General features: G+C 33.0%; 65 protein-coding genes (2 of these 65 running past the window's edge). 15 read left to right on the top strand and 50 right to left on the bottom strand.

Annotation, left to right across the window (positions count from 1 at the left end):
• Positions 1-710: the 3' portion of a biosynthetic arginine decarboxylase gene (speA, locus tag ACYQ19_RS05440; protein WP_459978419.1), read on the top strand. It extends 1,117 nt beyond the left edge of the window; 710 of the gene's 1,827 nt are visible here — the last part of the coding sequence; its start codon lies beyond the left edge, outside the window; its stop codon occupies positions 708-710.
• Here speA and ACYQ19_RS05435 read toward each other — a convergent pair.
• The 10 genes from ACYQ19_RS05435 to ACYQ19_RS05390 all read right to left on the bottom strand — a co-directional run bounded on the left by ACYQ19_RS05435 (position 707) and on the right by ACYQ19_RS05390 (position 11,324).
• A complete protein-coding gene (locus ACYQ19_RS05435) occupies positions 707-1,225 on the bottom strand; it encodes a chemotaxis protein CheW (protein WP_459978418.1) in 519 nt (172 codons plus the stop codon). The two genes, speA and ACYQ19_RS05435, sit on opposite strands and share 4 nt — an antisense overlap.
• A 9-nt stretch (positions 1,226-1,234) precedes the next feature.
• The gene (locus ACYQ19_RS05430) at positions 1,235-3,709 is read right to left on the bottom strand and encodes a hybrid sensor histidine kinase/response regulator (protein WP_459978417.1); all 2,475 of its coding nucleotides are present in this window, start codon (positions 3,707-3,709) and stop codon (positions 1,235-1,237) included.
• Positions 3,710-3,727: 18 nt separating this feature from the next.
• Positions 3,728-4,684: a chemotaxis protein gene (locus ACYQ19_RS05425; protein ID WP_459978416.1), complete on the bottom strand. Its 957-nt coding sequence runs from the start codon at positions 4,682-4,684 to the stop codon at positions 3,728-3,730.
• A complete protein-coding gene (locus ACYQ19_RS05420; protein ID WP_459978415.1) occupies positions 4,671-5,387 on the bottom strand; it encodes a UDP-2,3-diacylglucosamine diphosphatase in 717 nt (238 codons plus the stop codon). The genes ACYQ19_RS05425 and ACYQ19_RS05420 overlap by 14 nt, the downstream gene beginning before the upstream one ends.
• Before the next feature lie 9 nt (positions 5,388-5,396).
• Complete coding sequence (gene argC, locus ACYQ19_RS05415) at positions 5,397-6,380, bottom strand: N-acetyl-gamma-glutamyl-phosphate reductase (RefSeq protein ID WP_459978414.1); 984 nt, start codon at positions 6,378-6,380, stop codon at positions 5,397-5,399.
• 34 nt (positions 6,381-6,414) lie between these two features.
• Positions 6,415-6,843, bottom strand: a complete 429-nt coding sequence (gene dut, locus ACYQ19_RS05410) for a dUTP diphosphatase (RefSeq protein ID WP_459978413.1) — start codon at positions 6,841-6,843, stop codon at positions 6,415-6,417.
• Between the two features lie 27 nt (positions 6,844-6,870).
• Entirely contained in the window at positions 6,871-7,359 is a 489-nt protein-coding gene (gene greA, locus ACYQ19_RS05405; protein WP_459978412.1) for a transcription elongation factor GreA, read from the bottom strand.
• 138 nt (positions 7,360-7,497) lie between these two features.
• A complete protein-coding gene (gene lpxB / locus ACYQ19_RS05400) occupies positions 7,498-8,535 on the bottom strand; it encodes a lipid-A-disaccharide synthase (RefSeq protein WP_459978411.1) in 1,038 nt (345 codons plus the stop codon).
• The gene (locus ACYQ19_RS05395; protein ID WP_459978410.1) at positions 8,528-8,683 is read right to left on the bottom strand and encodes a lipid-A-disaccharide synthase; all 156 of its coding nucleotides are present in this window, start codon (positions 8,681-8,683) and stop codon (positions 8,528-8,530) included. Before ACYQ19_RS05395 ends, lpxB begins: the two co-directional genes overlap by 8 nt.
• A gap of 1 nt (position 8,684) precedes the next feature.
• Positions 8,685-11,324 carry a RecB-like helicase gene (locus tag ACYQ19_RS05390; protein WP_459978409.1) on the bottom strand — a complete coding sequence of 880 codons (2,640 nt, stop codon included), beginning with the start codon at positions 11,322-11,324 and terminating at the stop codon, positions 8,685-8,687.
• Between the two features lie 57 nt (positions 11,325-11,381).
• Here ACYQ19_RS05390 and ACYQ19_RS05385 point away from each other — a divergent pair, with 57 nt between their 5' ends.
• The 3 genes from ACYQ19_RS05385 to ACYQ19_RS05375 are packed head-to-tail and all read left to right on the top strand — an operon-like array spanning position 11,382 to position 13,367.
• Complete coding sequence (locus tag ACYQ19_RS05385; protein ID WP_459978408.1) at positions 11,382-11,945, top strand: DUF502 domain-containing protein; 564 nt, start codon at positions 11,382-11,384, stop codon at positions 11,943-11,945.
• 9 nt (positions 11,946-11,954) lie between these two features.
• Positions 11,955-12,818, top strand: coding sequence for a class I SAM-dependent methyltransferase (locus ACYQ19_RS05380; RefSeq protein WP_459978407.1), 864 nt, complete (start codon positions 11,955-11,957; stop codon positions 12,816-12,818).
• Between the two features lie 33 nt (positions 12,819-12,851).
• Entirely contained in the window at positions 12,852-13,367 is a 516-nt protein-coding gene (locus ACYQ19_RS05375; protein ID WP_459978406.1) for a hypothetical protein, read from the top strand.
• Here the strand turns inward: ACYQ19_RS05375 and ACYQ19_RS05370 are convergent, their stop codons facing one another.
• The 3 genes from ACYQ19_RS05370 to ACYQ19_RS05360 form a co-directional block, all read right to left on the bottom strand.
• Positions 13,368-14,483 carry an Mrp/NBP35 family ATP-binding protein gene (locus ACYQ19_RS05370; RefSeq protein ID WP_459978405.1) on the bottom strand — a complete coding sequence of 372 codons (1,116 nt, stop codon included), beginning with the start codon at positions 14,481-14,483 and terminating at the stop codon, positions 13,368-13,370.
• A gap of 66 nt (positions 14,484-14,549) precedes the next feature.
• Positions 14,550-15,935 carry a phosphomethylpyrimidine synthase ThiC gene (gene thiC / locus ACYQ19_RS05365; RefSeq protein WP_459978404.1) on the bottom strand — a complete coding sequence of 462 codons (1,386 nt, stop codon included), beginning with the start codon at positions 15,933-15,935 and terminating at the stop codon, positions 14,550-14,552.
• Positions 15,936-15,995: 60 nt separating this feature from the next.
• The gene (locus tag ACYQ19_RS05360) at positions 15,996-17,231 is read right to left on the bottom strand and encodes a CAP domain-containing protein (RefSeq protein WP_459978403.1); all 1,236 of its coding nucleotides are present in this window, start codon (positions 17,229-17,231) and stop codon (positions 15,996-15,998) included.
• A gap of 77 nt (positions 17,232-17,308) precedes the next feature.
• Between ACYQ19_RS05360 and ACYQ19_RS05355 the strand changes: the two genes are divergently transcribed.
• The 5 genes from ACYQ19_RS05355 (at position 17,309) to ACYQ19_RS05335 (ending at position 22,329) form a co-directional block, all read left to right on the top strand.
• Positions 17,309-18,418, top strand: coding sequence for a bifunctional 2-C-methyl-D-erythritol 4-phosphate cytidylyltransferase/2-C-methyl-D-erythritol 2,4-cyclodiphosphate synthase (locus tag ACYQ19_RS05355; RefSeq protein WP_459978402.1), 1,110 nt, complete (start codon positions 17,309-17,311; stop codon positions 18,416-18,418).
• Positions 18,399-19,262: a DNA-binding transcriptional response regulator gene (locus ACYQ19_RS05350; RefSeq protein ID WP_459978401.1), complete on the top strand. Its 864-nt coding sequence runs from the start codon at positions 18,399-18,401 to the stop codon at positions 19,260-19,262. Before ACYQ19_RS05355 ends, ACYQ19_RS05350 begins: the two co-directional genes overlap by 20 nt.
• Positions 19,240-20,415: a sulfate adenylyltransferase gene (locus ACYQ19_RS05345; protein WP_459978400.1), complete on the top strand. Its 1,176-nt coding sequence runs from the start codon at positions 19,240-19,242 to the stop codon at positions 20,413-20,415. Before ACYQ19_RS05350 ends, ACYQ19_RS05345 begins: the two co-directional genes overlap by 23 nt.
• Before the next feature lie 91 nt (positions 20,416-20,506).
• Positions 20,507-20,998: a phosphatidylglycerophosphatase A family protein gene (locus tag ACYQ19_RS05340; protein WP_459978399.1), complete on the top strand. Its 492-nt coding sequence runs from the start codon at positions 20,507-20,509 to the stop codon at positions 20,996-20,998.
• A 29-nt stretch (positions 20,999-21,027) separates the two neighbouring features.
• A complete protein-coding gene (locus ACYQ19_RS05335) occupies positions 21,028-22,329 on the top strand; it encodes an APC family permease (RefSeq protein ID WP_459978398.1) in 1,302 nt (433 codons plus the stop codon).
• A 6-nt stretch (positions 22,330-22,335) separates the two neighbouring features.
• On the opposite strand, the gene ACYQ19_RS05330 is transcribed toward ACYQ19_RS05335, so the two are convergent.
• The 32 genes from ACYQ19_RS05330 to pstS form a co-directional block, all read right to left on the bottom strand.
• Positions 22,336-22,968, bottom strand: coding sequence for a ribonuclease T2 family protein (locus ACYQ19_RS05330; RefSeq protein WP_459978397.1), 633 nt, complete (start codon positions 22,966-22,968; stop codon positions 22,336-22,338).
• Entirely contained in the window at positions 22,965-23,519 is a 555-nt protein-coding gene (locus ACYQ19_RS05325) for an IMPACT family protein (RefSeq protein ID WP_459978396.1), read from the bottom strand. Before ACYQ19_RS05325 ends, ACYQ19_RS05330 begins: the two co-directional genes overlap by 4 nt.
• A complete protein-coding gene (locus ACYQ19_RS05320) occupies positions 23,519-24,445 on the bottom strand; it encodes a ribose-phosphate pyrophosphokinase (RefSeq protein WP_459978395.1) in 927 nt (308 codons plus the stop codon). Before ACYQ19_RS05320 ends, ACYQ19_RS05325 begins: the two co-directional genes overlap by 1 nt.
• A gap of 128 nt (positions 24,446-24,573) precedes the next feature.
• Positions 24,574-25,608, bottom strand: coding sequence for a tRNA 2-thiouridine(34) synthase MnmA (gene mnmA / locus ACYQ19_RS05315; RefSeq protein ID WP_459978394.1), 1,035 nt, complete (start codon positions 25,606-25,608; stop codon positions 24,574-24,576).
• A gap of 14 nt (positions 25,609-25,622) precedes the next feature.
• A complete protein-coding gene (locus ACYQ19_RS05310) occupies positions 25,623-26,402 on the bottom strand; it encodes a PP-loop family protein (protein ID WP_459978393.1) in 780 nt (259 codons plus the stop codon).
• Positions 26,399-27,592 (bottom strand): hypothetical protein, encoded by a 1,194-nt coding sequence (locus ACYQ19_RS05305; protein ID WP_459978392.1) that lies wholly within the window; start codon positions 27,590-27,592, stop codon positions 26,399-26,401. The genes ACYQ19_RS05310 and ACYQ19_RS05305 overlap by 4 nt, the downstream gene beginning before the upstream one ends.
• A 15-nt stretch (positions 27,593-27,607) precedes the next feature.
• Positions 27,608-28,291, bottom strand: a complete 684-nt coding sequence (locus tag ACYQ19_RS05300) for a 5'-methylthioadenosine/adenosylhomocysteine nucleosidase (RefSeq protein WP_459978391.1) — start codon at positions 28,289-28,291, stop codon at positions 27,608-27,610.
• A gap of 18 nt (positions 28,292-28,309) precedes the next feature.
• Positions 28,310-29,050 (bottom strand): nitrilase-related carbon-nitrogen hydrolase, encoded by a 741-nt coding sequence (locus ACYQ19_RS05295; RefSeq protein WP_459978390.1) that lies wholly within the window; start codon positions 29,048-29,050, stop codon positions 28,310-28,312.
• Between the two features lie 27 nt (positions 29,051-29,077).
• On the bottom strand, positions 29,078-29,992 hold the full coding sequence (gene fabD / locus ACYQ19_RS05290; RefSeq protein WP_459978389.1) for an ACP S-malonyltransferase: 915 nt from the start codon (positions 29,990-29,992) through the stop codon (positions 29,078-29,080).
• A 208-nt stretch (positions 29,993-30,200) separates the two neighbouring features.
• Positions 30,201-30,683, bottom strand: coding sequence for an FKBP-type peptidyl-prolyl cis-trans isomerase (locus ACYQ19_RS05285; RefSeq protein WP_459978388.1), 483 nt, complete (start codon positions 30,681-30,683; stop codon positions 30,201-30,203).
• 37 nt (positions 30,684-30,720) lie between these two features.
• Positions 30,721-31,614: a tetratricopeptide repeat protein gene (locus tag ACYQ19_RS05280; RefSeq protein WP_459978387.1), complete on the bottom strand. Its 894-nt coding sequence runs from the start codon at positions 31,612-31,614 to the stop codon at positions 30,721-30,723.
• A gap of 31 nt (positions 31,615-31,645) precedes the next feature.
• Entirely contained in the window at positions 31,646-32,242 is a 597-nt protein-coding gene (locus ACYQ19_RS05275) for an OmpA family protein (RefSeq protein ID WP_459978386.1), read from the bottom strand.
• Between the two features lie 15 nt (positions 32,243-32,257).
• Positions 32,258-33,418, bottom strand: a complete 1,161-nt coding sequence (gene tolB / locus ACYQ19_RS05270; protein ID WP_459978385.1) for a Tol-Pal system protein TolB — start codon at positions 33,416-33,418, stop codon at positions 32,258-32,260.
• Positions 33,411-34,025 (bottom strand): hypothetical protein, encoded by a 615-nt coding sequence (locus tag ACYQ19_RS05265; RefSeq protein WP_459978384.1) that lies wholly within the window; start codon positions 34,023-34,025, stop codon positions 33,411-33,413. Before ACYQ19_RS05265 ends, tolB begins: the two co-directional genes overlap by 8 nt.
• Before the next feature lie 68 nt (positions 34,026-34,093).
• Entirely contained in the window at positions 34,094-34,471 is a 378-nt protein-coding gene (locus ACYQ19_RS05260) for an ExbD/TolR family protein (RefSeq protein ID WP_459978383.1), read from the bottom strand.
• A complete protein-coding gene (locus ACYQ19_RS05255; RefSeq protein ID WP_459978382.1) occupies positions 34,468-35,016 on the bottom strand; it encodes a MotA/TolQ/ExbB proton channel family protein in 549 nt (182 codons plus the stop codon). Before ACYQ19_RS05255 ends, ACYQ19_RS05260 begins: the two co-directional genes overlap by 4 nt.
• Positions 34,997-35,377 (bottom strand): ATP synthase F1 subunit epsilon, encoded by a 381-nt coding sequence (atpC, locus tag ACYQ19_RS05250; RefSeq protein WP_459978381.1) that lies wholly within the window; start codon positions 35,375-35,377, stop codon positions 34,997-34,999. The genes ACYQ19_RS05255 and atpC overlap by 20 nt, the downstream gene beginning before the upstream one ends.
• Positions 35,378-35,386: 9 nt before the next feature.
• Entirely contained in the window at positions 35,387-36,793 is a 1,407-nt protein-coding gene (gene atpD / locus ACYQ19_RS05245; protein ID WP_459978380.1) for a F0F1 ATP synthase subunit beta, read from the bottom strand.
• Positions 36,794-36,802: 9 nt separating this feature from the next.
• Positions 36,803-37,681 (bottom strand): ATP synthase F1 subunit gamma, encoded by an 879-nt coding sequence (gene atpG / locus ACYQ19_RS05240; RefSeq protein WP_459978379.1) that lies wholly within the window; start codon positions 37,679-37,681, stop codon positions 36,803-36,805.
• Between the two features lie 3 nt (positions 37,682-37,684).
• Positions 37,685-39,184, bottom strand: a complete 1,500-nt coding sequence (gene atpA, locus ACYQ19_RS05235; protein ID WP_459978378.1) for a F0F1 ATP synthase subunit alpha — start codon at positions 39,182-39,184, stop codon at positions 37,685-37,687.
• A gap of 15 nt (positions 39,185-39,199) precedes the next feature.
• Positions 39,200-39,715 (bottom strand): F0F1 ATP synthase subunit delta, encoded by a 516-nt coding sequence (locus tag ACYQ19_RS05230; RefSeq protein ID WP_459978377.1) that lies wholly within the window; start codon positions 39,713-39,715, stop codon positions 39,200-39,202.
• The gene (locus ACYQ19_RS05225; RefSeq protein ID WP_459978376.1) at positions 39,715-40,218 is read right to left on the bottom strand and encodes a F0F1 ATP synthase subunit B family protein; all 504 of its coding nucleotides are present in this window, start codon (positions 40,216-40,218) and stop codon (positions 39,715-39,717) included. The genes ACYQ19_RS05230 and ACYQ19_RS05225 overlap by 1 nt, the downstream gene beginning before the upstream one ends.
• Positions 40,215-40,640, bottom strand: a complete 426-nt coding sequence (locus ACYQ19_RS05220; protein ID WP_459978375.1) for a F0F1 ATP synthase subunit B family protein — start codon at positions 40,638-40,640, stop codon at positions 40,215-40,217. Before ACYQ19_RS05220 ends, ACYQ19_RS05225 begins: the two co-directional genes overlap by 4 nt.
• A 33-nt stretch (positions 40,641-40,673) precedes the next feature.
• The gene (locus tag ACYQ19_RS05215; protein ID WP_459978374.1) at positions 40,674-41,507 is read right to left on the bottom strand and encodes a ParB/RepB/Spo0J family partition protein; all 834 of its coding nucleotides are present in this window, start codon (positions 41,505-41,507) and stop codon (positions 40,674-40,676) included.
• Complete coding sequence (locus ACYQ19_RS05210) at positions 41,504-42,292, bottom strand: ParA family protein (RefSeq protein WP_459978373.1); 789 nt, start codon at positions 42,290-42,292, stop codon at positions 41,504-41,506. Before ACYQ19_RS05210 ends, ACYQ19_RS05215 begins: the two co-directional genes overlap by 4 nt.
• Positions 42,289-42,921: a biotin--[acetyl-CoA-carboxylase] ligase gene (locus ACYQ19_RS05205; RefSeq protein ID WP_459978372.1), complete on the bottom strand. Its 633-nt coding sequence runs from the start codon at positions 42,919-42,921 to the stop codon at positions 42,289-42,291. The genes ACYQ19_RS05210 and ACYQ19_RS05205 overlap by 4 nt, the downstream gene beginning before the upstream one ends.
• 25 nt (positions 42,922-42,946) lie before the next feature.
• Complete coding sequence (gene fmt / locus ACYQ19_RS05200; protein ID WP_459978371.1) at positions 42,947-43,837, bottom strand: methionyl-tRNA formyltransferase; 891 nt, start codon at positions 43,835-43,837, stop codon at positions 42,947-42,949.
• Positions 43,838-44,321: 484 nt separating this feature from the next.
• A complete protein-coding gene (locus ACYQ19_RS05195; protein WP_459978370.1) occupies positions 44,322-45,941 on the bottom strand; it encodes an inorganic phosphate transporter in 1,620 nt (539 codons plus the stop codon).
• Between the two features lie 78 nt (positions 45,942-46,019).
• Positions 46,020-46,814: a phosphate ABC transporter ATP-binding protein PstB gene (gene pstB, locus ACYQ19_RS05190; protein WP_459978369.1), complete on the bottom strand. Its 795-nt coding sequence runs from the start codon at positions 46,812-46,814 to the stop codon at positions 46,020-46,022.
• 8 nt (positions 46,815-46,822) lie between these two features.
• A complete protein-coding gene (gene pstA / locus ACYQ19_RS05185) occupies positions 46,823-47,629 on the bottom strand; it encodes a phosphate ABC transporter permease PstA (RefSeq protein WP_459978368.1) in 807 nt (268 codons plus the stop codon).
• A 31-nt stretch (positions 47,630-47,660) separates the two neighbouring features.
• A complete protein-coding gene (gene pstC, locus ACYQ19_RS05180; RefSeq protein ID WP_459978367.1) occupies positions 47,661-48,740 on the bottom strand; it encodes a phosphate ABC transporter permease subunit PstC in 1,080 nt (359 codons plus the stop codon).
• 44 nt (positions 48,741-48,784) lie between these two features.
• Positions 48,785-49,786: a phosphate ABC transporter substrate-binding protein PstS gene (gene pstS, locus ACYQ19_RS05175; protein ID WP_459978366.1), complete on the bottom strand. Its 1,002-nt coding sequence runs from the start codon at positions 49,784-49,786 to the stop codon at positions 48,785-48,787.
• Positions 49,787-49,913: 127 nt separating this feature from the next.
• On the opposite strand from pstS, the gene ACYQ19_RS05170 reads away from it, so the two are divergent.
• The 3 genes from ACYQ19_RS05170 to ACYQ19_RS05160 are packed head-to-tail and all read left to right on the top strand — an operon-like array spanning position 49,914 to position 51,946.
• On the top strand, positions 49,914-50,474 hold the full coding sequence (locus ACYQ19_RS05170; protein ID WP_459978365.1) for a PhoU domain-containing protein: 561 nt from the start codon (positions 49,914-49,916) through the stop codon (positions 50,472-50,474).
• Between the two features lie 20 nt (positions 50,475-50,494).
• Positions 50,495-51,133, top strand: a complete 639-nt coding sequence (locus ACYQ19_RS05165) for a response regulator transcription factor (RefSeq protein ID WP_459978364.1) — start codon at positions 50,495-50,497, stop codon at positions 51,131-51,133.
• Positions 51,134-51,184: 51 nt separating this feature from the next.
• Entirely contained in the window at positions 51,185-51,946 is a 762-nt protein-coding gene (locus ACYQ19_RS05160) for a sensor histidine kinase (RefSeq protein ID WP_459978363.1), read from the top strand.
• 126 nt (positions 51,947-52,072) lie between these two features.
• Here ACYQ19_RS05160 and ACYQ19_RS05155 read toward each other — a convergent pair whose 3' ends face one another.
• From ACYQ19_RS05155 to ACYQ19_RS05135, 5 genes are all read right to left on the bottom strand, one after another.
• Entirely contained in the window at positions 52,073-52,351 is a 279-nt protein-coding gene (locus tag ACYQ19_RS05155) for a hypothetical protein (protein WP_459978362.1), read from the bottom strand.
• A gap of 42 nt (positions 52,352-52,393) precedes the next feature.
• Entirely contained in the window at positions 52,394-54,265 is a 1,872-nt protein-coding gene (mnmG, locus tag ACYQ19_RS05150) for a tRNA uridine-5-carboxymethylaminomethyl(34) synthesis enzyme MnmG (protein WP_459978361.1), read from the bottom strand.
• Positions 54,252-55,016, bottom strand: coding sequence for a hypothetical protein (locus ACYQ19_RS05145; RefSeq protein ID WP_459978360.1), 765 nt, complete (start codon positions 55,014-55,016; stop codon positions 54,252-54,254). The genes mnmG and ACYQ19_RS05145 overlap by 14 nt, the downstream gene beginning before the upstream one ends.
• A gap of 136 nt (positions 55,017-55,152) precedes the next feature.
• Positions 55,153-55,464, bottom strand: a complete 312-nt coding sequence (fliN, locus tag ACYQ19_RS05140; protein WP_459978359.1) for a flagellar motor switch protein FliN — start codon at positions 55,462-55,464, stop codon at positions 55,153-55,155.
• A complete protein-coding gene (locus tag ACYQ19_RS05135; protein WP_459978358.1) occupies positions 55,464-55,865 on the bottom strand; it encodes a chemotaxis protein CheX in 402 nt (133 codons plus the stop codon). Before ACYQ19_RS05135 ends, fliN begins: the two co-directional genes overlap by 1 nt.
• Positions 55,866-55,950: 85 nt before the next feature.
• Between ACYQ19_RS05135 and ACYQ19_RS05130 the strand changes: the two genes are divergently transcribed.
• From ACYQ19_RS05130 to uvrA, 3 genes are all read left to right on the top strand, one after another.
• Complete coding sequence (locus ACYQ19_RS05130) at positions 55,951-56,691, top strand: sulfite exporter TauE/SafE family protein (protein WP_459978357.1); 741 nt, start codon at positions 55,951-55,953, stop codon at positions 56,689-56,691.
• Complete coding sequence (locus tag ACYQ19_RS05125; RefSeq protein ID WP_459978356.1) at positions 56,691-57,146, top strand: excinuclease ABC subunit A; 456 nt, start codon at positions 56,691-56,693, stop codon at positions 57,144-57,146. Before ACYQ19_RS05130 ends, ACYQ19_RS05125 begins: the two co-directional genes overlap by 1 nt.
• 444 nt (positions 57,147-57,590) lie before the next feature.
• Positions 57,591-57,671: the beginning of an excinuclease ABC subunit UvrA gene (gene uvrA, locus ACYQ19_RS05120; protein ID WP_459978355.1), read on the top strand. It continues 2,730 nt past the right edge of the window; only the first 81 of its 2,811 coding nucleotides appear in the window; it begins with the start codon at positions 57,591-57,593; its stop codon lies off the right edge, out of view.

The raw sequence follows: 57,671 nt of genomic DNA, 5'->3' as shown, positions 1-57,671 counted from the left end.
ACATAGAATATTTCCATGACGCACTGGATCATTTCGAAAGCCTTTTAACACTTTTTGATCTTGGATATATTGATCTGGTAGACAGAAGCAACAGCGAAATACTGGTGCATTTGATAATCAAAAAAGCCCTAAGCTACGCCACTTCAAGAGGCTTTAAAAATAAAGAACTTAAATCAATCAATGAAAAAATCCAGGAAAAATACCTCGCAAACTTTTCAATCTTTCAAAGCCTTCCCGATTTTTGGGGCCTTGGACAGAGGTTTCCTGTAATGCCTCTTACAAAATTAAACGTTACGCCAAACAGAAGTGCGACCATATGGGATATTACTTGTGATAGTGATGGCGAAATTCCGTTTAGCAAAGAAAACCCTATATATCTTCATGATGTGGATCTTTCAAAAGAAAAGTATTATTTAGGATTTTTCTTGGTAGGTGCGTATCAGGAAATACTCGGAATGAAACACAATCTTTTCAGTTTTACAAACGAAGCGATTGTAAGTTTTGACGAAGAAGGAAACTATAAAATAGAATTCCTTGAACCTACCCAGAAAATAAGGGAAATTTTAATAGACCTGGATTATGACATAAATGAAATAGAGTGGATGCTGAAAGAAAACATAGAAAAAAATATTCAAAACGAAGAGGAACAAAAAGAAATTTTAGGCGAGCTTCTTTTACTTCTTAACGATATGGTTTATTTAAAAGACTAACTTTCATTACTAGGGACTATATCTTCCCTTTTTATTAAATTATCAACTTTTAAAATAGTAATAATTCTTCCATCATCCATTCTTCCAACACCTTCGATTATATCATCGTCATTAGAGTATGTATCCGGTGGAGGCAGGATGTTTTTCTTTTTAATTCTAAGTGCTGAAGTCAATCTGTCAATTATAAAGGCCACATCTTCATCTTTTATCTTCATAACTATAAATCTTGTGTTTTCATCAATTTCGTTTGCCGAAGCGCCAAATTTGACTCTTAAATCGATTAATGGTAAAACATTCCCCCTCAGGTTAAACACACCCAAAACATAATCAGGCGTAAAAGGCACCCTTGTCCATTCAATAGGTTTGATAATTTCCTGAATTGAAAGAATAGGCACTGCAAATTCTTCTTCACCTACAATAAAGCCTACAAGTTGAACAATCTCTTCGGATATATTTTCTTCCGGTTTTGTTAATGACTGCTGCTGTTGTTTTACTATTTCATTTAAGCTTCCCATGTTTTACCTTTATAATCCTAAATTTCTTCTAACTACGTTTTGCAGATATTCAGCCGTATATGGTTTTGTAATGTATTCGTTCATTCCAACTTCCACACCTCTTACCCTGTCTGCTTTAGTAGTCCTACTTGTTACGGCAATAAGAGGCAGTTTTCTGTATTTGTTGTATTTTCTAATCTCCTGCGCTAATGTATATCCGTCCATTCTAGGCATTTCTATATCTATAAGCATTGCATCGACATCGTTGCTTTTTAACATCTGAAGTGCTTCAACCCCGTCTTTCGCCTCTATCAGATTAACTCCCAATTCTTCCAATGCATTTCGCATAATTTTTCTATCCATAGCGCTATCATCCACAAGCATAACCGTATAATCTTCAGGTTTTTCTTTTTTCTTTTTAGCTTCATTTAATGATTCGGTTACAATTTTTTTATTATGGGTCTCTTTCGCCAGCCTCATTAAACTTCCAACGTCAATAATTAACGTAACCCTACCATCACCTCTGATTGTTGCACCGGCAATACCAGGAATTCCTTTTAAAAACTCACCAAGAGATTTGATTACTATCTCTTCTTGTCCAATAAACCTGTCAACTATAAGACCGATTTTAGTAGCACCAAGTCCTAAAATAACTACATATAGATATTTTTCAGGTTCAAGGACTTTTTCAATTTCAAAAATATCGGCCATATTTACAAGAGGCAATACCTCTTCACGTAGTTTAAGAACACTTTTACCTTCAATCGTATAAATATCTTCTTCTACTATTCTTACCGTTTCTATTACGTTTGAAAGAGGCACGGCAAACAGATCTTCCTGACTTGCAACGAGCAGTGCCTGGATAATTGCAAGCGTTAGAGGGATTTTAAGCTTAAACGTGCTGCCTTTACCAGGTGCCGAATCAACTTCAATAATTCCGTTAAGTTTTTCGATGTTTGTTTTAACAACATCCATTCCAACCCCACGCCCTGAAACACTTGTAACCTTCGCAGCAGTTGAAAATCCTGGTTTAAAGATAAGCATAAACGCTTCTTTATCGCTCATATTGGCAGCTTCACTTTCGGTAATAATTCCTTTTTCAATTGCTTTTTTCTTAAGCAGTTCAGGATCCATTCCTTTTCCGTCATCTTTTATTTCAATAACAATCATATTACCTTCATTGTAAGCTCTAAGCCAAACGGTTCCTTCTTCCGGTTTTCCGAGTTTCACCCTCTCTTCTGGCGGCTCTATTCCGTGATCCACAGAGTTTCTGATCATATGAACCAAAGGATCGCCTATTTCCTCGATAATTGATTTATCAAGTTCTGTATCTTCCCCTTCGATTATCAGTTTTACTTTTTTACCGAGTTCGCGTGAAAGGTCTCTGACAAGTCTTGGGAATTTGTTAAACACTTTACCGATTGGAAGCATTCTCGTTTTCATAACGGCGATTTGTAAATCCGTAGTAACTATGGAAATACTTGACACTACCTGATTTAGCTCTTCTAAGAATTTTTCACCCTCGTATCTTTCTTCTACATCGTTGTATATTTTAATAAGTCTGTTTTTGGCAAGAACAAGCTCACCGATTAAGTTCATAAGCTGGTCAAGTCTTTTTACATCAACCCTGATTGTCTGCTCGGCTACGGATGAAATTGCTTTTTTTACTTCTTTTTTCTTCTGTTCTTTTGAAAGTTCCTGTTTTTTTGCAGGTGTTATTTGTGTTTTTTCTTCTTGTTTGTTTTCTTTCTCTTCTTTTTTCTCTTCTTTTGGCTGTTCGTTTTCTTGTGCTGGTTGCTGATTTCTAAGATTAACTAAATGTTCTAAGACAGCGTCGGCCTCTTCAGGCGATAATGAATCCAAATCAATCTGGTCGGCATTTTCAAGCGTAATCTCGTCAAGATTGATATTTCCGACTTTTTTAGGCTGTTCTTTTTTATTTCTTAGCTCAACGAGATGCTCAAGAACCGCATCAAGTTCTTCAGGTTCAAGTGAATCAAGGTCTATTTCATCGGCATTTTCAAGTGTTATCTCATCAAGATTGATATTTCCGACTATTCTTGGTTTTTTCCCTTCCGGCTCTGATGATTTACTTTCCTCTTTTGGCGCATTTTCGCCGTTAACAATTGCATCCAGTTTACTTACTATCGGTTCTATATCAATTTCAGGAGCACTATCATCGCCGTTATCTCTGATATATTCTAAAATACCTTTCATGGCATCTACTGATTCTAAAATTACATCCATAATTTCAGGTGTAATGGTAAGCTCGCCTTTTCTGGCTTTATCCAAAACGGCTTCCATATGATGTGTCAGTCTTGTCAGTTTGTCAAAATTTAAAAAACTACCGCTACCTTTTATTGTATGCGCAACCCTGAATATTTTGTTTAAAAGATCCAGATCATCAGGCGAATTTTCAAGTTCAACCAAATCCTGATCCATCTCCTCAATCATTTCAAACGCTTCGATGAGGAAGTCTTCTAATAACTCTTGAATTTCATCCATAGCCAACCTTTCTTAGAATTATTTATTCTCTTTATTATGAAGAATATCCGCAATTTGTTTATAGAATTTATTTGAATCAAATTTCACGAGATATCCTTCCGCACCAACAGCTTTTCCTCTGATGTCGCTAAACGCATCGGAAATAGAAGAACTGAATACCAAAGGAATTTCTTTAAATCTTCCATCCGCATGTATTTTAGCAGCCATATGATACCCGTCCATTTTAGGCATTTCTATATCACTTAATATAAGTTTTAATTTATCTTTTAGTTTATCGCCATACACCGCATAAAGTTCTTCCAATTTTTGAAGTCCCTCTTCTCCGTTTGTAGCTTCTATAACCTCAAATCCCATTTTTTCAAGGGCTTCTCTTTCTATTCTTCTCGCGGTTGCTGAGTCGTCAACAAGTAAAACCATTCCACTGAATTTTTCTATTTTATCCAAATCCACATCTTCAAGATTAGCTTCAAATAAGCCCATCTCTTCTACAATACTTTCCAAATCCAATATAAGTAAAATTTCTCCGTTTTCTATTCTTGTAATTCCGGTTATTTTACTTCTGTCAAGTTTACCCTGTCCCACGCCAAACTGAGCAGGTTCAATATCCGCCCAACTTATACGTCTGATTCTTTTTGCGTCATGAACGATAAAACCTATAAGTATATTGTTAAATTCGGTAATAATAACTCTTTTTTTAATTGGCGCCTCATTCTCATCCGGAACTTCAATTCCCATCCATTTTGCCAGATCTACAACGGGAACAACTACACCCCTTAAATCAAATATACCTTCTATATAATCTTCACTTCCTGGAAGTTCCGTAAGTTCTGGCATTTTAATTATTTCTCTTACCTTTGCTACGTTTATTCCATACACACCTTCGTATATACCGCCGTTGGGTTCTTTCTTATAAAGCCTGAAATCCACAAGTTCTAATTCGTTTGAGCCAACTTTAAGTGTTTTATCGTCCATCATATTTAATTTCCTTTATTATCGGATTCTTATCTAATTGTATTAAAATATAACTTTTTGTGCAAACAAATGCCGGTAGATTTATATATTCTTTGTCATAAAAATGTAATATTGTGTTTTGATGATAATGACCTTCAATAATTATATCATAATCGAATGTTTTTATTTTTTCTTTAATTTTTTTTTCAAAATTTTCGATTTTAGAGCAATCGATTTTTTTCCTTAATATTTTTTTAAAAAGCCAGTCGTTTATAAAATTCAAACTTAAACAATTCAAAACATTATTAATAGCCATATTTCTAATTATCTTAACGTAAATTTTATAAAATAAATCATTATCCGTTAAATCACCATGGGTTAAAAAAATTTTCTTTTTTTTATCCGCAAAAGCATCGGCAAAAGTTACATCTGGGAAAATTTTTTGGATATTAAAATCATGATTTCCAGGTGTATAATAAACTTCCGTTTTTTGAGAGAGTTGATTTATAAGATTAATTGCTTTTTCGTTATAAGAAATTAGATAGTCAAAAGGCAAGAGAAGATGAAATATATCACCCAGTAAAAACACCTGGGGCGGCGGGTTTTCAATCCATCCTTTTAAAACCTCTAGAAACTTCGTATCATCTTTTTTATAGTGCACGTCGGCAATTACCGCTGCCCCTTCTTTTAATTCAATTTTTTTAATTTTTAATTTTTCACTTTTCACTTTTCACTCTTAAGGCACATATGCAATTTTAGGCAGTCCCAGCCCTTCGTCAAACCCAAACATCAAATTGGCGTTTGCAATAGCCTGGGATGAAGCACCTCTTAATAAATTGTCTATTACCGAATTTATAAAAAGCATATTTTGGTTTTTAGCGGCAAAAATATCGCAGTAATGCGTGCCTGCTACATTTTTAATCTCAACGGGCCTATCTGAAATTCTTATAAATTGTTCGTTATTGTATGTCTGTTTTAATATTTCAAGAGGTTCTATATCTTTTTTCAGTGTAGCGTAAATACTTATCTGCATACCACGCGTTATTGGAAGCAGCTGAGGGACAAACGTAACATTCAGTCCCGTTTTTTCTTTTATTTCCACTGAATGTCTGTGTTTTATAGGGTTATATGCAAAAAAGTTTTCGTTGTCTTTTACAAAATGGGTAGTCGCACTGAGTTTCTTTCCGGCACCGCTAACACCGCTTTTGGCATCTACAAAAACGCCATCCTCAATATATTCTATAAACGGATACAATGCCAAAATCGTGGCTGTCGGATAACATCCGGGGTTTGCGACAAGAGTTGATTTTTTAACATAATCCCTGAAAATTTCCGGTAGTCCGTATGCGCTGTTTTCCAGATTTGCGGGATCAATATGAGGGCAGTAAAAATCTTCATAATTTTTCTGATTAAGTCTATAATCTGCGGAAAAATCAACTATTTTTGTTTTGCCGTATAATTCTTTTACCAAAGCCATAGCCGTTTTGTGAGGAACGGCTAAAAAAACAAGATCGTATTTTGCAATCTTTTCAACATCGGATTTTTTAATTTCCGCTTCAAAAACACCTTTGAGCGAGGGATAAATATCTTCTATTCTTTCACCCCCTTCACTTCCAAAAAGCGCACTTATTTCAAAATGGGGATGGGTTAAAAGAATTTTGATAAGCTCTAACCCAGTATATCCGCTGGCCCCTACAATCGCAACACTAATTTTTCCCATTGTTAATTCTCCATTTTCCATTGTCCATTTTCAATTATTTACCCGTGCTTCCAAAACCGCCCGCACCCCTATCCGTATCGCTAAGTTCTCCAACTTCAATAATTTCAGCCTGAATTACCGGTGCAATTACAGCCTGGGCTATTCTTTCGCCTTCTTTAATTTCAAAAGGCTCACTGCCGTGGTTAATCAAAAGAACTTTTATCTCACCCCTGTAATCGCTGTCAATGGTTCCGGGTGTATTTAAAACCGTTATTCCGTGTTTGAAAGCCAGTCCGCTTCTTGGTCTTATCTGCACTTCGTAACCAAACTCTATCTCAAACGCAAGTCCAGTGCCTATTAGTCTTCTCTCCCCCGGATTAATTACAACATCTTCAATTGAGTGCAAATCAAACCCCGCCGCTTCCTTCGTTTGATAAGCAGGAATTTGTGCTTTATCAGATAATTTTTTTATCTTTAATTTCATTTTCCATTCTCCATTTTCAATTTTAGCTTATGAAAAGCATATGTCTTCAAAACATATTTTGTCTATTTCGTAAACTTTAACACCACCCGGAAGATTTACTTCAACCTCATCTCCGACCTCTTTTCCGATAAGTGCCTTTGCAAGCGGTGAATGGTATGAAATAAGACCTTTTTCGGGATCCGCTTCAGGTGCCCCTACGATTGTGTATTTTTCTTCTTCATCAGTATCCACGTCTATAAGATAAACGGTGCTTCCAAATGCAACTCTGTTGTGTGCGTGCTCACTCGGATCAACCACTACCGCTCTGCTTAAAATATCACTGAGTTCCGCTATTCTTCTTTCTATATGCGCCTGTTTTTCTTTTGCCGCATGATATTCCGCGTTTTCTTTCAAATCGCCAAGTTCCCTTGCGCTGTCTATCTCTTTTGCAACTTCAGGTCTTGCTTTTGTTTTTAAATATTCAAGTTCTTTACTTAATTTTTCGTATCCGTGTTTCGTCATAGGTTCTTTATGCATTATTATCCTTTATATCGTATATTTTTTGATAATTATATCTAAAAAGTTGTGAAGTGGATAAGTAGTTAAGTCGTGAAGGAAAATAAATTTATATCATTAAAAAGCCTTCTTTCACCACTTTACGACTTTACAATTTATCTACTTAAAATTTATCAGTTCAACTACTTTTTGGGCACTTCCGTGTTTTAATATTTCTCTGAGTTTTTTAGATTTTTTTTGAAACTCGCTAAAATCGCTTTTTTTAAAATCCTTTACTAAATCTTCAATATCAAAATCCTGCAAATATTCCTTATGAAACTCCCCAAGCCCCTCACGCTCAAAAATAATATTGGCCAATCCTACATAATTAAGTTTTACAAACATTTTAGCTATTATGTATTCGATTTCCCTCGCTTTATACATTAAAACAAACGGAGTGCCTATAAGTGCGGCTTCAAGCGTGGCAGTTCCGCTGCAGATATAAGCAAAATCACTTTTTAACAAAGCTTCATGAGCATTATAAACAATTTCAAAACCGCTTACATCCCCGTAAATTTCACCGGTTTTATCTTTGTAAATTTCAGGCACGGCCAATATTTTTTTTCCGGGCAGATGTTTGATAAGTTCTCTGAACACAGGCATTAACGATTTAATTTCGCTTTTTCTGCTTCCGGGTAAAAAAGCTATGTTTCCGTAAAGTTTATCATCTCTAAAAGTTTTAATCTCATCCAAAAGAGGGTTTCCCACATATATCCCGTCTTTCCATATTTCACGTTCAAACGGAAAAATATACGCCTTAATATCAACATATCTGTTTACGTCTTTAATTCTGCCCTTTTTCCATGCCCAGACTTTAGGTAAAATGTAATAAATTATTTCGATACCGGGGTTAATTTCTTTAATTTTTTTGGCAAGTCTTAAATTAAAAGAAGGCGCGTCAATCAAAAGCACTTTGTCACACTCTTTGCTAAGCTCGGCAAGTTCGTTGATAACTTTCTTTGCAAGTTTTATTTTGGGAAGAACGTCTAAAAATCCCATTACGTTAAACTCATTCCCGTCAATTAAAGGCTCACCTAAACTTTTATCAAACACACCGACGATATTACATTTTTCTTTTTTTGCTTTTAACTCATTTAAAATATATTTTAAATGCAAATTTGCACTCGGTTCCAAGGCACTTACAAGCAACTTATTCAAACCCGACCTCGCTTTGATGGATTACTTTTTTTATTTTCTTTTTTTCTTTAGATTTTAATTTTTTATTTTTCACTTTTAACTTTTCACTTTTACTTTTGATTACTTCCCCGTCTATCAGACAGCATCCGAAATTTGTCTGCATACACATTTTAAACCTTTCTTAGTTTTTCTTCGTCAACATAAAACAGATATGCCGAAACTTCTTTGTTTTTAAGCTCTTTTGCAACATTTTTATAATGTTCTACCTGTTTAATATATCTGCTTTCATCTTCCGGTTTTTTTGATTTGTAATCGATTATTATTATTTCTTCTTCGTTTTCTATCATTAAATCGATTATTCCTTCTTCTTCGTTATACACAAAAGGAATTTCCTTAAACTTTTTTCCTTTAAAATTATCAAGCTTGTTTTTGGCTTTTTCATACATACCATAAGCTTTTCTTACATCCGTGTATATTCCGAATTTGTTCAATACCGCGTCAAATTCCTCTATCTCAAAAGCGTAATGCAAGGCAAGTCCAAAATAAATCGCCGCATAATCGTTAGGTTTATATTCACTCTCTTTTTTAACGTCCTGAAGTCCGTGATGTCTGAGTGTCAAAGAAAATTTTTCCGTCTGTTTTTCGGTTTCGGTTTTCTTTTCAACCTCAAACTTTCCTATTTTTTCAGCAGACAAAGGAGTTACAAACGAAGATTTTTCTTTCTTAAGAATAAACAGCGAATTTACGGCTCTCGTAAACGCCACATACTCTACGTTTCTTTTATCTTTATATTCAAGCTCTTTTTCCTTTGACTTTACTTTAGCATACTCGGAATCTAAAGTTTCACGCCCCGCAATATTGTATTTTATATCCTTAAGTTCAATTCCGTCATAATCAAAAAGCAGATTGCTGCTTCTGCTGTTATCCCGCCCCAGCTTCTCCATTACGATCACATTTTCAAATTCAAGCCCTTTGCTTTTATGAACGGTCATTATTGTTATCCCGTCAAACTCACTTAAAGGAAGTTCGTCTTCAAACTCGTCAATTGAAGATACGAAATCATACAAATCTTTATATTTTAAAGTATGTTCAAGAAGTTTTAGAGATGATTCGTCTATTAAATTATATTCAAACATCAAATCCCTTACCATCTCGGCAGGTTTTTTCACAGGAACGTAAAAAGGCTCCGACGTGTAAGGTTTGCCTATAACGCTTAAGAAATTAAGCTTATAAATTTCAGCCTTTTTACCTTCAAGCATATAATAAGTGTATTTGAGAATATCAATAAGCGCTTTTGCAAAAGGCTGGTTTTTAACTTTTGCCCTTGTTGCGGTGACCACGTCTCTTTGGAATTTTTCTTTTATAAACTGGGCAACTTTCAAAATATCGTCGTTTGTATAAACCAAAACGGCAATATCCTTATCCCTAACACCTCTTTCAAACATAAATTTGAGAGTGTTTTCAAGGTTTTCAAACAAATCACCCTCTTTTACCTCAACATACCCTCCATCAACATTAGCTTCCTGATTCAGGTTAAAAAGCCTGTTTACAAAATCAACTATCACCTTTTTTGAGCGGTAATTTTTCGGAAGTTCTTTTTGCACCATCCCAAATGGCTTTAGCTGTTCATAAACATAATCAAAAAGCTCGCTACTGCCGCCCCTGAAGCGGTAAATCGCTTGCTTGGTATCACCAACGTAAAAAAAACTTTTAAAATCCCTTACCCCCTCACCTGATTTTATCTCATCCACAAGAGGTGCAAATATTTTCCACTGCGTAACAGAGGTATCCTGAAATTCGTCTATCAAAATATGTTCAATCCTACTATCAAGCCTGAAATACAAAAAATCGCGGTTTAGTTCGTCTTCAACAAGCAGTTCATATACCTTATGCTCAATATCCTTAAAATCGAGGTAATTTTCTTTTTGTTTAATTTTATGTTTGATGTTTTTATATTTTTCATAAAGGGAAAACAACGCTCCCAAAACAAACCGCTCTTTTAATATCAAAAGTTTTTTGATTAGATCTACAAGCCTTTCAAACTCGCCGTCCATCCACTCTTCATAGCATTTTTTAAATCCTCTCACCTTTGCAAGAGTCCCGTTTTCCAAAAACGAAGGAATTGTTTTGACTTTCAGCATCTCAAAAGGGTCTTTTTTAAAAAAGTTGTTTATCTGTGCACACTCCTGCGTTGCAAGAATAAACTTCGATTTTATCTCTTCAATCTCTTTTAAAACCGGATCAATTTTCCATTGTCCATTGTCCATTGTCCATTTTGAAAGCTCTTTTTCCTTTTCATAAAGCATTTCAAAAAGTTCCGTAATGCTCTTTGACTTTTTGTTTTCGATTTTTGCAAATTCTATTAAAGAATTAAACTCCTTATTATCCAGACTTTCAATCAAAAGTTCAAAAATATTCTCAAGATTATCACTCTTTATGTCAAAATCAGAATCGACACCTACGTAATAACCGAATTTTCTTATTATTTTTTGGATAAATGCGTCAATCGTGGTTATATGTATATCGCTTGTAAGAAACTCTTTGAGTATAAAATCTTTTTTGTTTAAAATTTCTCTTTTGTCAATTCCGGATGTTTCACTTAATATTTCCAAAAGCTCTTTATCTTTTTCAAGCAGATTTAAAAATTTTATAACCCTCTCTTTCATTTCATTGGCGGCTTTATTGGTAAATGTAACAGCCAAAATAGAGCTTGGATTCACACCCCTAAAAAGAAGCGCAAGATACCTCAGCGCCAAAGAAAAAGTTTTACCGCTTCCGGCTGAAGCTTTAAGAGAGAGAAGTCTTTGCATTAAGTGCCTTTTTTATATAATTTTATCTAAAATGTTACAATTTCAAAAAGGCCTGTAATGAAAAAAATATTTAACTATTTTTTAAAAGGTATTTTTGCTATTTTACCTTTTGTTTTTACGATCTGGGTGATTAGTTATCTGGTAAATCTCGTTATAAAACTGATACATCTTTTTTACGCACGGATAAACAGCACCTTATATACGGCTATTTTGTTAATCGTCATTATTCTTTTAATAACATACATCGGCTATATCGTCACTAAAAAACAAAAAAGCATTATTATCTACATATCAGAAAAAATTTTTTCAAAACTTCCCTTTATAAAAAGCATATACAATTTCTTCAACGAACTGCTTAAAATGTTCTCAAACGAAAGAAACTACCTGGGGGTGGTTGAAATAATGTTTGCAAATTATAAAACATACGCCTTTTTAACAAAAGAAGAAAACGACAGATTCATAGCTTTCGTGCCAACCGCACCAAACCCGACATCCGGATATGTGATTATGCTAGATAAAGACAAAGAAGTGGATGAAATCAAAAAAATAGGCGAATGGAAAAGGATTGATACGGATGTAAAAGAAGCCCTTGGAAAAATAATTTCGCTTGGAATTAAATAAAGGTGTCTTTTGAAATATTTAATAGAAAAAATAACGGAAAATTATATAGATTCCGAAGAATTTAAACGCTTATACCACGGCAGGGGTGAAGAAAAATTTAAATTCCTTACAATCGACAGCATAAACGAAATACTTTTTGTGCAGTTTTACGAAGATACTGAAAATGAAAAAGAAATTCTAAACATTTTAAAAGAATTCGCAAAAAACTCACGCCACAACACAATAATTGTAAAAAAACGCTTTAACAATGAAACGTTTGCCCTTTTAGGTGAAATTCCTAAAGAGTATTACGCAACAGAAAACGGCATGAAATTTAAACTCAATTTCAAAAACCAAAACATCGGCTATTTCGGTGATATGAAAAATTCACGCAAATATATTGAAACAATAGCCAAAGATAAAAAAATTCTTAATCTCTTTGCATACACCTGCGGATTTTCTCTGTTTGCAAGAAGAGGAGGCGCCGAATACATCGCAAACGTGGATATGAATAAATCCATCCTTTCAACCGGAATGGCAAACCATCAGATAAACGGGCTTGAAATAAAAAACATCTCATTTTGGCCTTATAACATTTTAAAAGCATTTCCTAAACTCAAAAAACAAGCCCCCTACGACATAATCATAATCGACCCGCCGACACATCAAAAAGGAAGTTTCATAGCTTCCAAAGATTATATAAAAATAATTAAAAAGCTTCCCCTGTTATCTCATAAGAACACCCAACTTTTAGCGTGTATCAACTCGCCGAAAATTTCCAAAGAAGATTTAATAAAACTAATAACCCAAAACACTTCTTTTAAATACCAAAAACAAATTCCAAACCCTGATGAATATACCAATTCAACACTTAAAAGTCTGGTTTTTAATTAAAACTTAGGTATAATTAAAAAAAAGGGGGTTAAAATGGTCAAAAAATTTCTACTATTAAGCGGTTTTGTATTTCTTTTTGCATCATCGCCTGAAGCAATTATAAAAAAAGAATTTAATGAAAACGTCCTTCCTCAAATTATTAAAGATTTAAACCAAAACGATGAATCTATAATTATAATGCGGGTATATAAAACACCAAAAAGCATTACGTTAAAAACATACAAAGTAGAGCAAACATTCGCAACAAGCGAACTTTTTGAAAAAAAAGGCGATTATAATCAAGGATATAAATATTACACTAAATATATACTTAAACCATCACAAATCAAAGTTACAGATTTTGTAAAGATCATAGGTGCCAAAACAAACGAAGATTTAGACAAGCTATTTGCAGATAATGGAAAAAAACTTATTGAAATATTAAAAGAGCAAAAACAATTCATTGCAATTAAAGGTTTGGAAAAAATTATCAAAAAAGGAAGACTAAACGATTTAAAAGAGTTTTTAAAAGGAGTATTAGCCGGAAAAGTTCCGGCTAGTTGCTCTTAATCATTGCATACTACACGCGCTTGGCGTGCCGTTTACCCCGTAAATCGGCTGGATCATTTCATTTCCTGATAGATCTTCCGCAAGAACATAATCAATAAACTCAATCACTTCCCTTGCGGCTTTTGCAAATCTTTTTGCGCTTTCGCTATCCGGTCTGTTTACCACTATAGGTTTTCCGGCATCACCACCTTCTCTTATTTCAGGTTCAATCGGAATTTGAGCTAAAACTTTAGTGTCGTATTCTTTTGCAAGAGTTGCGGCTGCACCTTTTCCGAATATGTCATATTCAACACCGCAGTTAGGACAAATAAACCCGCTCATATTTTCAATCACACCCGCAATTGGAATATGAAGCTGTTTAAACATATCAAAACTTCTTTTTGCATCATCTACAGCCACCGTTTGAGGCGTTGTTACAGCTACACCAGCTGTTACCGGAACCTGCTGGGCCATAGTCATTTGAGCGTCACCCGTCCCCGGAGGCATATCAATTACAAGTATATCAAGCTCACCCCACTCTACGTCTTCCATAAACTGCTGAAGCGCTTTTACAAGCATAGCGCCTCTCCACATGAGCGCCTTACCTTCCGGAAGCAAGTTTGCCATTGATATAAATTTAACCCCGTAATTTTCAAAAGGTTTAACCTTATTTCCTACTACTTCCGGTTTTCTATCCTGCATACCAAGCATTCTGGCTACATTTGGTCCGTAAATATCCCCGTCAAGTATTCCTACTTTTTTACCTTCTTTAGCAAGTGCTAAAGCTAAGTTTACCGCGGTTGTAGTTTTACCTACCCCACCTTTTCCGGAAGAAACCATTACGAAAGATTTTACACCGGGCATTTTATTTACACCACGGCTACTTGTTTCTCTTGGTTTTTTAGGTCTTATAATATTTACGCTTGCTTCAATTCCCCCGGCTCTTAATGTATCTATTGTGCTGTCGTTTAATTTTTGTGCCACTTCATCATCAGTTGATGGAATCTGATATGTAATAATCGCCTGTTTTCCGTCTTCGCTAACTTCAATATCTTTTACAAAACCGAAATCCACCACTGATTTTTTAAACCCAGGGTAAATTACGTTTTGCAACATCTCTTTAATTTTATCTTTCACTTTAACTCCTTAGATTAAGTTTTTCTGGTTTATAATACTTTTTTTTGTTTTTGTCAATAACTTATATCAATTATTAACCTCAGATTTCATTTTCTCTTCTGCTTCTTTTTTAAATTCATCCCAGTCAAAATTCTCCATAGCATCCTGCGTTACTTTGTAACTACAGAATTTCGGTCCGCACATAGAGCAGAATTCCGCTTCTTTAAAAACTTCCTGAGGAAGCGTCTCGTCGTGGTATTCTTTTGCTCTTTCAGGGTCAAGTGCCAATTCGAATTGTTTTTTCCAGTCAAATTTATATCTTGCATCACTCATTTCATCGTCAACATCCCTTGCACCTGGTATTTTTCTTGCAATATCAGCTGAATGTGCGGCGATTTTATATGCAAGCATACCTTCTCTTACGTCCTCTTCGTTTGGAAGTCCGAGATGTTCTTTCGGCGTTACGTAGCATAGCATACTTACCCCATACCAAGCAGCCATTGCCGCACCGATCGCACTTCCTATATGATCATATCCGGCACCGATATCCAGAACCAGCGGTCCTAATACATAAAAAGGCGCTTCATGGCAGTAAATTTGCTCTAACCTTACGTTTCTTTCAATCTCATTAATAGGCACGTGTCCAGGACCTTCTATCATTACCTGAACGTCTTTATCCCACGCTCTTAAAGTCAGCTCACCTAAAACTTTTAGCTCTTCAAGCTGTGCTTTATCACTTGCATCATAAAGACATCCGGGTCTTAGGCTGTCACCAAGTGAAAGTGAAACGTCATACTCTTTACAAATATCTAAAATATCATCAAATATCGTATAAAAAGGATTTTCTTTATGATGTTTTAACATCCAACTTGCTGTAAGGCTACCACCTCGGCTTACTATTCCCATTTTTCTTTTTGCGATTTCTGGCATATGTCTTAATAGAAGCCCCGCATGGATTGTGAAATAACTAACACCCTGCTTAGCCTGTTTTTCAAGAACTCTAAGTATATCATCATATGTTAGTTCCAATACATCGCCTATTTCGTCTATAATCTGATACATAGGAACCGTTCCGATAGGAACCGGGCTTGCCGCAATAATAGCTTCTCTAATCTCATCCATGTTTTTAGCCCCAGCACTTAAATCCATTACCGTGTCGGCTCCGTATCTTACGGAAGTTTGAAGTTTTCTAACTTCCTCTTCAATATCACTCGCAAGAGCGCTTGCACCGATGTTTGAATTTACTTTTGTTTTGCTAACTCTACCTATCGCCATCGGTTTTAAATGTTTATGGTTTATGTTTGCAGGAATAATAAGTCTTCCTCTTGCCACTTCACTTCTTACAAGTTCAGGATCGAGGTTTTCAACTTTTGCAACATACTCCATCTCTTCAGTTATAATGCCTTTTTTGGCGTAATACATCTGAGTTCTGGTTTTATCATTCATTCTTTTTTTAATCCATTCACTTCTCATTTATTCCCTTTAAGATATATTTGCTCGGAATTTACCTAATTTTCCTTAAAATTAGCTTAATTATTTTATAATTAATATGAGTTTATTTCCATTATCAAAATCAAAATCAACTTTATCGCCGCTATTACCGATAACTTTGATCCATAATGTGTTATAATCTATAAAACCACTTTTTACGCTTACATTCGATGGATGTGAATATCTGTAACTTCTAATTAAATCATTCCCATCACTTGGAACAAAATAATATCCGTATGTTTTATCACTTTCTATATAAATCGTTTCATCATCTGTTGTAATCCTGAAATAAGGAAATGGTAATACTTTTGTTTTAAAACTCCACGATAAATTATACTCATTTCCTTCATATTTATAAGTTACCTTCACATTATATGTCTCATTCCATTCAAGCCTATCTAAAGGGAAAAGTGCAAATTCATATTCATTAAATTTATTATTAGGATCACTATCTTTATCCAAAATTCTAATATTTGTTATTTCATCACCATTATTGTCATAAAGTTTAAATGTAGTTAAATTAATTTCATTGGTAAAATAATATTTATTAAATTGAATACTTATCGGATATCCACTTACATTATAATCAGGCAAAGGATCAGGTGATTCATTATAAAAAACGGGTAAGATATTGATTGCATTCTTATAAGGCCAAACTATAATATCAGGGTTATTTTTCATTATCATTTTGACTGCATTATCATAATCATCTGCATCAATTACGATATCATCATCAGCACATACATTCATATAATATGAACCACTAACATCATTTTGATGTGAACATAATTTATTCAAATTTGAATTGCCCATATCATAAACATACCTTCTACTTTCTATTCCTATTCCTATTAAATCTTTTGAGAAAGTCAAAAAACCGAATCTATGATAAATAGCTGAAAAAAGTTCATCAATTGATTCAATAAAGTTTATTTGACCAACTGATACATTTTCGGATATGTCCTTACTTAAAAAACCAGTATAAACTGCACGATCTGATGGCCATTGACCTGTAAATCCATCTTTATTCTCATCCTCTTCATGTCCAGTTGTTTTATTAATATACAAATAATAAGCGTGATTTTTAGATGCGTTTATTAAATTTTGTTGAGGTTTAAATTTAATCATACCAGCTTTATTTCTCAATATATTCAAATATTCTAATTCATATAAATAAATAGTTGCATTTGATTCATTATTTAAAATATTATTACCATTACCTCCCCCACAACCCAAAAAAATTAGTAATATATAAAAAAACAAATAAAATTTTTTCATTATCTACCTTATATTAATTTTACAATTTGTAACATTTTTATGTATAATTTCGTAACACTTTTACCAAAGGAAACAGCTTGGATGTAACTTTAATAGTTTTAAGCGCCGGAAATTCCACCAGATTCAATTATCCAGTAAAAAAACAATGGTTAAGAGTCGGAAACAAACCTTTATGGCTTTTCGTATCAGACAGGTTAAATCAATACCACAGCTTTAAAAACACAATTATAACTGCAAATAAAAACGATGTAAGATTATATGAAAAATTATGCGATTACACAATTGTTTCAGGTGCAAGCGAAAGACAGCTTTCATTAAAAAACGCGCTTGAATTCGTAAATACGGAATATGTAATGGTAACGGACGTAGCAAGAGCTTGTATTCCTAAAAAAATTATAGAAAACTTACTCTCAAACCCCGCCGATTGCACGGTTCCGTATTTAAAACCGGTAGATACCATCGTTTATCAAAATAAAACAATCAACAGAGAAGACGTAAAACTTATCCAGACACCTCAGCTAAGCCGCACCGAAATTCTTAAAAAAGCCCTTGATACAGAAAAGCTTTTTACAGATGAAAGAGCCGCCATCGAAGCAATAGGCGGTGACATTAAGTATATAGAAGGTAGTGAGGAAAGCATAAAAATCACATATTTTAAAGATTTAAACCTTCCTTGTTTAACACCCCCTTTAAAAGATATTTTAGTCGGAAACGGATATGACACGCATACGTTTGAAAATAATAAAAAAATGGTGCTTGGCGGTATTGAAATAGAATCGGATTACGGACTTAAAGCCCACAGCGACGGAGATGTCGTAATACACAGCCTTATTGACGCCCTATTGGGGGCTGCCGGATTTGGTGATATAGGCGAATTTTTCCCTGATAACGACGAAAAATACAAAAACATATCAAGTATTGAACTTTTAATAGAAACTATAAACACCTTAACATATACGGGACATGAAATTATAAATGCCGATATTTCCATAATAGCCGAAAAACCGAGATTGAAAAACTACAAAACAAAAATTCAAAGAAACTTATGCAGATTATTAAACGCACAAGTGAATATTAAAGCAACTACAAACGAAAAAATGGGATTTATAGGACGGGGGGAAGGAATTGCGGTAATATCAACAGCAACATTAAAATACAAGGACTGGCATGAAAATTATAATCGTTGAAAACGAATTATATTTAGCTCAAAGCATTCAAAACAACTTGAGCGAAAAATTAAACGCAAAATGTGAAATCTACGCTTCATATGACGAAGCAATAGAAACAGACGGGGAAGTATACATTGTAAATACAAACCTTAAAGGAAACATTGAGAAACTTATAGATGCAAAAAAAGAAAAAATAATTATACTTTTAGCACCTTATGTTACATACACAAGTGTAACCCAGCCTATTCAAATGGGTGCGGACGATTATTTGCAAAAACCTTTTTCAATTGAAGAGCTTATTAGAAAAATCGTTCATTTAAAAGAATATTACTCACTTAAAAACAAAACTTCAAAAATGGAACATTTCATCGAAAACATATTAGAAGATATTGAATTAGACAAAGAGTATGAATTAAATTTCCCGTTATTTATAAAAACCAATTTTCCAAAAGCAATAGACAAACTCGTTTTTAACCACGCAAAAGAAAATATGTGCGATATAAAACTAATCGATTTACAGAATTTAAACCCCAAAGAATTAAAAAACAAAAACATTATCTATTATGCCAAAAAATTTTACGACAACCCGGAAATAATAAATATTCTCTCAAAATATAACACCATTATAATAGTTCCTAAAGAGTTTGAAAACAACTATCCTCATTACAATATGCTTGAAATTGAAATATCAAAAAAAAGCTTTTTAGACGATGAAATTCTTTCAATTGAAGATTACATAAAATTTATAATCTTAAACCACCAACACAAACTACCTGACACAGAACTTAGTAAAAGATTAGGAATCAGTAGGAAAAGTTTATGGGAAAAAAGGAAAAAGTATGGCATCTTTAAACAAAAATAAAATATTTATAGACAAAGAGGCATATATAACATTAGCAATGGTCCAAGCTGGACTTTTAAATCCAATTGATAAATTAATGAACAAAAAAGAGGCCCAAACGGCTGACAATCAAAAAAAATACAAAAACAAACCGGTCCCTTTTTCTTTCATTTTGGCACCTTCTGGTAAAAAAAATGAAGAAATTTTAAAAACCAACCCTAAAAAAATTGAACTTTACTGCGATCATCAAAAAGTAGGTGAAGTTGAAGTTGAAGAAATATATGAAATAGATCCTTTAAAAAGAGTCGAAATAATTTACGGCACGAAAGATTCAAAAAACTATCCTCAAGTTGCTAAAACATTAAAAAGACTTGGTAAATACGCAATAGCAGGTAATTTTTGGGTAGAAGACACTGGTATTAAGAAAAAAATCGATTTAATAAAAGAAAAAATAAAAAATTTAGATAATGTTGTCGGAATGACAATGCACGCAAAACCTATACACAGAGTGCATGAAAAAATAATGAGAAGCGCAATTGAAAAAAATGATATGCTAATAGTGTTTTTAATTAAAAACATGCAAAACGAAGAAGTTCCTTACGAATTAAGATACGAAGCTCTTTCATATGTAGTTGACAATTATTTTCCTAAAGACAAAATAATAATAGTGCCTCTTTTAAACACATATATTTTTTCAGGTGTAAATGAAGCTATTCTTGATGCCATGATTGCAAAAAATTTCGGATGTAACAAATTTATCATGGGACAAACACACAAAGGGCTTGGAATCCACTATGAAGCAAATCATTTAAAAAGTATATTTGATTCAATGGACTTGGATATAGAGATAGAAACAATCAACGAATACGTATATTGCGACCAGTGTAAAACGATTGTGAGCGTAAATTCCTGCCCTCACGGAAGCCATCATCATATCAGTTATCACAGCGATTCGATATTTGAGCTTTTAAAAACAGGTCTAATGCCTCCGACAATTTTGATGAGAAAAGAGATAAGCGCTAAATTTTTAGCAAAAATGTATCCGGACAGATTCGCAAACCTTCAAAAACTATATTATGATATATCACCGAATAAAGGACTTATTGAAAAAAACAAAGAAGAAGATTTTTACATTTCACTTATGAAGCTTTATCAGACAAGTTCGCTTACTTAGTTTACTGGTATATTAGTTAATGGTAAATAGCCAATAGTTTATAGTTAATGATTTATAGTGAATTGAAAAAATAAAAAACGGAGAATTGAGAATGGAAAATTACAATAAATTCAACTGGTTTTTGTTAACCGGATTTTTTAGCGGTTTATTACCAAAAGCACCGGGAACGTGGGGAAGTCTGGCTGCAAGTATTATGGCTTATTTTATAATAGTTTACCTGCCTAATCCGGTTACTACGATTTGGCTCTTAGCTATATTTTTCAGCGTAGTCGGATATAAACTCGTAAACGATTATGAAAGTAAAGGCGGCATTCACGATGACAAAAGAATCGTTATAGACGAATTTGCAGGTATTTTTATAGCTATAGGACTATTTGGGCATCTAAAAGAAGATACATTAATAAAAATTATTTTGGCATTTTTAGCATTCAGGCTTTTTGACATATGGAAACCTTCCATTATCAGTAAAATCGATAAAAAAGCCCCAGGAGGCCTTGGCGTTATGGGTGATGACATTTTAGCCGGCATATTCGGCGGGATTTTAGCAGGTCTTATGTATATGGGGTATCTTAAGCTTGTTTAATACTTATAGTAATAATTAAAAGGCTCTTTATGAAAGCATTTAATACATTTAGTGCCGCAATGCTTGGAATTGGATCAATGGTGGGTGCTGGTATATTTATTGTTATAGGCCAAGCAGGAAGTATAGCAGGTAACATAGTATGGCTTTCTTTTATATTAGGCGGTATAGCAGCACTTCTTAGCGGATATTCACTTGCAAAACTTGCAATTCGTTTTCCAAGCAGAGGAGGAATAATAGAATATATTACTCAAGAATATAAAGAAAATATTTTTTCAGGTTCTTTAAGTATAATGTTTTATTTTGCACAATTAATTGCGCTTGCCGCAGTAGCTAAAAGTTTTGGAGAATATGGGGCAAGACTTTTTGGATATGACTCTAAATTTATTATAAACACTTTTGCAGTTGGAATAGTAGCACTATTTACTATTATAAATCTTATAGGTGCGAGTATTGTCGCTAAATCCGAAAATATTATTGTTATTTTAAAACTTACGATTCTTACAATATTTACTTTAACAGCTCTTTTTTTTATAAACCCGGAATATTTAAGTATCAAAGAAATGCCTCCTATTTCAAATATGTTTTTTGCGATAGGGCTTACTTTTTTTGCATATCAGGGATTTAGTGTTATTACAAATACTATAGAAGATATGGAAAATCCTAAAAAGACAATGCTAAAAGCTATGTTTTTGGCTATTTTAATTGTAATGACATTGTATGTAGCTACAAGTATCGCCGTCCTTGGTAATCTTCCATTAAATGAAGTAATAAACGCCAAAGATTACGCACTTGCTGAAGCAGCTAAACCAATTTTTGGAAATTTAGGATTTAAAATTATGGCAGTTGCTGCACTAATTTCTACAGCAAGTGCTATCAATGCCACACTTTATTCAACCGCAGAAATTTCTTATACACTTGCAAAAAAAGGTGAACTTCCTAAAATCTATGAATATAACATATTTAATTCCAATGAAGGATTAATTATAAGTGCCTCTTTTATCATACCAATGATTCTGTTTTTTAATTTAGGTGAAATTACTACAGTAGCCGCTTTAAGTGTTTTATTAATTCAAGGATTCGTTCATTTAGGTCATCTTTTTATTATTAAAAAAACAGATGCAAACAAAATTTTCGTCTTTTTTGCAATGTTTTCTATGTTTGGAATAGCTGTTCTTACAATGATTTACAATTACAAAACCGATAAAAATATAATTGTTTATCTGATATTTTCTTTTATTTTGTGTTTTATATTGGAAGTTTTACTTAGAGTTATTTCAAAAAGAACAATTAAAAAACAAATTAAAAATATTACTAGCGAATTTATTAAATAGAGGGAATTAAGGAGCGGCTATAATTCCCATTTGACACTGTTTTACACCCTTAAATTCATCTGCTTTATCTACAAGTTCATAAAAATCATCGTTTACCGGATCACCTTTTAAATTGATTCTGATTTCAGTTATATATCCGTTTTTACATAACATTTGAAATTTTCTCATATTACCTTTTCCAAAAATTTGACCAAATATCCATCTAATTCTTTTAATAGAAACACTCTGTCCCATATGCATTCTAAAAAATTGTAATAGTGGAGTTTCATTAAACTGCTGAGTAAATTTTATTCCTGTTATAAAGTATGTTTCAGGATCTGTCCCAAAACATGTCCCATGTTTTTTCCATTCATGTTTAGCAAGCCCGTATTTTGCACCAGGCATATATTTTTCCAAAATTTTCATAAAATGTTTAGATAATTTTAAAGGCTCGTTTGAGCAATATTTTTTATTCTTAGGCCAAAGTCCGTGAAGAGTGAAATGTGTCAGTGAATAATCAGCAGGTTTTCTGTTGATACACACAGCCTTTTTAGGATTCGCTTTACAAAAGCCGTTTAACCAAGTTACGGCCAAAATATTTTCATTTGATACGGCTAAAAGCATTAAAGGAAACATTAAAGCAAACAATAATTTTTTCATAGCACACCTTTTATTAAATTTATTTTTTCAACATCGTCTCTTATGGTATATTCTATACCATCAATTCCAAATTCCCTTTTTTCAACAAAAATTCCGTTTTGTTTGAGAATATATTCAACAGCTCTGCTTTTTTCATAATCAACACTAAAAGAATACTCAAAAATATCTTTATATTCAAGTAATTTCGCGTTTTTTATTGCTAAATTAGCCACATCCGAGTAAGCTTTTACAAGCCCTCCCACACCTAAAAGTATGCCACCGAAATATCTAACTGTTATAATGCCGACATTTACCAAATCATTTCCCTGAAGGACCTTAAGTGTCGGCCTGCCACTGCTACCCCTGGGTTCCCCGTCATCGGAAGAACCTTCTACTATCTGATTGTGTTCATTGAGGTATCTGAATGCGGTTACATGATGATTGGCTTTTGGATGTGCTTTTTTTAATTCTTCTAGCTTTTCTTCAAATAAAGAGAAAGGAACAAGAAAAGAGTGAAATTTTGATTTTTTAACTTCAAGTGTAGCAGCTGAAATTGAATTTATCGTTTTCATTAATCAAAAAGTTTGTTGATACTTTCGTTATACATAATTCTTCTTATTACTTCTGCAAAAAGTTTGGCAGTTGAGAGAACTTTTATTTTTTTGCAATCACCCTTAAAAGGAATCGTATCGCTTATTACAAGCTCGTCCAATACGGAATTTTTAACCCTCTCAATTGCAGGGCCGCTTAACACCCCGTGTGTCGCGTATGCCATTACCGAATTTGCGCCTTTTTCTTTAAGTGCCGCTGCAGCTTTTACCATTGTCCCTGCGGTATCCACCATATCATCTATTAAAATTACATCTTTACCTTTTACATCACCTATAATATTCATAACTTCACTTACATTTGCTTTTTCTCTTCTTTTATCAACTATTACCATATCAAGACCAAGCTTACTTGCAAAATATCTTGCTCTTGCTACTCCGCCTATATCAGGACTCGCGATAATAGGGTTTTTAAGATTAAGTTCTTTAAAATAATCAAAAAATAAAATACTTCCATAAAGATTATCAACAGGAATATCGAAAAATCCCTGAATCTGCCCAGCATGTAAGTCAATTGTTACAACCCTATCAATTCCAGCTTTTTCCATCATATTTGCAACAAGTTTTGCAGTAATTGGAACTCTCGGTGCTGCTTTTCTATCCTGTCTTGCATATCCGAAATAAGGGACTATCGCCGTAATGCTTTTTGCACTTGCCCTTCTCATGGCATCCGTAATAATTAAAAGTTCCATCAGATTATCGTTTGCCGGTGCACATGTAGGCTGTATAATAAAGCAGTCAATCCCTCTGATACTCTCACCTATTTGAACGTTTATTTCGCCATCACTGAATCTATTAACGGTTATTTTACTAAGAGGTCTGTCTAGATATTCCGCAATGTCCGCCGCCACTTTCGGATTAGCCGTTCCGCTGAAAAGTTTAAATTTCATTTTTCACGCTCCTTTGTTTTGTTAATGAAATGGTATCAAAATTACTTTAATTTTACATTGTCAACTTTTAGTTTTTCATTTTAAATTTCGCACTTTTCACCTTACACTTTTCGCTATTCACTGTAAAATCATCTCCCGCCTCTTATCCATCCACCGCCAAGCAGTTTATCTTTATCATAAAAAACACATGCCTGCCCTTTTGCGACACCTAAAACAGGCTCAAAAAAATTCACCACGGCTTTGCTTTTACTTTCCATCTTTACAACAGCAGGAACTTTAGGCGCCCTGTATCTTATTTTTGCCTCACATTCAAAAACTTTTTCTTCAATAAAAAGATTCACCCCTTTTAAAAAGACCTGTTTTTTTTCAAGGTCTTTTTTATCACCGACAATAAGGGTATTGCTTTTAGCATCTATGCCTATAACATATTGAGGCTTATGTGATTTAAAAAGATTAAACCCTTTTCTCTGACCGACGGTATAGAAAGAATATCCTTTATGGATACCTATTTTCTGTCCTCTTTTGTTGACCACTTTACCTTTTCTTTCCGGGTTAAAATGTTGTTTCAAAACATCGATATAAGAATTTTCTATAAAACATATATCCTGAGATTCTTTCTGGCTTGCAAATTCTTCAAGTCCTATTTCTTTTGCCATTTTTTTAATCTCTTCTTTTGTATAATCTCCAAGAGGAAAAAGCAGTTTTGGCAAAATCTCTTTTTTTATCCCGAAAAGAAAATAACTCTGATCTTTACTCTCATCTTTTGCCTGATATAAAAATTTCCCGTCGTTTCGGACATAATGCCCTGTAGCCGCTAAAGAACATTCATATTTTTCCAAAAACTGCATAAAAATACCGAATTTAATTTTAATATTACACATAGCGCACGGATTTGGGGTAATACCTTCTTTATAACTTTCTACAAAATATTCGTAAACCTCTTTTTTAAATTCATCCTCAACATCTTCAATTACATATTCAAATCCGAGTTTTTTTGAAAGTCTGTTTAGTTTTGTAATATTTTCCACATGATTAACACCCTCATGCATCTTCATATATATTCCCAAAACATCATACCCCTGCTGTTTTAAAAGATATACGCACATAGCGCTGTCAACCCCGCCGCTTACTCCCACTAATACTTTTTTATTCTCAATTCTCAATTCTCAATTCTCCATTATTTAAAATATTCTTTCATAAAAAATGTAGAGCAGTCTATATTTGAAAAAGCACTCTCAAGCCTTTGGAAAAGTTTAGGTTCTTTTTCTTCCATATTTTTTAGCCACTCTTTAATTTCTTGTCTGACATAAGGCGTTTTGGCCTGGTCTGATTCGTTAAAAGCAAGACAGCTTGATTCCCCGTCAATTATCGGAAAGTTATTTTTATCACTCATATACTGAATCCACTTTTCCCGCACTTTTATTAATGGCCTTATAACTTCTATTTCGTTGTATGCTTTGTATTTGGGGGGCATACTTCTCATCATTCCGTTATAAAACATACTCATAAAAAAAGTCTCAACCGCATCGTCAAAATGATGCCCAAGTGCAATTTTATTGTATCCAAGTTCTAATGCTTTTGTATAAAGAGCACCCCTTCTCATCCTAGCACAAAATCCGCAGGCACTGCTTCCGGGTCGTTTTTTTTCTTCTAATATTTCAAGTATCGGGGTTTTATAAATGATATAATCGATTCCGAACTCTTCGCAGTGTTTCTTAAGAGGTGAATAATCAATTCCGGTCCCGGCGTCAATTGTGATAGCAAGCAGGTCAAATTTAAAAGGGGCAATCAGTTGCATTCTTTTTAAAACATGCAATAAAACAAAGCTGTCTTTACCCCCACTGAATGCAACCATAACCCTGTCACCCTCTTTTATCAGTTCAAACTCTCCGTTTGCACGACCGGTGAATTTGGTTACTTTTTTAGAAAAACATATGTCTTTTATAGGGTTTTTCATTTAACGAGCTGTCCTTCGCTGTATAATTTTCCCTGTTTAAACTCTAAATTCAAAATTACTTTTGAGTTCTCTTTTTTGGCAAGAGCGAACAAAAACGCACTTCTTGGCAGTGTATTCATTAAAATATTCGCAATTTCAGGTGTGGTTATTAAATTTAGCTTTGCATCTATGAAATCAATATTATTGCTGTTTAATTTTGCTTTGAAATTTTTAGTCGGAAGAAACTTAATATCAAAATTAAGCGTATATCCACCAAAATCCCTTTGCATTGCTTTTATGTTTTTTAAAGAACTATCTATATTTATATCAAAACCTTCTTCAAATATTTTTTCAAGATATTGATCTTTTTCGTCCTCTTTTGCCTGTGCCAATTTTTTAAGAAGTGCTGTTTTAATTCCTTTAATTTCCATATTAACTTTAAAATCATCTGCATTTACCGCATTAGGAATATTTAACGTTTTAAATCCGAAAGTGGAATTGACTTTTGCCACATCGCTTATAAAGGTTTTTGTTGTAGAATAAACGCTATTTATCTGAAGTTTGAATCTGTTAAGATCAACATTTACATTAAAATCTGTTTTTGAAAGTGAATTTTTTTCATTTCCTTCAAACTGATTTTTGAAATTTTTAATTTCGATAAAACCTTTTTTATCTTTAACGTAAATATCTTTTATTTTTAAAATGTTTTTTAAATTTTCACCCCTTTTAAAAGTCCCCGTAATATGTTCAATACCTATAGTCGGATTATTATTTATGATAATATCATCAAATTTATAGGCATAATCTTTAAAATTAGGCGTAGTTATTACAAATTTTACATATTTTTTAAAAAATGTATTTAAGTCATTTTGAATATTTTTAAAATTATCCGCTAATTTTATATTTTCAACATTTCCTAAAAACAGGACATTAGTAACAGGTAAGTTCTTAAATTTCGTTTCAATATTTAACTCTACTTCTTCTATAAGACCTTGTGAATTTAAAATTTTAGAAGGAATTGTTACTCTTAAAATTTTATCTGTTTGAAGGTATGTGCTTTTGTCTTTTACAATATTTATTGTAATTCCCTTATTTCTTAAATCATTAAGCATCTGATTATATTTTGAATTCATAAGTTTTCCGAATATAAAAGGTGTTATTGCTATTAATATCAGAAATGTTATCCCCATTACAATTAATTTATTTTTCATTTTAAACCTTTCTATTTATATTTCTTTAAGCATCTCAATTATAAATTTTGCGCTTACTTTACTCGATTCTTCCAAAAATTCGTCAAAATCCACCCCTGCACCCTCTTCCGCGGTGTCACTGATGGCTCTTAGCATAAAAAACGGCACCTGCTCATTCCAACAAACACATCCTACTGCCCCTCCTTCCATTTCAATGGCACTTGCACCAAAAACTTCCTTTATCCATTCTTTTCTTACTTTTGAATGAACAAACTGATCACCGCTTGCAATAATCCCTTTTTTAAGTTTTATATTAAGTTTATCAGCAACTTTTAAGGCGATATTGATAAGATTTATATCACAATCAAAAAATATTTCGCTCTCAGGAATAAATCCGTGCTTATATCCGAAAACGGTTAAATCCACGTCGTGTTGACATACATGAGTGGCCGTAATAAGGTCTCCTATTTTCAAATCTTCATCAACACCGCCTGCAACACCGCTGAATAGAAGTTTTTCTACGCCGAATTTTTCAATCATAATTGTAGCAGTTATTGAAGCGTTTACTTTTCCTATTTTGCTGTAAGCAAGAACTATGTTTTTATTTTGAAATTCAGCCAAATAAAACACATTGTTTGCGTGATTTATTTTTTCTTTTACATTCATATATTCTAAAATCGGTTCCAGTTCTTCAACCATAGCACATAAAATACCTATCATTATATTCCTTTGAAATTCTCAGTCTTTTCTTAAAAAATATTTTTGCGTTATTGTCAGATGGTGATTTAACTCACACTCTACAAGTTCTTCTTCAAAATAATCTGCTTTTACTTCAGTTTCGCCTTTTGGATTAATAACCCTGCTGCCTCCCCAAAACCCAAGTCCGTCTTCAAATCCCACGCGGTTACAAAATAATACATACGCCCCGCTTAAAATTGCCATCGATTTTAATAATGCTTCCCACTGCTCTTCTATCAACAATTTCCCTTCATCAAACTCTCTTGCAGGTGAAGCGGCTATTACAATTATTAAATCAGGCTTATTTTGAGAAACAAAATTTATAGCATCCCCGCTAAAAACATCTTCACATACAAACATTGCAGTTTTTCCGAATTTCGTATTAATTATTTGAAATTCATCCCCTTTAAAAAAAAACCTTCCTTCTTCAAATACGCCATATGTAGGAAGATGGACTTTATTGTGTATTTTTATGTTTTCATCAATATAAAGAGCGCTGTTAAAAATTTTTCCATCTTTCTTAATGGCAGCTCCCAATACTACATCTTTGGAAAAGGATATTTTTTTAAAATATTCAATATCAAAAGCGTCTTCCAAAAGAGCGTCTTTTATTTTATATCCATTCATACTGAGTTCCGGAAAAACTACTAAATCGGCATCGGTTTTTTCAATAAACTCTATATGTTTATCAATATTATCCGGACTTAATTTAGGCTTTATCTGAGCAAGTGCTATTTTCATATTTTTCTCCCTAAAAATCCAAACTTTTTATCCGTTTATTATATTTACAGCCTTTTCAAGACTTGCCATATCAGTTACAGGAAGTGTTTTTTTCTTTGTTATTTTCCTATTAATACCCATTAATACTTTACCTCCAAGCTCTACAAACATATCAGCTTCATTTTCATAATTTTTAATTGATTGTTTATAAAGAACCGGTTTAGTTAACTGAACAGGAAGCAGTTCAAGAGCTTCTGCTTTTGAGGAATATGCTTTTGCCGTTACATTGCTTATAACAGGTTTAAATTCATCTTTTAAATATTCATCCAATAACTCTTTTAAAGGAGCGCTTGCACTCTCAAGAAGAGGACAATGACTAGCAACACTCATATTTAAAAGCATTACCCTTTTAGCGCCTTTTTCTTTTAAAACAGGTTCTAACTTTTCAAGATCAACTCTCAGTCCTGCTAACACTAATTGTCCATCACTATTATAATTTGCAGGCCATACTTTAAGTCCGGAATTTTTACAAATATTTTCTATAGTCTCATCATCAAGACCTAAAACAACCATCATTGATCCAACTTTGTCACTGAAAGCCGCGTTCATAAGCTTTCCTCTTTCATGAACAAGCTTGATCGCATCAGCAAGATCTATAGCACCAGCAGAATAAAGCGCACTAAACTCACCTAAAGAATGCCCAAGAGAAAAAGCATATTTAAAATCAGTGTTCTTAAAAAGCTCATATGCTATTGCCGAATAAAGAAGTATTGCAGGCTGCGTGTATTCGGTTTTATTTATATCATCGTTTTCTTCAAACATTAATTTTTTAAAATCAACTTTAATTGCGTCACTTGCAATTTCAAACATCTCTTTTGCTTTATCACTTGATTCATAAAAATCTTTACCCATTCCTATAAATTGACTACCTTGTCCCGGAAAAAGCAAACCAATTTTCATCATTATCCTTTTTTATTAAAATTATATCATATATGAGTTATTCTAAATTTTTGGATTGAGAGCAAATTTAGGGCTTTTGATTTATACTATATTTGTATATTGATGATTTATTGTCCAACTTTTTACATATTTTTATTAGTCTGAAAATTAAAAGACAACTCTCTAAAATAGTGACAGACACTTCTATTTAGAATAAAAGAAAAAGGAAGCCTTAGTGGCATCCGCATCCAGTTCCGCATCCGCAGCCCTGAGCTTCGCCACCAGCCAATTCTTCTAAAGTAGCGTCTCTTTTAGTTACTACTTTTACGTCAAATGTTAAATCTTCACCAGCTAAAGGATGGTTATAATCGATAGTAACTTCTTTATCGTTAAAATCTTTAACTGTTACCGCAATAGTTTGTCCATCCGGAGATTGTCCGTAAAGAGTCATTCCTTTTTGAAGATCAATTCCTTCAAATTGCTCTCTTGGAAGAGTTTCGACCCATTCTTCATTTCTTTCACCATATGCTTCTTCAGCTTTAACTGTTATAGTTTTTTCTTCACCAACTTCCATACCCTCAACTTCTTTTTCAAGTCCAGGAATTATTTGCCCTTGTCCTGCGATAAATTCTAACGGAGCTTGTCCTTTATTAGAATCTACTACTTCACCTTTTGAATTTTTTACCGTATATTCAATTCCGTATACTTTTGCCATTGTAATCCTTTAAAATTTTACGCAGTATAACATATTCTTATAATTTTTCCAACTCTTTTTTTGCCAAAGTGGAATATTTCGATTTTGGAAAATCGTTTATAAGCTTTATAAAAGTAAGTTTGGCATTTTGCTTTTGATTGAGTTTTAAAAATGAAATACCGGTATGATATAAAAGTCTATCAGTAAATGATGTCTTTTTTGGATAAAGATTAATACTTTTTTTATAAAATGCTAGCGCTTCTTTATAATTTCCTTGCTTATAAGCTATTTCTCCCAAATAATATGAAGATGTTGCTGGTAAATATTTTTTCTCTAATGAATAAGCAAACAATTCTTTAGCTTTATTAAACTCTCCGTTATAAAAATATTTTTTAGCTTTATTAAAAGCGGCTTTAGGACTTAATTTTTTAGTGGGTGTATTTAATTTTTTAATTTGATTTAAAATTGTCTGTATTGAATTGCTTAAATTTTGAAAATTTTCATTTTGTATTTTTGTAATTTCTTCTATCGTTTTTTTTATGGCTTGATTTTGTTCTTCTAAAGTAGCTACTTTTTCTTCCAAATTTTTTATCCTATTTTTAATATCCGTTAAATTCGTATCCTGAAGCTGTTTTTTTAGCTTTTCAATTGAAAGTTTTGTAGAATCTATTTCACTCAGTATAGTATTAAATGAAGAAAGTTTATTGCTTAAATCAGAAATCGTTTGGTCATATTCAACAAATTTTTGAGCAAGTTTTGATTTAAAATCATCTAAATTTTTTTTCAACTTTACAATTAAATCACTATTTTTTTGAATATTTTTCTTATTTTGCAGTATAGCTTTTTCTTGAGGGGTTAAGCCGTAAGGATTAGGTGCATTTAAATCACCTGCTTTAAATGGATCTACATCCGCCAACAAAATTATCGGTAAAAGAAAAAAAAGTTTTTTCATACAATTCCTTTTTTAAGGAATTGTACCCTAATTATGGAAGATATGTAAAATTATCTCTTCTATTTAATCTCCAACACCATTTTGCGTGAGCTGTGCACACAGGATTTAACTCACCATAACTAATTATTGTAAGTTTTTTAGGATCAACACCCAGTTTAATTAATGCATCTTTTACGGCATTTGCTCTTTTTAAACCAAGTGCATAGTTATACTCTTCTGTTCCCCACTCATCACAATTACCTTCGATTCTAATTGTATAATTTGCCGGATTGCTTTTAATAAGTTCAGCTAATTTTTCAACTTTTGGCCATTGATCTGGTCTAATGTTATATTTGTCAAAATCAAAATATACTACAATATTTGCTAAATCTTTTGCAAATTTTTGATCAGCTGTTACACTGATTTTAGCTCCTTCACCAATAGTTTGTTCTTCAACATTAGCATTTTGTGTGCTTACACTTTCATTTTCATTAGTTGTAGCAGTAGTTGCTTCATTTCCCGTAGTTGTTTGTGCAGCTTGTGCTGATTGCTGAGTTTCATTTGCGTTTTCTAAACTCGGCTGCTTTGAACATCCTGTTATCATTAATAACGCCGCTAAACCAGTTGCAATAAGTAATTTTTTCTTCATTTTCTCTCCTTTATTTTACCAATCGAATGATTGTAATATTTTTGGCAACGGATAATAAAATACCTTGTTTTCATTTAATCGTATTATACCAATTTTTGAATAAAAATTTTCTCTTTTTATAAACATTATAGAATTTCCGTCAACAGAAAAATTAGGATAGCTATTTTGTCCTTTAAAAGTCAATCTTTTTAATGAATCATCTTTCTTATTAACTAAAAACAAGTTAAAAGTATTAGCTGAAAACTCATTACTTGTTTCTCTTGTGCTGATAACCAAATAATCTTTATAGGCATCTACGCCGACTTGGTTTTTTCCATGGTACAAAACTCTTTGAATCGTTCCGTTATTTATATCTTTACTAAAAATCATCGGCATTCCGTATCTGTCTGAAACAAATACTATTTTATCATTACCCCAAAATTTTCCGTTTACGTCAATACCTTGATATTTAGTAATTTTTTTAAGTTTTTTATTTAATACATCATATTCGTAAACGTCAGGTTGGCCCGTTGGTGCTAAAGTTAACAAAAGTTTGTCTTTTTTAACATCCGATACAATGAGTAACCCTTGAGATGTTAATATTTTTTCTCTTTTTCCGGTTCTTAAATTAAGTTTATAAAGAGTCGGAAGTCTTCCGAGTTTCGTATAATAAATAACATTTTGTTTTTCATCCGCCCATTTTGGAAAAATATTAAGCCCTCCGCTAATTATTTTCTTTTTATAAGAAAGCGTATAATCTGAAAGATAAATATTTGCCTGTTTTGGTGCTACAAGCATTGAATAAATAACTTTTCTAATTAAAAATTTTGCCTGTGGAAGTCCAAAATATTCATTTATGTCATATACAGCTTTATGAACCAAAAACGGAAAATATGCATAACTATTTGATTTATATATTTTTTCAACTTTTAAAATATTGTTTTCAAAATATTTAACTGAAAGTTTTTTATTTGAATAACTAAATTCAAATCTGTAAGTGGCATTATTCTCTTTATTGATTGTATAATTGAAATGATCTAAAACCGTTAAATCCATTTTAAGGATTTTTAACACATTTTTATCACCTGAATAAACAATATTGATTTTTGGCTTTTCATTAAAATATTTAGTAATTACTAGCTCATTTGCAAACAGAAAAAATGCCGTAAATAATAATAAAACTATTTTTTTAATCATTGCTTACCTTTGACTGGAATAATACCGTAATATTAAAATTTTTATCAAAATTAACTTTTTTAATTTCACTTATTAATTGGTTTTGCCTATCTTGCGGTAAATTACTATCCAAAATATTAACATAAACCTGACCATTTAAACTTTGTATGTTTATTTTAGCATAATCACTCGGAATTGTTGAAACATCATACCAAATAGAATACAGCTTTTGCGAAATAATGTCGTTTATTTCCTCTTTTGTCAGTTTTTTACCACTATTTTGCACAAAATTAACTTCTACACTTATTTTTTTAATCTTTTTAAGATTTCTCTCAATTCCTCTGAATCTGCTCATATCAAGCTGTTTTTTTTGAACTATTTTTTTTGTATCAACATTATAATTCACATTTTTAAAAATATCATTAAAACCGATATCTTTACCGCCATGCGTTACATTTGATTTTGATCCGCTTTTTTTAACTTTTTTTATACTTTTTTTAATTTTAGAAACCTGTGTTTTTTTTATTGATTTACTATTTTTTTTAGCCTGAGAGTTAATTTTTGCTTTTTTAGCAATTATTGCAGTATGAACATAAACTCTTTTTTCAGGTTTTTTTTTCGGAAACAAAAAAAACAGGAAAAAAACAACAATCAAACTATAAACAATTAAGGTTAATACAAAGGAAACAAGAAGCCTCATTTAGTAAGTAATCCTATTTGAGTAAATCCAAGTTTAACAACAGCTGCATATACGTTCATAAAAGTCTGATATTTTATGTTTTTATCTGCGGCAATATAAACAAGTGAGTTTTTATTGAAATTTCCATATTTTAAATTAAATTCCTCTAAAAAATTTTTCATTGGTATCTGCTCTTTGTTAACAATAACACTGCCGTCTTTTTTAATCGTAATAGTAATGGTAGGTTTTTTAGCTGCGGGTGTGGTTTTACTGCCTTGTGGTAAATTAACAGTTTTTTCTTGGTATGTGCTGACAGTTACTGAAACCATCAAAATTGCTAACAATACTAGCATGATATCCACAAAAGGAGTTATATTAAGTTCAGGTTTTTTCATTTGCTTAAATAAAAATCCTTTTGCATAGTTAATATACTAATTAAATCTTCCACTTTTTTACTGAGTATTTGATGAAACGAATAAGCAGGAACCGCTACGATAATACCTACAGCCGTTGCTACTAATGCATCTGCAATAGCTGGTGCAATCATATTAATAGTAGTAACACTTTGCATTGAAGAAAAGGCGCTAAGTATTCCTATTACTGTTCCAAACAAACCTATAAACGGAGCTGTAGAAGCCACAATCCCCAAAAATGTAATACCACCTTCGCCTTCTGTTTTTGCTGCTTGAATACATGCATCAAAAGTTAAAGAATTTATATTTTCACTTTTATCAATACATCTTTTTAAAGCAGAAACACCGGAAATATTACCACTCATTAATAACGCATTTAGAGACTCTTTTTCTTTTTTAATCCATGAAGTTAATGAAAAATATTTGTAGAAAAATATAAAAAACACAAAGAAAAGATAAATCCCAAGCCACCCTAAAACAACTATGTTTATAGGGTTACTTAAGATTTTAGAGATTTCTGGCAGCACTTTCTATCTTTGCCTCAACAGATGCAACTAAAACATCGCTGTTAGCCGCATCACGGATAAGTTTTTTAGCTTTTTCAATAGCCTCAGCAATATCACCAGCTTTTTCACCGGATACCGGCTGAGCACCATCTACTAAAACATTCACATGATCAGGCGTAACTTCAACATAACCTGAATTAATCGCAATAATCTCTTCAGATCCGTCTTCTTTTTTTATTGTGATAAGACCAGGCTGAAGAGTAGTCATTAAAGGTGCGTGTCCTTCAAGGACACCAAATTCACCTTCAATGCCAGGAAAGTATGCTTCTTTTACTTCCCCCTCGTATATTCTTCCAAGAGGTGTAACTATATCAAGTTTCATTTGTTTCCTTTAGCTTTGAGCCTTCATTTTTTCAGCTTTTTCTTTAGCTTCATCTAAATCACCTACCATGTAGAATGCGTTTTCAGGTAAGTCGTCAACTTTACCTTCAAGAATTTCTTTAAATCCTGCAATAGTTTTTTCAAGTTCTACGTATCTTCCGTCTGCACCTGTAAATACTTTCGCAACGAAGAACGGCTGTGATAAGAATTTCTCAATTTTTCTCGCACGTGCCACTGTTAATTTATCTTCTTCGCTTAATTCGTCCATACCAAGAATAGCAATAATATCTTGTAAATCTTTATATTTTTGTAATACTTCCTGAACTCCTCTTGCTACTTTGTAGTGTTCTTCACCAACGATTTGCGGATCAAGAATTCTACTTGTTGAATCAAGTGGATCAACTGCTGGATAAATACCTTTTTCAGCAATTTTTCTGTTAAGAACTGTTGTTGAATCCAAGTGTGCGAATACGCTTGCCGGTGCTGGGTCTGTTAAGTCGTCAGCAGGAACGTATACGGCTTGGATTGATGTGATACTTCCTTTTTTAGTTGAAGTAATTCTTTCTTGTAATTTACCCATTTCAGTTGCTAGTGTAGGCTGATAACCAACCGCACTTGGAATTCTTCCAAGAAGTGCTGACATTTCCGCACCTGCCTGAGCAAATCTGAATATGTTGTCGATGAACATAAGAACGTCTCTTCCTTCTTCGTCCCTGAAATATTCAGCCATTGTAAGACCAGTCATAGCAACCCTGTTTCTACATCCTGGAGGTTCGTTCATCTGACCGTAGCACAGTGCAACTTTGTCAAGAACGCCACTTTCTTTCATTTCATGGTAAAGGTCGTTACCTTCCCTTGTTCTTTCACCAACCCCAGCAAATACTGAATAACCGCTGTGTTTATAAGCAACGTTGTGGATAAGCTCCATAATAATAACCGTTTTACCAACTCCGGCACCACCAAATAGACCAGTCTTACCACCTTTCATATATGGACATAGAAGGTCTACAACTTTGATACCAGTTTCGAAAACTTCCATTTTAGTTGACTGCTCTTCAAACGGAGGAGCGTCTCTGTGGATTGACCATCTTGGCGTATCAGCAGGAACATCTTCACCGCCGTCAATTACATCACCTGTTACGTTGAAAATTCTTCCAAGAACAGCTTCACCTACTGGAACTTTAATAGGTGCACCAGTAGCCACAACTTTTTCTCCTCTTGTAAGACCATCAGTAAGGTCCATTGCAATTGTTCTAACGATATGATCACCAATTTGTGCCGCAACTTCTAATACAACTTTTTTCTTTTCACCTTCAGCTTCAAACTCCACATAAAGCGCTTCGTTTATCGCCGGAATATCTCCTTCAAATTCTACGTCAACAACCGGACCTAAAATTTGTAATACTTTACCTTCCATTTTACTCCTTTACTTTTTCATTGCTTCTATAGCAGTAACGATTTCAATTAATTCTCTTGTTACAGCTTCTTGTCTTGCTTTGTTAAATTCAAGTGTCAACTGATGAACCATTTCTTTTGCGTTATTAGTTGCAGCGTCCATTGCCTGCATTCTTGCGCTATGTTCCGCCGCTAATGAATCTAAAAGTGCATAATATAATGAATACTCAATATATTTTTTCACTAATGTCTCAAGAATTGTTTCATAGTCATTGTCTGGCTCTACTTCTAAAAATTCTTGAGAGTCATTTATATCTACTTCTATAGGAAGTAGTTCTTTTACATATACCTGTTGTGTAAGTTTATTAACATATCCGTTATGAATTGTAATTATATTATCGATTTCTTCATTTACGAAATCTTCATAACTTTTTTGTATGATTTCTGCTGCTTTTGCATAATCAGGTGCAGCACTTAGTCCTATTACTTCTTCATACATTTCAATACCAACGAATTTGAAATACTCAATAGCTTTTTTTCCGATTACTTTAAGTCTTATTTTAACTTTTTTCTCTTTAAGTTCTTCTATAAGTGCAATTGTTTGTTTTATTGTTTGAATATTAAATCCACCACACAGACCTTTGTCTGCTGTAATAACAATTACATCTACTTTTTCAACGTTATCGATTTTTGCAAATGCTCTAAGTTCAATCGATTCTTTTACACTTGCAAGCTTTGCTGATATTTCATGCATAACTTCATCAATTTTTCTTGCATATTCACGCGAGCGAAGAATTGCCTCTTCCGCCCTTTTTAATTTGGCGGTAGAAACAAGCTTCATCGCCCTTGTTGTTTTTTGAGTGTTTTTAACACTGCTTATTTTTTGTTTTAGCTCTTTTAAAGTTGCCATTTATTATCCTTCGAACCCAGCCTTAAACTCTTCTAATGCTTTTTTAAGTAGTTCTTCAGTTTCGTCGTCTAGTTTTTTCTTAGTTCTAATGCTTTCAAAAATCTGTGGATATTTAGTTTCAATAAACGGATATAGTTCATCTTCGAATCTTCTGATTGATTTTGTATCAATATCATCTAAATAACCTCTTGTTCCTGCATAAATGATTACTACTTGTTTTTCAACAGGTAGTGGTGAGTATGCTGGCTGTTTAAGGATTTCTACTAGTCTTTCACCTCTTTCAAGCTGTTTTCTACTTGCTTCGTCAAGGTCACTAGCAAACTGAGCAAATGCTTCAAGTTCTCTGAACTGCGCAAGGTCAAGTCTTAGGTTACCTGCAACTTGTTTCATTGCTTTAATCTGAGCTGCACCACCAACTCTCGATACAGAAAGACCAACGTTAATAGCAGGTCTGATACCTTTGTTGAAAAGGTTAGTTTCAAGGAAAATCTGACCGTCAGTAATTGAAATAACGTTTGTCGGAATATAAGCGGCAACGTCACCACCTTTAGTTTCAATAATAGGAAGTGCTGTTAAACTTCCTGCACCAAGTTCGTCATTAAGTTTAGCTGCTCTTTCAAGTAATCTACTGTGTAGATAGAATACATCCCCTGGATATGCTTCCCTTCCTGGAGGTCTTCTTAGAAGTAATGACATTTCTCTGTATGCGTCTGCATGTTTAGATAAATCATCGTAAACGATAAGAGCGTGTCTTCCGTTATCTCTGAAGTATTCACCCATTGTAACACCAGCATATGGCGCTAGGAATTTAAGTGAAGCTGCTTCAGATGCAGAAGCGTTTACAACGATTGTATAATCCATAGCTCCGTGTTCTTCAAGAATTCTAACGATGTTAGCAACAGTTGATTGTTTTTGACCTACTGCAACGTAAATACAGATTACATCTTCATTTTTTTGATTAAGAATAGTATCCAATGCAACAGTTGTTTTACCTGTTTGTCTATCCCCAATAATAAGCTCTCTTTGCCCTCTTCCGATTGGAACAAGTGCGTCAATTGCTTTGATACCTGTTTGAAGTGGCTCGTGAACAGATTTTCTAGCCATAATTCCAGGTGCTTTTTCTTCTACGTATCTATATTCAGTAGCTTCAATTGGACCTTTACCATCAATTGGTTCACCAAGTGCGTTTACTACTCTTCCGATTAATGCTTCACCTACTGGCACAGATATAAGTTTTCCAAGTCTTTTTACAGAACTACCTTCAGTAATATCTGTTCCTTTACCTAAAACAACCACACCAACATTATCAGCTTCAAGGTTGAATACTAAACCTTTTTCACCAGTTTCGAATTCAACCATCTCACCAGCCATTACATTAGTAAGACCGTAAACCTTAGCAATACCATCAGCTGAGTAAATTACTTTACCAACCTCTTCTACGTCTACTTTTAAGTCGTAGTTTTCAATTCTTTCCTTGATTATCGAAGTGATTTCTTGTACCACTTATACTCCTTTCTTTTAGATTGCTTTTAAAATATTGTTTATTAAATCATTTTTGATTTTGTCTTCACTAAGCGCAACTTCAACATTTAAGATATCAACGAACACTTTAATTCCGTTAATATCTTTTTTATCCAACGACAACTTAATCTCAGCATTAAACTTCTCGCTAAGTTTTGCTTCGATTTCTTTTAATGTAGATTCACTTATATTACCTTCAACTACACCAGCGTATCTATTAAAGTGTCTTGAAACTTTTTCATATAAAGATGTATGTATTTCTTTAAATAAATCTTCTCTTTTATTTTCAAGAATTATTCTTAAAAAGTTTAAAAATTTTGGATTATTATATTCTGCAATTTTTGACAAAACATCGATCTTTTCATCAATGTTTAAAAGTGGTGATTTAACAATTAAGATAAATTTTGGATCTTTGGCAACTAATGCGATTTTAGCTATTGCTTCATATGCCTTTGCAATTTCATCTTCGTTTAAAGACGCTAAAAAAGCTTTTGTATATTTTTCAACTATCATTATGCTACCTTTAATACAAGTTTAGCTGCATCTTCGCTTGTAAGATGTATGTCTTTTAATACATCTTCAAGAAATGCTTTAATTGCTTCTCTTTTTGCTTTTCTAATTTCAGCCAATTTTGCTTCTTCAAAATGTTTTTCCAGCATTTCAAGTTCAGCTTTTGTTTCCTCTAAAATTGAATTGTAAATATGTTCAGCTTCTTTTTTAGAATCTTCAACAATTTCCGCTGCTTTTATTTTAGCCTCTTCAAGTTTAGCTTTAAGCTCTTCTTTTTTAAGTTTCGCTTCTTTTAGTTTGTTTTCAACTTCTTGAAACTTGTTTGCAATTTCTTCTTTTCTGTTTCTAAAGAAAGTTATTGCTTTATTTCCAACTAAATACCAAAGAATTGCCGCAAAAATTAAAAAGTTTATCGTTCTTGCAACAATATCAGTTCCACCGCTTGCAGCTGCTTCACTAGCAAATGCAACAACGCTTAAAAACGCAACCAACAATGCTTTTTTCATGCCGCATTCCTTATTTTGTTTTCAACAAGATTTTTTATTTCATCTTTACTTCCACTAAGTTCAGCTATAATTTTCTCTTTTTCAGCCTGAATTTCTTTTGCAAGTTCTTCTTTAGCGGCTTCTATTTCCGCCATTCTTTTAGCTTTCATTTCAGCAGCTTCAGCCTGCGCTTTAGCTCTTGCTTCATCTCTAATAGCTTTAGCCTCTTTTTTTGCATCAGCTAAAATTCTTTGAATCTCTTCTTCTAACTCTTTTGAATCTTCAGAGTTAGCACTGATCATTTCAAGAGATTTTTTAAGCTTCTCTTCTCTTTCGTCCATAAATTTGACAATAGGATCGAACAACCACATTTTTAGTAATATCAGCGTAACCAGGAAAATACCGGCTTCTATGAGCATCACACCTATATTCAGGTCAAGCATTAATTCTCCTTTTTTTGGAATTTTAACATAAATTTAACCGATTACATTTAAAAGTTTTTCTAATTTTTTCAAATCTTTATTATTTTTGAATTTAATTTTTATAGAATCTTTATTGATTTCAACTTTTAATCCGATTTTTTTAAACTTCTCCGCAATATCCACAACCCTTTTATCAATAGGTGTATTTTCTACTTCCGGCTTTGGATTTTTAAATCTTTGAATCAGTTTTTCGGTATCACGGACATTTAAAGATTTTTTTTCTATTTCTTCTATAACTTTTTTTAATAATTCATCATCGAGTCCTATCAATACTTTTGCATGTCCTACGCTTAAAATACCTTTTTTTATTTTTTCATGAACAAATTCCGGTAAATTTAAAATTCTGAGTAAATTTGTAACATAACTTCTACTTTTGGATATAGCATTTGCAAGTTCCTCATGAGTATATCCATGTTCTTCAATAAGACTTTGAAGTGAATATGCTACCTCTATTGGATTAAGATCTTCTCTTTGGATATTCTCAATTAAAGCATACTCTCTTAAATCATTTTTTGAATAATCTACGACTATCGCTTTAATCAGTTCTTCACCTAAAAGTTTAGTAGCTCTAAGCCTTCTCTCCCCGGCAACCAAAATATATTCATCTTCATTTTTTATTAAAACGATTGGCTGTAAAAGCCCGTATTTTTTTATGGAATTCGCAAGTTCGTTGATAGCTTCTTCATTAAATTCTCTTCTTGGCTGATAGGGATTTGGTTTTATTTTACTAACTTCTATTTCTTCCACCCCGCGGCTTGGCAGCTCTTTTAAATATCCAGCTTCCGCATCTTCAAGTATGGAACTAAGTCCTCTTCCTAATCTTTTCATTGTTCAGATTCCTCTATAATGGTTTTTGCAAGCAGTTCATAGGCAAGCGCACCTGAGCTTTTAATATCATATAAAATAACAGGTTTACCAAAACTTGGTGCTTCGGCAAGTCTTACGTTTCTTGGAATATAAATGTATTTACCGCTTTTTTTGTTTTTAAAAAGTTTACTCGAATAATGGTTTATAAGATCTTGAAAAACCTGTTTTGAGAGGTTATTACTTTTGCTAAACATTGTAGGAAGAAGTCCTTTTATCTTGAGTTTAGGGTTTTTGGTTCTTTGCACAAGTTTTATGGTATTTAGAAGCTGTGCGAGTCCCTCAAGTGCAAAAAATTCTGTTTGAATCGGAATAATAACGCTATCACTAGCACTAAGTGCATTAATAGTAATAGTCCCGAGCATTGGTGGTGTATCGATGATAATATAATCATAATCCTCTTTAAGCTCTTTTATTCTTTCTTTAAGTGTAAGCTCTTTTTTATCAAGATACTCACTCTCTTTTTCAATACCGGCAAGTCCAATATTGGATGGAACCAAATCAAGTGTAGGAATTAATGTATTTAAAATCGTATCATTTATATCTTTACTACCTATTAATACATGATAAAGACTATATTCATAATCACTTCTTAAAAATCCAAGTGAAGACGTGGCATTTGCCTGTGGATCTGCATCAATAAGCAATACTTTCTTTTCTGTAATGGCTATGGATGCTGCAAGATTTACCGCTGTTGTTGTTTTTCCTACCCCGCCCTTTTGATTAGCTACAGATATAATTTCTATCATCGCCTTGAATATATCCTTTTTTCGTTTATTTTTAAACTTCCGTCTTTTTGTAGTTCACCATCAATGGAAAAAACAGACTTATACTTTTCAAACTCTTCTGCAAATTCTTTTATAACTAAGTCCCACTTATAGTTTTTCTGTAGATTGAAAAAAAACCTTTCAAGAATTTTATCATTTTTTACATTAATATCCAAACTGCCAAAATCCTCAGAAGGAGCAAACTTTGTATTTAAACCAATTCCGCAAACTACATAATCTTTTATAATATTAGTAATAACACCACCTATTTTTAAAGCTTTATTTTTTACCAGATACATATCATTTGGCCACTTCATGACAACCTTGCTACCCAACTCATTTAACGTTTTTTTAAATAACCATCCAAAATAAATAGACAAACTCTGAATAGGAATTTCTTTAAATTTATCCTTTTCATAAGTAAAAGAGAAAAAAAGATTACCCTTTTTCCCTATCCATTTATTGTTACGGCTACCAATGCCGTCTGTTTGTAAATCAGTCCATACACATACAGGAGGCTTTATTTCTTTATTTTTAATCTTTTCAATTAAATATTTCTGAGTTGAATCCACCTCTTTTAAATATATTATTGCTAACTTCTCACTTTCCACTTTTCACCCTTCACAACTTCACTACTTAACTACTTATAATATTATCCCCTACTTTCAAACGTTTTCCGTTTACATAATCAACAGCTTTAATCTCTTTTTTTCCAGGAACCTGAATTTTTAATAATTTAATTTTTCCTTTTTTACATCCGATTACAACACCATCGTTTATATCCAATATTACACCTTTTTTATTTTCTGAAACTATATCAATTAGTTCCATTTCATTTATTTTAAAACAATCTGTATAAATCCCGGGCCATGGTTGAAACGCCCTGTATTTTTTATCAATAATATCTGCATCATCAAATGTTACATAACCGTCATGTTTTTTTATTTTCGGAGAATATGATGCTAATGCATCAATCTGTTTTAATGGTTTTATTTTATTGAAATTATCAATCACATAAGGTGTCTGTTTCGCAGCAATTGCTGCAAGTTCATCAAAAAGGTCCATACTTGTTTTTCTTCCAACCTCAGTATAATCCCATGCAAGTATATCTCCCGTATCAAGTCCTATATCCATAAGCATTGCAGTAACACCGGTATATTTATCCCCGTTTAATATTGCGCTTTGAATCGGGCTTGCACCTCTATATTTCGGAAGCAATGAAGCATGAAGATTGATACAAGGTGCAATGTTCAAAATTTTTTCCGGAAGCAAAAGTCCGTATGCAGCTACGACGATAAAATCGGGGTTAATTTTTTCAATAATTTCATCATCTTTTAAAGTAGACGGCGTATATACTTCAAGTTTGTTTTCAAGAGCATATTTTTTTACAGGTGTGGGGGTCAATATTTTTTTTCTTCCAACAGGTTTGTCAGGTTGAGTATAGACGGCCGCTATTTCGTATTTTTTATTAAGTTCATCCAATATTTTAACGCCGTATTCAGGACTTCCCATAAAAACTATTCTCATTAACATCCTTTATTATTTTTGAAATTATATCAATAACCAAAACAAATAAGGATTTTTACCATCAAAATTGGTTTATTGGTATATTTGTTGTTGTATTGGTTATTATGGTTTTAAAGTTTTTGAGGTTAGTTAAGAAGATTATAAGTTAGTTTGGGTTTTTAAAGTTCTTGAGGTTAGTTAAAGTTATTATAGTTTTTAAGGGTTTTGAGATTGTAAAAAGTTATTAGTGCCAGGCACTTAGCAGCTCCTGAAACATGAAATGCTTTTTCAACTTTTCTCTATCCTTCTCTTTCATCCCTATTTATATTTGAACTTGGAACCGGAACTTGGCAACTTTTTTACATCAGCTTTCCCACCTCTGTTCTTTTTTTCACTTTTTTTCACAATTTCCATTCCTTTATTTGTATAGTGCCTGACACTTATATTAAATTCAAATAAAAAAGGAAAATGAAACTTCATTTTCCATTGAATCATTTTCCATTAATTATAACATCATACCTTTTATCATAAAGAAAATCATTGCTGCAAGCACTGCTGCCACAGGCACGGTTATAAGCCATGCAGCAATAATTTTTTTGAAAAGATCTCTTTTTACGTATTTAACTTTTTCTTCTTTTTTAAGGATTTTTTTAAATCTTTTTATAGTTTTTTCTAATTCTTCCGTAACTTCAATAAGTTCAACTATTCTTTTATAATCATCTTTATTTTTGTCCGTTTTTTGTTGTAAATCTTCAAGTTCAAGTTCATAGGCTTTTAATTTTTTTTCCGCTTCTTCAATTTCTTTTTCTATTTCATCTTCTTTTTGTTCTACAAGATGCAGCCATTCTCTTAAGAAACCAACTCCAAATATAGCCCCAACAGCAATATGTGTAGAACTAACAGGAAGTCCAAGCTGTGAAGCTATAATAACTGTAATTGCCGCAGCAAGAGCAACACAAAAACCTCTAATTGGATCAATTTTAGTAATTTCGTCACCGACCGTTTTAATAAGTCTTGGTCCGTAAAGTGCAAGACCTATGGAAATACCAAGTGCACCTATAGCCATTACCCAAAAAGGAATTGCTGATTTACTTGCAATTCCACCACTTAAAACAGCATCTGAAATAGCCGCAAGAGGACCTACAGCATTCGCAACGTCATTTGCGCCATGAGCAAAACTAAGAAGTGCAGCAGAAAAAATCAGAGGAATAGTAAAGTATCTGTTAATCCCTTCTCTTGTATTTAATATTTCTTCTTTTTTAAGCTTAGCAACCATAAGAAAGTAAACTGCTATTCCAAAAATAAGTCCAAAAATAGTAGCAACACCAAAAGTCGGTTTTTTGGTATGCGGCAAGAACGTTAAAACATCAGTAATATTTACCCAAACGTGTTTTAAACCTTTCATTGTCAAATATGTTACAAATGCCCAAGTCATTATGGCAACATACACTGGAACCCATTTTCTAGCAGCATTTGCCATATCTGATTTAAATACAACCGTTTTTTTAATAGCATATAAAAACCCTGCTGCAATAATTCCACCAAGAACCGGCGAAATAACCCAAGACGCGGCTATTTTACCCATTGTTCCCCAGTGAACTATGCTAAATCCGGCAGCTGCAATTCCAGCCCCCATAACACCACCTACAATTGAGTGAGTTGTAGATACAGGCGCTTTAAAAGCTGTAGCAAGGTTTAACCAAAGTGCAGCCGCTAGAAGAGCTGACATCATAGCCCAGATAAATACATTAACATCACCGCCAAATGCCGATAAATCAATAATTCCTTTTCTAATCGTATTAGTAACGTCCGCACCTGCTATAAGCGCACCCGCAGCTTCGAAAATTGCGGCGATAACAATCGCTCCCGTAAGGCTCAATGCCCTGCTTCCGACTGCAGGTCCGACATTATTGGCAACATCGTTTGCACCTATGTTCATAGCCATATAAGCACCAAAAACGGTTGCAATAACCAAAAACAGATTATTCGGAACACTTCCTGTTTTTGCATATGTATATATAACAACTACAGCAATGAAAATTAAAGCAATACCAAGGCGCATTAAATCAATACCAGCAGATTTTCTAGCCTTTTTTTCTATTTTAGAGACAGTTTGAAGTTCCATTACAACCTCTTTTTTTTATAAGAATTTTACAAAAAGAAAAGAAATAAGTAAATGAAGACGATGTATGTCTTAAATATTTTAACCAAATTTCCCGGCAATATAATCAGCCGTATGTTTTTCTTTTGGATTAAGGAATATTTGAGTCGTTTCACCAAATTCTATAAGTTCACCCAAATACATATATGCAGTGTAATCGCTGATACGGCTGGCCTGCTGCATATTGTGCGTAACGATCACTATTGTCACCTTATCTTTAAGCTGTGTTATGAGCTCTTCAATGGAAAGAGTTGATATTGGATCAAGCGCGCTCGTAGGTTCATCCATTAATAGCACTTCAGGTTCTACCGCAATGGCCCTTGCTATACATAATCTTTGCTGCTGACCACCGCTAAGCCCTCTTGCGTCATCATTTAGTCTATCTTTTACCTCATTCCATAAAGCCCCGCCTTTAAGAGCATCTTCCACACGTCCGTCAAGTTCGCTTTTGTTTTTGATACCTTTTAGTCTCAGCCCATAAGCAATATTGTCATATATACTCATCGGAAAAGGTGTTGGTTTTTGGAAAATCATTCCAACTCTTTGGCGAAGGTTGATAAGATCGTTTTCTTTTTTATATTCAAGAATATTTTCCATTTCACCATCTTCAAATTTTTTAAGAAGAATTTCACCTTCGTATTTATTACCGGGATAAAGGTCATGTATTCTATTAAGACTTCTAAGAAGCGTTGATTTACCGCATCCACTGGGTCCTATTAAAGCCGTAACCTTTCCTTCGTAAACAGGTAAATTAATATTTTTAAGTGAAGGCTTTAATGCCCCGGCATATGTAAAACTGAAATTTTTTATATCCATTACTCTTTTTTCCATTTTCATCTCCATTCTTATTTTTTATCTTTTATAATGTATCTTCCCAGAAGATTAATTATTAAAACAAAAAGTGTTAAAATAAAAGCACCCGCCCAAGCGATTCTTACCAAATTTTCATCAGGCATCGTTGCAAGGTTATATATCGCAACAGTCAAACTCGGAAATGTTTCATTAAGATTCAGTGTAAAATATTCGCTGTTTCCACTTGTAAAAAGAAGTGGTGCTGTCTCCCCTACGATTCTTGCAAAAGCAAGCAAAATTCCAGTCATAATACCCACTTTTGCAGCTTTAATAATAATATCGAAAATAACTTTATATTTCGGTGCTCCAATTGCAACCCCTGCTTCTCTAAGCTCTTTTGGAACAAGCCCCAACATATCGTCCGTGGTTCTTACTACAATCGGTATCATCATAATGGCAAGTGCAATAGCACCCGCCCATCCGTTTTGATGTCCTACCGGTGTTACCACAATGGCATATACAAACGTTCCTATTACGATTGAAGGTGCGGACATCATAACATCACTCAGGTTTCTTATAAACTGAGCGTATTTGTTGCCAAAAGAATATTCCTGAAGATAAATACCGGCAACCATTCCGATAGGAACACCTATTGCCACAGCAATTAAAGCCAATACAAACTGCCCAACAAGCAGGTTTCTAAGTCCGTTGTTTACCAGGTCGTTTGTAAAAATATGTAAATCAATTGCACCTATACCTTTGATCGTTAGGGTAATAAGGATCCAAAACAAAAACCCAAGACCCACAACCGCACTTAAAGTCGAAAGCAGTAAAACTATTTTGTTTATAACTAGTCTCATATAAACCCTTTATTTTGAAAAATATTTAACTTCATCTCTTTTCCCTTAAAAAATAAAACTTCGCAAAACTTATTACCGCAAAAGAAATTACGAATAAAATTAAAGCCAGATAAAATAATGCACTTAAACTCATCCCGCTGCTTTCGGCAAAGTTGTTTGCCAATACAACCGGAATTGAAACGGTCGGGTCAGTTAATTTATGAGGGAAACTGAAAACACCCCCTATTACGAAAGCAACAGCCATAGTCTCACCAAGCGCCCTGCCAAGAGCCAAAATCATACTACCGATTATACCTTTTTTTGCATAAGGAAATATGACATCTTTAATTACTTCAAATTTTGTAGCACCCATGGCATAAGCAGACTCTTTCAAAACATTTGGTGTAGTGTTCATACTATCTCTTGTAAGAGAAGCCATAAAAGGAATAATCATAACAGCCAATACCATACCGGCTACAAGTAAAGAAACACTACTTCCACCAAACATATCCGCCACAAGAGGTCCAAAATAAAACAATCCCCACATACCATAAATAATACTTGGAATTGCAGCCAAAAGCTCAATTGCTATACCTACCGGTTTTGCAATAAAAGGTGGTGCTATTTCGCTTAAAAAAATTGCAATACCCATGGCAATAGGCACCGCAAAAATCATAGCAAGTATTGTAGAAAGTATAGTCCCTACAATAGGTATAAGTCCTCCGTAAATTGTTTTTACATTTGAAGATGCACCAATATCTTCATCTTGAGAAACAGATAAATCATCACTATCTTGCGGTATAGATATGTCATCATTATCTTGGGGGATTGCTATGTCTTCTTTATCTTGAGGAATTGAAATATCTTCATTATCCTGAGGTATAGCCACATCTTCATTATCTGTAGGAATCTCGTTATCAGTAACTTTATTTGTTGTATTATTGGCAGATTTATCAAATTCTTGAGCAGAGGTTTGAAGCGTAACACCCCATCTAGGATCTACTACAAAATGCAGTCCATATTCTTTGATTGCAGGTTTTGCATATAAAAACAATACAACAAATATGGCTGAGAGAAGTATTAAAATAAACGTAGCACTTAGTGAAGAAACTTTTCTAAAAAATGATTCCATACTTCACCTTTATAATTATTTCGATACAAAAAGGTTTTAAAAGCCTATTTTTCAGGGCTTATACCTTTTTCTTTCCAATATTTCATTATTTGAGCTTTTACATTTGAAGGCAGTGGAATGTATCCTAATTTAGCTGCTGCCTCATCTCCGTTTTTATATGCATAATTAAAGAATGCCGTTACTTTTTTATCAGTATTAATTTTTTCCTGTGGCACTAAAATAAATGTGGAAGCAATTATAGGATACCCTTTTTTAGGATATGCGATAATTTTGTAAAAGTCTTTTTTAGGATCAAATCCTGCGTATTTAACACCTTTTGCAAAGTTTTCAGGTGTAGGCGTCACAAAACTCCCATCAGCCGCCTGAATAACAGCCATTTTAAGCCCATTTTTCTTAGCATCAGCATAATCCACATAACCTATAGAATAATTATTTGTTTTAATTGCTGCACTAACACCAAAGTTACCTTTTCCGGCAATTCCCCTGCCCTGTGCGTCAGTAGGCCAGTTTATAAGTTTTCTTGCACCAAATTTTCCTCTCCACGTTTTGCACATTTTGCTTAAATAGTATGTAAAATTAAAAGTAGTTCCCGATTTGTCGCTTCTGTGAACAAAAATGATTTTTTTATGAGGGAGTTTTTCGTTTGGATTGTATTTAATTATTAAAGGATTATCCCAATATTTAATATTTCCAAGAACAATACCTTTAATAGCCGCTTCGCTAAGCTTTAAATTATTAACACCAGGAATATTGTATCCAAACACAATTCCTCCAACAACCGTAGGAAACTGATAAAGTTTTGCTTTTTTAAGTGTTGCCGGAGTTAAAGGTTTGTCGCTTCCACCAAATGCCACGTGTCTGTATGCAACTTCTTTAATACCGGTTCCGCTTCCGGTTGCAGTATAGTTTACTCTGTTTCCAGTTGCTTCATAATAACTTTTAATCCATTGTTTATATACAGGATATGGAAAACTAGCCCCCGTTCCGTTAATTGTAAATGCAAAAGAACTTACAGCTATCAACATTCCTAAAATAAATTTTCTCATAAGCCTTCCTTTTTTTGATTTGCGAAATTGTAAAACACTAAGATAACATTTTGATAACAATCAATAACAAATTGATAACAATGCTGATTATTTTTTAATGTTATAATTCAAATTAAAAAGGATTTATATGCTAAGTGCATTTGAAAAAGCATTAAACAATATAAATGATAAATTTATAGGATATATTGAAGCTATTGAAGAATCCCTACAAAAAAAAGAATTGACAGAAGAGTTTTTTTTAATTGATTTAAAAGAATTTGACAATGAAGTTATTAAATTTTTAGCACTATTTCATCCTCAGGGGGAATTTTTGCGTGAAGTAGTGGCTTATTTAAAAATAAGCTCATTCCTTTCTAAAATCAAAAAATCTACAAAAGCATTTATTAAAAAATATGATTTTGAAGATGAAAAAATCGACGCACTTTATCAAAACGCACTTTCTACTATTGATACTCTTAAACTTGCAGTTAAAGGCGACACTATTGAAGATGCTTATTCAACGATTATAAGCTATGAAAAAATAGCGGATGAAATATATAAAGACCTTGTTCTTGAAGTAAAACAAAAAGATGATGTTGACGAAATTTTAAAAATATTAAACATTGCAAAAAAACTGGAAAGAATCAGTGACAGCGCTAAAACTATAGCATCATATCTTCTGTTTGCTAAAGAGGGACTGGAACTTTAATTGAAAATGGGGAATTAAAAATGATAACTATTGCGATTATTGAAGACGAAGAGGATCTTTTAGAACTGCTTGAGTTCACTTTGCAGCAAAACGGCTATGACGCCGTTGGATTTACTAATACAACAAAAGTTAAAGATTTTATAATCGAGGAAAATCCTGATTTGCTGATAGTTGATAGAAATCTTCCTGGAATTGAAGGAAGTAAATTCGTTGAAAATCTAAAAAAAGAAGGTTATGAAATTCCGGTAATTTTTCTTACTGCAAAAGCAAATGAAGATGACATCGTCGAAGGCTTTGAAAGAGGAGCAGATGATTATATTACAAAACCTTTTAACATGAAAGAACTTCTTGCAAGAATTAAAGCTGTGTTGAAAAGATATAATATATCTTCAAGTTTAATTTCTTATAAAGATTATCATCTCGATTTAAACAACAGAACATTAACACACGAAAATATTGATATTCCCCTTACACCTTCTGAATTTAGATTACTTGAACTTTTCTTTAAAAACAAAAAAAGGACTCTAACCCGTGATGAGATTATGGAACATTTGGATATTTCTAATGAAAAAAGTGTAAATGTTGCAATAAATAGACTAAATCACAAAGTCGGTAACATCATCGAAAGCGTTAGAGGTGTAGGATACAAATTAAAGTGAGAAGTGTAAAATGAAAAGTGAAAAGTTAAAATAAAAATGGAGAATTGAGAATTGAGAATTGAGAATTTTTTAAAAAAAATCTTTTTTTCTGAAGAGTTAAAAGAGCTTGAACAATTGAAAGATGAAAACAAAAAACTCAAAAAAGAAAACAAAAAATTAAAAATATTAAATTCGTCAAAAGACGAACTCATATCCGCAATTTCTCATGAATTTAAAAACCCTATATCAATCATAAACGGATATATTGAAACGATTCTCTCAAACGATCTTCCAAAAGAAATGAACGAAAAGTTTCTAAAAAAAATTCAAAAAAATTCCCTTAGATTAAGTGATCTAATTGACAGACTTTATCTTATAACACGGCTTGAAAACGAAAAAGTAAAAGTTAAATTCAGCAAATTTGATTTATGTGAAACAGCTAAAAATATAATAGAAAGTTTCAATACAAATAGAATAATCTTAAATTGTAAAAAAACAGAAATTTATGCGGATAAAACACTTATGGAGATTGTAATATACAACCTAATCTCAAACGCACTTAAATATTCAAAAAAAGAAGTAACAATAAATATTAATGAAAATTTTGAAATTAAAGACAAAGGAAAAGGCATAGAAGAAAAAGAAATAGAATTAATCAAACAAAAATTTTACCGAATAGCCAAAAACGACTGGGATAATTCATTGGGATTAGGGCTGGCAATTGTTGAAAAAATACTTAAAATTCATAAAACACATCTTCAGATTGAAAGCGAAAAAGGAAAAGGAAGCAGGTTTTATTTTGATATTACTTCATTAAAAAGTAAGGAACCATAATAATAATTCCGGTAAGGATTAGAAGCCCTATAAATATTCCAAATATAAACTTGCCGAAATTAAACGGCTTTTCTTCCTGAGTGTTATTCTCAGTATTTAACTCTTTGTTTTCCATGCCAAATTCTCCTAATTAATTTCTTTTACGTTTGCAAACGCGGCTTTTAGATACGTCGTATCTTCAGGTGTCAAAATATAAAATGTATCGCTTCCGTCACTAAGATTAAAAAGATCTGCAAGTGCATCCACATTCATAGCTTTAAACCCATTTTTTCTTACTTCCTCAATCGCCTCTAAATCGTTTACACAAAAAACAGGCGTCTCAGGAAGAGTTTTTGCAACCTCAACGGCTTTTTTAATTCTTTCAAACTTATCTTTATCTGCGGTATATACATAAATATATGTCATTAAATTCCTTTTTTAGCAATTATATAAAAAAGACAAAATTTGTCAACTTTTCTTTTTTCTCATATTGATATACATATGGATTATATCGATAGCCGCAGGTGTTACCCCGCTTATTTCACTTGCCGCAAAAAGTGTAGGCGGTCTGAACTTTTCAAGTTTTTCAACAATTTCACGGCTCAGACCCGGAATTCCTTTGTATTCAAAATCTTCAGGGATTTTTACGCTTAGCATTTCTTTCATTTTATCAATCTGTGCTTTTTGTCTTTCGATATAGTGGTGATATCTTGCATCTATCAAAATCTGCTCAAGCGCGTCTTCGCTGAATTCTTTAAATTCAGGTGCCAGTTTTAGAAGTTTTTCTTTATTGAATGTGTGTCTTCCGGCTATTTTTCTTATTTCCATTTTGCTTTGGATTTTTTCTTCGCCCATTTCCTCAAGAAGTGCGTTTATCTGTTTGTTAGGCGTTACAAACGTTTCATTGAGTATTTTCATTCCCTTATTTATCTCTTCTCTTAATTTCTGCACCCTCTCATACGTCTTATCATCCAAAATTCCAAGCTCATGTCCGTAATCCGCAAGTCTTAGAATTGCATTATCTTCTCTGAGTAGGAGTCTATATTCACTTCTGCTTGTAAACATTCTATATGGTTCGTTTGTCCCTTTTGTAACCAAATCGTCAATAAGCACACCTATATATGCTTCGTCCCTTCTGAAAATTATTGGCTCTTTGCCGTCGATTTTAAGCGCTGCGTTGATTCCGGCCATAATTCCCTGAGCGGCGGCTTCTTCGTATCCCGTCGTTCCGTTAATCTGCCCCGCAAAGAAAAGGCCTTCGATTTCTTTAGTCTCAAGTGAATGTTTAAGGTTTGTAGGCTGTATGAAATCGTATTCAATTGCATATCCGAATCTCACTATTTTAGCATTTTCAAGCCCCGGGATTGAATGGATAAAGTCTTCCTGAACATCCATAGGAAGAGAAGTCGAAAGTCCGTTTAGATAATATTCCGTGGCTTCCAAAGTCTGAGGCTCCACAAATACGTGATGGCGTTCTTTATCAGGGAATTTATTCAGTTTATCTTCGATACTTGGGCAGTATCTAGGACCCACACCCTCAATCTGTCCCGTAAAAAGCGGGGCTCTGTGGAAGTTACTTTTAATAATGTCGTGTGTCGTTTCGTTTGTATATGTTATGTAACACGGAAGCTGAGTCGGGTTAAACGTTTTTTTATCCGTTCTGAAACTAAAAGGTTTAGGGTTTTCATCACCCGGCTGTATTTCCATTTTGGAAAAATCAATAGTTCTTGCATCAATCCTTGCGGTAGTTCCGGTTTTTAATCTCTCTAACTTAAATCCCAAGTCCTCAAGAGATTTGCTGATCTTTTTAGCCGGAAGTTCGTGAAATCTTCCACCTTCAAGTTTAACGGGACCGAAATGCATAATACCTCTCATAAACGTCCCGGTGGTAAGAATAAGGGCTTTTGTTTTGTATTCGTTTAAAAGATTGGTTTTAACCCCGACAACTTTTCCGTTTTTTACGATTATTTCGTCAACTATTTCCTGTGCTATGGTTAAATTAGGCGTATTTAGACATACCGTTCTCATATATATTCTGTATCTGTCCATATCTATCTGCGCCCTGGACCCTCTCACCGCCGGACCCCTGTTTTCATTAAGGATCCTGAACTGAATACCTGCATGGTCGGTAGCAAGAGCCATTTCTCCGCCAAGTGCGTCTATTTCTTTAACCAAATGCCCTTTTGCAAGACCTCCGATTGCCGGGTTACAGCTTGCCGCTCCGATTTGTTCCACAAGCATGGTAAGAAGTAAAACTTTTTTACCCATTCTGGCAGGTGCTAATGCGGCTTCTATTCCCGCATGCCCACCGCCTACTACTATTACATCAAATTCTTTCATCAAACTCCTTTAGTTTTTCGGCATTTTCAATGTATTTTTCTATATTTCCGTATTTTTTGGAAAGTTTCAGCATTTCATCAAATTCAACTTCATTTTTAGGTATAGCAACATCCTCCACAAATACATCGAGCAAAACATTGGTATTGCCTATAAGCATTAGATATTTTCTGCTCTGATATTCAAAAAGAACAATTTTGTTTTTTGCATCCACAGGTTTTTGGGCCAAAACCTTCATATCTTCTTTTAATTTCGGAAGATGAACGGCTTTTTTCTTTATATACCACAAAATAAAAGCCAATATAATTAAAATTGTTATTCCGACAATATAAGACAATGTATCAAGACCCTGCCTGTTTACGCTCAGATTTTTTATGCTGTTATTTTGAATACCGGTCTTTTGAACAGGCTTGGTATTGATTATTCTAAACCTCACCCCGTATCCGTCCGGTGTCAGCGCAACAGACGTTTTAAATACACTATTGGAAGTTATGTCTATTTTTACGCCGTTTTTTTCAGGCGAAATTATAATAGAATTTATAAAATTTTTCTTGAACTCTTTTTGAATAATTTTATCAGTGCTGATTCCCGTAATGATATATGAATTTTTAGATATTTGCTTTACTTTTCCTTTAAATGCGTCATCAAGAGAAAACAGAACATCAAGCTTGTTTTTTCCTTCAAAAAAATTCACATTAATTAAATTTGCACCAAATAAAAATATTCCTAAAAATAAAAAAATTATTTTTTTCACAAAAACTCCTTCTTTTTAAGTCGATAAGCTGTTAAGTAGGTAAGTTGTGAAGGGCGTATATGCAATATTATCGTATTTTATATAAACTTTTATAATTTCCTTCACAACCTCACAACTTATCTACTTCACAACTTGCCTAATGTTCTTTTGTTAAGTAATATATCAGCTGGTTTGCATCAAGCACTTCATTAAGCCTTATTGCAAGGTTTTTCTCATATACCATAACCTCACCTTTACCTATTATACGGCCATTTATATAAACTTCGGCACTTTCACCTTCCGGTTTTTGAAGGTCTATTACGCTTCCTTTTTGTAATGCAAGTATCTCTCTTAATGTAATGTCAACCCTTCCAAGATCGCTTTCAAAAAGCACTTCTGTGTCTAAAAGATTTGAATAATCCGGAATAAACTCTTCGATATCTTCTTCTGTAAATTTTTTTTCTTCCATTATTTCTCCTTAAACAGGATATAAAAACATTTGTTTCCGTTAAATTTAAACGACAATATATCGTCATAATCAATATTTCCGTCAAATTCTCCAAGAAATTCCGGGACTGAAATATCAAAATTTATGTTTTTTTTAGCGGCTATTATTTTTGCGTTTCCAATAATCTGATTTGCAATTTCTTTTGTCAAATCTTCCGTATCGTAATTATCTTCACCAAAATAATAATTGGCAATATAACTTAATTTTTCGTTCGGGACAATTATATATATATCATAATTTTCATCGCCATTTATTGAAATTTTACTCACAAAACCGCCGCTTACTTTTTCATCACACTCGTCGGCTTTGGCTTCAATAGAATCCATAAAGTTTTGAACTGCTTCTTTGATAATATTAAACATCCCTTTTCCTTTTTAGATTTTATAAAACATTAATAAACTTCTGTTTATTTTTACTATGATATAATTTTATCAAAAAAGGCTTAATTTGATAAGTGCCGTAATTATTGGAATTTTCGTAGGGTTCGCTTCCGGTTTTTTTGGAATAGGAGGCGGGACTGTTTTAGTTCCCGTTTTGCTTTTTTTAGGTTTTCATTTTAAAGAAGCAATAGGAATCAGTGTAACTCAGATGATGCTAAGTTCAATTTACGGATCATATCTTAATTACAAAAAAGGCCTTTTAAAAATCAAAAACGGCCTCTCGCTTGCCGTTGGAGGCGCTCTGGGTGCAAGTCTTAGCGGATATATTGTAAAACATACTTCAAAAGAGGTTTTGGGATTTATATTTTTAACACTTGTATTCATTGCTATAGTAAGATTTTTTATAACAGTCCCGGAACCAAAAGACGAACCGCCGATTGATAACAAAAAGCTGTTTTTTATAGGATTTTTCGTAGGAATGATTGCAATAAGCGTAGGTGTTGGGGGTGCCATATTAATCACACCCATACTTGTAGGATTTTTGCATTACAGACTTAAAACAACCGTGAGTTTGAGTCTCTTTTTTGTGGTTTTTTCTTCAATTTCTGGATTTATTTCACAAAGCCTTGCAGGACATATAGACTATTCCAAAGGTTTTACAATCGGTCTTGCATCCCTTATAGGCACATATTTCGGTATCAAACTATACCATACAATGAGCCCTAAACATCATAAAAAATTCCTACTTGTATGGTATATATTCGTATTTTGCGCAACAACATACAAACTCTATTTTCAAGGACATTAATGGATATTAAACTTTTAACCGAACTTATCGTAATACTTCTAATTGGGTTTAGAATATACACACTTGAAAAATTCGGAATCAAATCAGCTGCCGATAAATTGTTTGCGCTTTATTACATAAAAAACCACTATCCCCTTATAGGTTATACCATCATTTTTTATATATTTGAAATAATTATCATAGAGATGATAGCCCTTAAAATAGTGGATATTACACTTATAATTATCGCAATGATTGAACTATTTATGATCTATAGACATCTTTTTATAGCTCTTAAAACGGACGACAGGGACGATTACATAGACACGGTTATTAAAAGAATGTTTACAACCCTCACCTACAGCGAATACCAGCAGATAAAAGACGAACTTTACAAACACCAGCCAAAATGGAAACTATACATAACCGAAATGCTTGTGTTTTTCTTTGCTATATGGGCGATTGAGTTTCAGTAAGAAAAGTAGTTAAGGTTTTTGAAATTAGTTATGATTTTTAAAATTGCTTAAGGTTATTTAATGCATCGATATATTTTATTAGGGTTGTTGTGTTTTTTGAGGTTATTAAAGTTATTAAGTTATTAAGGTTTTATAGTTATTAAAATGATTTGAGATAATTGAAATTTTATGATTTTTGAACTTGTTAATATATTAGTAATAAACAAGGGGTCTGTCACTATTAAGTTCTATTTTTTTATCTTAAATTATTTTGATTTTGTGCCTTACGCATCCCAAAAAATTTCACAACTTTTTAAGAACTTCTATTTTTCCATTTAGAAACAATTGTAACTGATACAGGTAAAAATTTATTGCTTCAAAAATTATTTTAATAAACCCATTTCTTAAACTTTCCTTAAATTTATGGTATAATTCGCGATTAATTTCACGCAGGAGCATAAATAAATGGATAAAATCAAAATAATAGGTGCCAGGGAAAACAACCTCAAAAATATAAACCTTGAAATACCAAAAAATAAGCTTATA

The sequence above is a fragment of the Nautilia lithotrophica genome (assembly GCF_054656815.1).
This window is presented reverse-complemented; position numbering and strand designations above follow the sequence as displayed.

Coding starts and splice junctions, on each gene's coding strand:
- ACYQ19_RS05225 (WP_459978376.1), bottom strand. CDS start 40,218: ATGAAAAAAGCATTGTTGGTTGCGTTTTTAAGCGTTGTTGCATTTGCT.
- ACYQ19_RS05435 (WP_459978418.1), bottom strand. CDS start 1,225: ATGGGAAGCTTAAATGAAATAGTAAAACAACAGCAGCAGTCATTAACA.
- ACYQ19_RS05430 (WP_459978417.1), bottom strand. CDS start 3,709: ATGGATGAAATTCAAGAGTTATTAGAAGACTTCCTCATCGAAGCGTTT.
- ACYQ19_RS05320 (WP_459978395.1), bottom strand. CDS start 24,445: ATGAAATTTAAACTTTTCAGCGGAACGGCTAATCCGAAAGTGGCGGCG.
- ACYQ19_RS05220 (WP_459978375.1), bottom strand. CDS start 40,640: ATGCTTGACCTGAATATAGGTGTGATGCTCATAGAAGCCGGTATTTTC.
- pstB (WP_459978369.1), bottom strand. CDS start 46,814: ATGAAAATGGAAAAAAGAGTAATGGATATAAAAAATTTCAGTTTTACA.
- ACYQ19_RS05390 (WP_459978409.1), bottom strand. CDS start 11,324: ATGCAAAGACTTCTCTCTCTTAAAGCTTCAGCCGGAAGCGGTAAAACT.
- ACYQ19_RS05425 (WP_459978416.1), bottom strand. CDS start 4,684: ATGATGGACGATAAAACACTTAAAGTTGGCTCAAACGAATTAGAACTT.
- ACYQ19_RS05170 (WP_459978365.1), top strand. CDS start 49,914: ATGCTAAGTGCATTTGAAAAAGCATTAAACAATATAAATGATAAATTT.
- ACYQ19_RS05230 (WP_459978377.1), bottom strand. CDS start 39,715: ATGATAGTTGAAAAATATACAAAAGCTTTTTTAGCGTCTTTAAACGAA.
- ACYQ19_RS05385 (WP_459978408.1), top strand. CDS start 11,382: ATGAAAAAAATATTTAACTATTTTTTAAAAGGTATTTTTGCTATTTTA.
- ACYQ19_RS05215 (WP_459978374.1), bottom strand. CDS start 41,507: ATGAAAAGATTAGGAAGAGGACTTAGTTCCATACTTGAAGATGCGGAA.
- ACYQ19_RS05360 (WP_459978403.1), bottom strand. CDS start 17,231: ATGAAAAAATTTTATTTGTTTTTTTATATATTACTAATTTTTTTGGGT.
- ACYQ19_RS05275 (WP_459978386.1), bottom strand. CDS start 32,242: ATGAAGAAAAAATTACTTATTGCAACTGGTTTAGCGGCGTTATTAATG.
- ACYQ19_RS05305 (WP_459978392.1), bottom strand. CDS start 27,592: ATGAAAAATAAATTAATTGTAATGGGGATAACATTTCTGATATTAATA.
- ACYQ19_RS05285 (WP_459978388.1), bottom strand. CDS start 30,683: ATGGCAAAAGTATACGGAATTGAATATACGGTAAAAAATTCAAAAGGT.
- ACYQ19_RS05280 (WP_459978387.1), bottom strand. CDS start 31,614: ATGAAAAAACTTTTTTTTCTTTTACCGATAATTTTGTTGGCGGATGTA.
- ACYQ19_RS05210 (WP_459978373.1), bottom strand. CDS start 42,292: ATGATAGAAATTATATCTGTAGCTAATCAAAAGGGCGGGGTAGGAAAA.
- ACYQ19_RS05345 (WP_459978400.1), top strand. CDS start 19,240: ATGGCATCTTTAAACAAAAATAAAATATTTATAGACAAAGAGGCATAT.
- pstA (WP_459978368.1), bottom strand. CDS start 47,629: ATGAGACTAGTTATAAACAAAATAGTTTTACTGCTTTCGACTTTAAGT.
- ACYQ19_RS05395 (WP_459978410.1), bottom strand. CDS start 8,683: ATGTGTATGCAGACAAATTTCGGATGCTGTCTGATAGACGGGGAAGTA.
- ACYQ19_RS05300 (WP_459978391.1), bottom strand. CDS start 28,291: ATGATAGGTATTTTATGTGCTATGGTTGAAGAACTGGAACCGATTTTA.
- pstC (WP_459978367.1), bottom strand. CDS start 48,740: ATGGAATCATTTTTTAGAAAAGTTTCTTCACTAAGTGCTACGTTTATT.
- ACYQ19_RS05125 (WP_459978356.1), top strand. CDS start 56,691: ATGGATATTAAACTTTTAACCGAACTTATCGTAATACTTCTAATTGGG.
- ACYQ19_RS05165 (WP_459978364.1), top strand. CDS start 50,495: ATGATAACTATTGCGATTATTGAAGACGAAGAGGATCTTTTAGAACTG.
- mnmG (WP_459978361.1), bottom strand. CDS start 54,265: ATGAAAGAATTTGATGTAATAGTAGTAGGCGGTGGGCATGCGGGAATA.
- argC (WP_459978414.1), bottom strand. CDS start 6,380: ATGGGAAAAATTAGTGTTGCGATTGTAGGGGCCAGCGGATATACTGGG.
- fliN (WP_459978359.1), bottom strand. CDS start 55,464: ATGGAAGAAAAAAAATTTACAGAAGAAGATATCGAAGAGTTTATTCCG.
- thiC (WP_459978404.1), bottom strand. CDS start 15,935: ATGAGAAGTGAATGGATTAAAAAAAGAATGAATGATAAAACCAGAACT.
- atpG (WP_459978379.1), bottom strand. CDS start 37,681: ATGGCAACTTTAAAAGAGCTAAAACAAAAAATAAGCAGTGTTAAAAAC.
- atpC (WP_459978381.1), bottom strand. CDS start 35,377: ATGAAACTTGATATAGTTACACCTCTTGGAAGAATATACGAGGGGGAA.
- ACYQ19_RS05295 (WP_459978390.1), bottom strand. CDS start 29,050: ATGAAAATAGCACTTGCTCAGATAAAGCCTAAATTAAGTCCGGATAAT.
- atpD (WP_459978380.1), bottom strand. CDS start 36,793: ATGGAAGGTAAAGTATTACAAATTTTAGGTCCGGTTGTTGACGTAGAA.
- ACYQ19_RS05195 (WP_459978370.1), bottom strand. CDS start 45,941: ATGGAACTTCAAACTGTCTCTAAAATAGAAAAAAAGGCTAGAAAATCT.
- ACYQ19_RS05335 (WP_459978398.1), top strand. CDS start 21,028: ATGAAAGCATTTAATACATTTAGTGCCGCAATGCTTGGAATTGGATCA.
- tolB (WP_459978385.1), bottom strand. CDS start 33,418: ATGATTAAAAAAATAGTTTTATTATTATTTACGGCATTTTTTCTGTTT.
- dut (WP_459978413.1), bottom strand. CDS start 6,843: ATGAAATTAAAGATAAAAAAATTATCTGATAAAGCACAAATTCCTGCT.
- ACYQ19_RS05325 (WP_459978396.1), bottom strand. CDS start 23,519: ATGAAAACGATAAATTCAATTTCAGCTGCTACACTTGAAGTTAAAAAA.
- ACYQ19_RS05260 (WP_459978383.1), bottom strand. CDS start 34,471: ATGAAAAAACCTGAACTTAATATAACTCCTTTTGTGGATATCATGCTA.
- ACYQ19_RS05350 (WP_459978401.1), top strand. CDS start 18,399: ATGAAAATTATAATCGTTGAAAACGAATTATATTTAGCTCAAAGCATT.
- pstS (WP_459978366.1), bottom strand. CDS start 49,786: ATGAGAAAATTTATTTTAGGAATGTTGATAGCTGTAAGTTCTTTTGCA.
- fabD (WP_459978389.1), bottom strand. CDS start 29,992: ATGATGAAAATTGGTTTGCTTTTTCCGGGACAAGGTAGTCAATTTATA.
- ACYQ19_RS05375 (WP_459978406.1), top strand. CDS start 12,852: ATGGTCAAAAAATTTCTACTATTAAGCGGTTTTGTATTTCTTTTTGCA.
- ACYQ19_RS05155 (WP_459978362.1), bottom strand. CDS start 52,351: ATGACATATATTTATGTATATACCGCAGATAAAGATAAGTTTGAAAGA.
- fmt (WP_459978371.1), bottom strand. CDS start 43,837: ATGAGAATAGTTTTTATGGGAAGTCCTGAATACGGCGTTAAAATATTG.
- ACYQ19_RS05135 (WP_459978358.1), bottom strand. CDS start 55,865: ATGTTTAATATTATCAAAGAAGCAGTTCAAAACTTTATGGATTCTATT.
- greA (WP_459978412.1), bottom strand. CDS start 7,359: ATGCATAAAGAACCTATGACGAAACACGGATACGAAAAATTAAGTAAA.
- ACYQ19_RS05310 (WP_459978393.1), bottom strand. CDS start 26,402: ATGAAAAACCCTATAAAAGACATATGTTTTTCTAAAAAAGTAACCAAA.
- ACYQ19_RS05330 (WP_459978397.1), bottom strand. CDS start 22,968: ATGAAAAAATTATTGTTTGCTTTAATGTTTCCTTTAATGCTTTTAGCC.
- ACYQ19_RS05340 (WP_459978399.1), top strand. CDS start 20,507: ATGGAAAATTACAATAAATTCAACTGGTTTTTGTTAACCGGATTTTTT.